Consider the following 57,671-nt stretch of genomic DNA (forward strand, 5'->3'; position numbering starts at 1 on the left):
TCAACAACCGACCAAGAAAATGTCTTGGTTGGAAAACTGCAAACGAGGCTTTTAATGAGCAATTGTTGCACTTAATTTGACAAATCATCATATCAAAAAATCTAAAAGAAACGGATTGAATCCATTCAATATTGTCTAATTCATTATTGTTTAAAAACATATGTAATACCGTTGAAAATAAGTATGCTTGAACCGTATTACTTAAAAAACTCAAAATTAATAAACTATACCCCACTAACTCTATTCTTTTACTATTTCTAAGAGTAAATACATCCCCAACAATCACTGATTTAACAAATTTCCATAGTAAAATAAAAATTGACATAAAAATCAAAGCAAAGATCATCAAGAGTAAAATTAATACGATTGTTTCACTTTTATCATAAACAAAATTATTCATTATATCTTTATTAAAAAAAACAGTTATTCCATTAATTTTAAAAGAAATGTCAATGTTAGAATCTAAAACTAGTTTACTAATCTTCTCACCAGAGACTGTTAAAGCTACAACGAATAAACCAAAAAGTAATAAGATAAATGAAGAAATGATTACTATAGTAGATATTAATAATACATTTAATATTCTCAAACTCATTTTAATATTACGAATTGCTAACGATTGATCCATAACTGCTTCTAACACCCCTTATTATTTGTTCTTTAAATCTTCCCCAATTATTTCACACCCTAGTTTTGAAAGATTATCTTTTAAATAACTTTAACTTCAAACTTTAAGTTTCGGATATAGTATATATTATAAGCTGATTTCAGTGTGATTCCACATAACTATTTAATAGCAGCTTCATGAACTATTTTTTTCAATTCGACTTTTGCTCTAATTAAGGACATACTAACAATTATAGATATTTATCATAAACGAACATTCCAAAAAGTATATAAAATGTTTAGAACTTGATATAGTATGTATTTAGGAAAAAATCAATTTGTTCTGGTGGTGTATATATGAAGAAGTTCATTATGGATTTTTTAATGATTACGATCGGGGCGCTGCTTTTTGCACTGGCTGTAAACTTATTTGTTATACCTAATGATTTAGGTGAAGGTGGCGTAACAGGTTTAACGATTATCTCCTATTATTTATTTGGATGGTCGCCAAGTATTGTGAGCTTTGCGCTAAACGCAGCTTTATTAGTAGTTGGCTATAAATTTTTAAGTAGGCAAACGACTATTTATACGATTATTGCAGTATCCCTTCATTCACTGTTTTTACATTTAACAGAATCGTGGTCGATTTCTTCAAATGAAATTATTGTGAATGCTATTTTTGGCGGGGTGTTTGCTGGAGTTGGTATAGGCCTAATTATAAGAGTTGGTGGAACAACAGCCGGTTCAACAATCTTAGCTAGAATGACGAACAAATATTTAGGCTGGAGTATTAGTTACGGTTTATTGTTTTTTGATTTAATAGTTGCTTTTTCATCTTACTTTATTATCGGAGCAGAAGCATTAATGCTTACTGTCATTATGCTTTATGTCGGAACAAAGGTGATGGAGTTTGTTATTGAAGGTGTAAACCCGAAAAAGGCCGTTACTATTATTTCGAAAAAGCCAGAAGAGATTGCAAGTCATGTGAATGGTTTTATGAATCGAGGCGTGACGGTCCTATCAGGCCATGGCTATTATACGAAGGAGCAAAAAGAAATTCTGTATATTGTCATTAGTAAACAGGAAGTTGTAAAACTAAAGAAAATCGTCAAAGACATAGACGCGGATGCCTTTATTGCTATTCATGATGTACGAGATGTTTTTGGACATGGATTTATTGAATTATCTAAGGCTTAGTGAGGCTCATCTAAACTGAAAAAACACCTTTTGTTGAAAATGGGGATTATCCCTTTAAAAATCAACATAGAGGTGTTTTTTCTATTGAACATACTTTAGCCCATCATAACGTAGGGTTGATTTCCGTTCCGGCTGGGCGCTTCCCTGGGAGCATCCGATGAGCCAAGGAAATTTCAATAATCCTATCTAAAAGTTTTGTATAAGTAATTCCTGCCGAGGATGCACTTTTTGGGAGTAGGCTGTTTTTTGTCATCCCAGGCAATGTGTTAACCTCCATGACATATGGGATTCCATCCTTGATCATCATATCGATTCTGGCATAAACACTACATTTTAATGCGCTATAGCAGGCTTTTGCGGCTTCAGCAACACGTTCATGTATGGCAGGCGGAAGTTCTACTACCTCCTCTATCGTAGCGGCATCCTCATATTTCGCTTTATAGTCAAAGAACTGCGCTGTATGGCGAATTGAAATAACCGGTAATAGCTCCCCGTCCAAAATGGAGCATGTTATCTCTTCACCCTTTATATATTTTTCAATAATGATTTCTGCATCCCATTTGAATACTTCCGCAACTGCTGTTAGTAAGGCATCCTTATCGTGTACTATTTTTACCCCTACACTGGAACCACCCGAATTAGGTTTTACTACTAACGGATACCCCATTTTGTCTAATTCATCGAACTGAAGCTCATTGATATTCGAAAGATGAAGCCAATCCGGTGTTTCAATGCCCTCATAACGTAGAATTTTTTTCGAAATATTTTTATCCATACAAATACTGCTTGAAAGTATACCACTACCTGTATATGGAACGCCCATAGTTTCTAGTACACCTTGAATCGTGCCATCCTCTCCAAACTTGCCATGTAGTGCTAATAAAGCAATATCGATATTTCTCACCTTTTCAATAAGCTCTGCCTTGTCATTTACTTTAATAGCTACCGCTTCGTATTTACTCTTATCTAAATGAGTGATCATTTCTTCCCCTGTCATAATAGAGACTTGCTTTTCTGAGGAAACGCCCCCCATAATAACGCCAACTTTCATATGTTCAACTCCCCATTTCATTTTTCAAAGTATCACCAATAATCTTAATACCACGGACAATATCCTCTTCTTTGAGCCGAGAAAATCCTAATCGAAAGGTGTTACTACCTTCGTCATTGCTGTAAAAAACGTCACCAGGATAAAAGACGACTCCTTTTTGATAGCACTTTTCCAATAGTGTACGAGCACTCATTCCTTTTTCTAGCTCAATAAAGAGATGAAGTCCACCATCTCCTGTCATTCTTTTAAAAGGAATGTATTGATAGCAGGCTTGACGTGCTAGCTCATATTTTTTCTTATATACGAACTTGGCCTTTTTTAAATATTTTTCAAAATAACCATCCTGTAAATATTGATAAAGTACTGCCTGATCTAATGTCGATGTATGAATTGTACGGGCTCTTTTCATACTTTCCAAACAGTGGATGAGTTCCTTATCTGCTAATATCCACCCAACACGTAATCCCGGAAAAAGAATTTTGGAAAAGCTACTAATATAGATAACATTGTTACCCGCTCCAATAAAGGTCATTAACGGTGCTAAATGTGAGCCTGAATAACGTAATTCCTCATTAAAGCCATCCTCCACAATCGGAATTTGATATTGTGAAAAAAGCCTAATAATTTCAGCTCTTTTTTCAGAGGATGTAACAATACCTGTCGGATTATGATAGGACGGGATTAAGTAGGCAAAATCAAATTCCTTTTCCGATAAGCTTTTCTCAACTTGTTCAATATCGATACCGTCATCCTTCATGTCGATTCCGTGGATATCAAATCCATGTAAGCGAAAAAGCTTCAATGCCGCATGATGAGTTGGATTTTCGCAAATGACACGCCCAGATTTTTTTGCTAAGGAAGATAATAAAATATCCAATCCCTCGGTAAAGCCATTCGTAATCAAAATATCCTTGTTGGAGATATCTACACCTTTCACTTCCATATAGTGAAGAAGGTACTCGATTAAAGGTTTATAACCCTTTGCGTATCCGTAATTCAAAACGACATCTCCTTCAAGGGACATCCGGGTCAGAAAGGCTCTTTTAAAATTTTCAACATCAAAAAGCTTTTCTTCGGGGGCAACACTATTGAAGGAAATCATCCCTTTTTCCCAGTGAATATCTTGCTTCCTTAAATCTAATTCATCAGCCAACAAGGTAACGTTATTCAGCCTCTCCTTCCAATTAAATTCGACAGTGGAAGCTTTCAACGTTTCGACTTTCCCTACAAAATTCCCTTTTCCTTTCTCTGCATAGATCATGCCCTCTTGCTCTAAATCTGCATATGCATTCAGTACCGTATTTCTACTGATCGATAATAATTTACTAAGTTCACGGGTAGATGGAAGCTTCTGATGCTCCAGCAAGTGTCCCTTCATAATCATTTCTTTTAAATAATCTTTTAATTGAATATAAACCGGACGATTACCTATAAGCTTAAAATCATTAAACACTTCCTTGACCCCCTTGCTTTATTTTTGCATAACTGTATCCGTCTCAAAAGGTCCACAGTATAGGGATTTTCCCTTCCTTGTGGTATGGTTTTCTAGCTCGAAAAAATGCAATCCTTCAAAATGAAGAATTGCACCTATAATAGGCTAATTATAATTGAGGATTAAAACTTCTTCATCTGAGATGGCAGAACCACCATATGCACCATGTTCCTCAAATGAGCATAAAGCGAAGTAACCATTAGGCTTTAATAATTTGTGAATCAATTCAATATACGTCACACGACGATGAGGGGCTATGTGGTAAAAACAGCCTGAATCATAAATAAAATCAAAGCTCTCTTCTTGTAGATTCAGTTCAAAAATATTAGCACAAATGAAATCTACATTTACGTTTGCTTCATCAACCCTTTTTTGTGCCCATTGTAATGCATGATCCGATATATCAACACCAACAACTGAACAGCCTTGCTTTGCTAAGTAAATGGCATTTCATCCTGCGCCACAACCTAACTCTAAAACTCTATTTGGCCAAATCCCTTTTCAAAATTGCTTACTAGATTTTTATCAGGTTTATTAACAAAAAAAGGTACCTTTTTAAATGTTTGATCATACAATCCATCCCAAAAATTTTGCGGTTCACGTAATAAATTATCTAATACAACTAGCAATTGTTCATTTGATTTGATTAGCATTTTACGCCTCCATTTTGCATCTGTCCAAAAACTAAATATTCTATCTCTTCATTATATGGGATACCCCTCCAAGAATGTTATCAATCTTTCTTCCGAATATAGATAACATCTCTCCTTCTATTAGTTTTGACACTTCCTAATGTTCATTGAAATACAAAATGTTACACTGAAATGGCTAGTATATCTCGTGCTGCTTATTGTAAATGGCTACACTGTACGTCAACAACAAAAAAAGAACATTCCCAAAAAAGGACTAAACGGCTTAAGCCCATTGGAATACAGCGCTCAAACCGCTTAAAATGTTTTTATTATTTCCACTGTCCGCTTGTAAGGGAGCAGTTCATATTTGGTTACAGAATATTATAGGAAAGAGTATCACCGTAAAGGTTTTTGAACACTCGTTGTACGTCTAATGGTTATAGTAAAAGGAAGGAGTTATCTAATGAACTTAAATCTCAAAGCATTGTTTTCTACTTACCGTCATTATCGAACAAAGCCAACTGAGTTAATGTATGACTTTTATTATTTCTACCATCAACAAGCAAATGAATGGTTTTCTGTTTCAAAGCAAGAGGTTTCACAGCGTGACTACCACTGGCTCACTGTTTTTTATACTGAGATTACTTCTACAATATCTCAACCATCAGAAATTTGGTATGAATTTTTATATTTGAACGGTGACATACCATCTAAGCTATCATATAGCAAAGCCCGCGTTATTCAGCTAATCTTTTTAAATGATAATCCTCCTGCTGAAGAATTAAAAGAAGCTGTTTTGAATTTTTTCCAGCAAGATACGGTAGTACTTCAGGTTGCCACAAATTGCTTTCTATTAATTGAGGCTATGGATAGTTCGATTAATAAAAAGGAAGATTTCATTGCACTTATTCGCACAATTGAAACAGATTTTTTCGTTCAAATTCATTTGTATCAAGGCGAAGCTTATGAAATAAATAAGCAATTCCCAAGTAAGTTCCAACGGGAAGCTCAATGGTTCGAGGAATGCTTACATTATAAAAATGCTGAACAGTTTTATTCATTTGAAACGATATTCCCTATTTTATTAACGCAACAAATGCCTGCTTCCATATTGAAATTTATAGAAGAACAAATTTTAATACCTTTGCAGTCTGATAGGGAGTTGCTTGATACAGTCAAGACATTTTACGAATGTGGTTTAAATATTTCTTTGACATCAAAGAAACTACATATTCATCGTAATACGCTTAATTACCGTTTAGCAAAATTTCAAGAAACAACAAATATTTCTACAAAAAATCTAGACGGCGCTATACTCGTCTATATTGCTAGCTTTCTTCGATCAAAATTACAAAATGCACAAAAATAATAACTGAAAATTATGCATTTTAAACATTTAGTTTTCCCCCGCACTTTTTATACACTTAAAAAAACGAACAAAGGGGCTTACAAACATGGAAAAAATCATACTTAAAAATATTATTAAAACATATGATGGCGGTGTAACAGCTGTATCTGACTTTAATTTAGCGATTCAAGATCGGGAGTTTATTGCACTTGTTGGGCCTTCCGGTTGTGGGAAATCGACAACATTACGAATGATTGCCGGCTTAGAGGAAATTTCGTCTGGTGATTTTTTAATAGATGGCAAGAAAATGAACAATGTACCTTCTAAGGATCGAGATATTGCGATGGTTTTCCAAAACTATGCACTATATCCACATATGACAGTATATGATAATATGGCATTTGGCTTAAAGCTTCGCAAGTTTTCTAAGCAGGAAATAAAAGAGCGTGTCCACAATGCAGCTGCAATTCTCGATTTAGAAAAGTATTTAGATCGCAAGCCGAAAGCTCTATCAGGTGGGCAGAGGCAACGTGTAGCACTTGGTCGAGCAATCGTCCGCGATGCAAATATTTTCTTAATGGACGAGCCTCTGTCCAATTTAGATGCAAAGCTTCGCGTACAAATGCGCGCTGAAATTACAAAGCTTCACCAACGATTAAAAACGACTACTATTTATGTAACACACGATCAGACAGAAGCGATGACAATGGCAACTCGTCTCGTTGTAATGAAGGATGGTATAGTTCAACAAATCGGGACACCTGAAGAAGTATATGGAACACCAGAGAACAAATTTGTTGGCGGCTTTATCGGCTCACCATCAATGAACTTCTTTAAAGGAATATTCCAAGGAAATGGGATTCAGATTGATGATATTACGCTAACTATTCCAACAGAAAAAAGTAAATTATTAAAAGAACGAGGTTATTTACAAAAAGAGCTGTTTCTTGGCATCCGACCAGAGCATATTTATGAAAAATCTTCTGTAATTCCCGAACCGTTCTTTACAGCAGTTGAGGCGAATATTGAAGTATCAGAATTAACAGGTGCTGAGCTGATGTTACATACGCAATTAAATGGTCAGCCTTATATCGCGCGAGTGAATTCCGATACAAAAATTACACAAGGTCAGGTCGCAAATCTACTATTTGACATGTCACGTGTTCATTTTTTTGACTTAGAAACAGAGAAACGCATTCGTTAAGGTTAAAGTTTAAAAATCCGCTTCCCTTCCTGCGGAAATTTTACCTTCGTATCCTTTAAAATTATTAATAGAAAAAGGCAGCAAACAAACGCTCATTTGTTTACTGCCTTTTGTTATTTTATCGCTGCTCCGTAAAGACCCGCTTCACCTTTATGAATGCTGCTTTCAATGATTTGTTCTTTCCCTGCAAAAGGTGTCCCTACAAAACGCTGCTGAATCGCTTCTTTAATATAGTCAATGATTTTAAGATGATGATTAAAAAAGCCTCCCCCTAAAACGATACAATGTGGATCAAGCAGTAAAATCATTTGCTGCAACTGTTTCTCTACGGATTGGACTAATGGCTCCAAAATCTTATCGACGATAGAATTCCCATTGTAATAAAGTTCCATAATATCCTTCAATAATATCTCAGAATCACCGAGTAGCTCTCTTCCTAATTTTTCGATGGCTGGCCCAGCTACACTTTCTTCTAATGTAGTTCCGTCATTATCGACAATACTATAGCCAATTTCACCAGCTAATCCGGTTCCCCTTAAAAATTCACCATTGACAACCGTACAGCAAGAAATACCGGTACTTAATGTAACATATACCATTGTTTCTTTGGAGAACTCTCTAGCTCGATATTCTCCCCATGTTGCTATATACACATCGTTGTCCATTTTAATATGAGCATATGGGAACACTTCAGTTAAACGCGCACAAATCGGAAAGTTCCCCCAAGGTATATTATTTTGATAAACCGCGATACCTTTTTCAATATCAACGATACCAGGCACACCAATACATACCTTTGAAATTTCATTAAAGGTAACTTCCTTTTCTGCACATAGCTGTGCAAAGCTATCAAGCAGACAAGCAAATAATGCTTCTCGATTTGTTTTATCACTAGCCACTTCTTTTGTGCTCAACAATTGCTGATTTATATCGAATAAAGCCGCTGCTAATTTTGTTCCACCTACGTCTGCTACTAAAATGTAACTCATCTTTTCACCACCGATTTCCTTATCCTGAATTAACTACCAGTAGTGCCCTATTGATTCGGGACAACAGGACGTTAATTACACAGTAACTTTTACCTCTTTATTATTAAATGGAGGATGAAGAAGTCCTCACTGAGTGAAGTGTTCCATTTTTATTTAAAGGCTTACGACTTGCGTTAAATTACGCGGTTTATCTGGGTCATAGCCTTTGAATATTGCACGTTGATACGCTAACAATTGGAAATACGGAACTACTTCAACAAGGCGATTCAAGTCATCTATTTCTTCTGAAAGTCTAATGATTAAATCTGCTTCCAAGTCTGCTGAAGCTATACCAATTACACCAACAAAACCACCAAGTTTTTGAATATCCTTTATTAACGCCTGATCAAAGTCCTTCGTTTCGTTTTGTGTAAATAAAATAACGACAGTCTTTTTATCTACAATAGAAATTGGACCGTGGCGGAATTCTAAATTCGAATAGCTTTCACATTCTGTTTGTGTCATTTCCTTTAGCTTTAATGTTGCTTCTTTAGCTAATCCGTTATAAGCACCTGACCCTAAAAAGATAAAGCGCTTTTTCGTTAAATCCTCTGTCACCTGCTTTAACTGCTCCCCATTGCCTAATGCTGTTGTAACAAGTGCAGGGATTTTTTCTAATTGGTTCATCAATTCAACACGTTGACTAATCTTTGCCGCGTATAGTTGAAGCGCATATAACATATTAGAAAATGATTGCGTCATTACAACACTTTTTTCTGAAATATCGTTTAAGGCAATCACTTCATCTGCTACTTCAGCCATTGGTGTATCACCATTACACGTAACTGCCATTGTACGTATATTCTCTGCTCCGTTCAAATGCTCTAATGCCATAATAATTTCAGAAGTTGTTCCTGAGCGTGAAATACCGATAATATTATACTTTTTATTTGATAGAATATGGGTATCCGTGTGTAAAAATAACTCAGATGCTGGGACTGCTACTGCTACTTCTCCTGTAGCCGATTGGTAATAACGTGCAGCTGCAATTGCTAAATAAAATGATGTCCCACATCCTGTGAAAAGAACTATGTCTACAGCATCTTCATTGAATGTAAGCGACTGAACAAACTCTTTTGTTTTAACTAATTGTTGAGCTTGTTTCATAATTTCATTATATGTGTGCATCAGTAAAACCCCTATCTCTCTTTAATTTTAGTTATTTGTAGCTCTTTTATAAGGCTTTCAACAGTCTCCTTTTGTACCCTTCCAATTTCTTTTTCGCCCGCATTTGCCGAGCCACATGCAACAGCCCATTTATATGCCTCTATATAGTCAGCACCTAGTGAAAGTTTATAAACAAGTCCTCCTAAAAAGGCATCACCGCTACCAACTGTATTTACAACATTAATCCTCGGTGCATTTATTTGGTATACCCCTGAAGGATTTACGAATAAAGCACCTTTCTCGCCCGATGAAAAACAAACATGCTCAATCCCTAATTCTTGTAGTTTTTTACCAGCTTGAATTAAGTCATTCTGTGCAACTACTTGCTTTCCTATCAATTGGACAACTTCATCCTCATTAGGTTTAATGACAAAGGGTATTGCCTCTACACCTTGCATCAAGGCTTCTCCGCTCGTATCGAGAGCAACCCGAACACCTTTTTGTTTTAATAATCGAATAATCATTGCATAAGCAGCTATCGGTACACCCTTAGGTAGACTTCCTGAGAGCACGAAATATTCAGAACTCTCCGCTTGGGTTTCAATCCAATTCAGCATTTCTTGCCATTCATGCTGATGAATCGTTGGCCCGTCTTCTAAAAGCTCGGTCATTTCCTTCGTTTGCTTATTTGAAACGGTTAGACAAATTCGACTTTCGCCCTCTATTTGAATAAACCCTGTTTGCATTTTCTCTTCCTTTAAAAGTGCCTTTATTTTTTCCCCATTTAGTCCACCAACGAAACCACCAATGAACACTTCACCACCCAGCGTTTGAATGACGCGTGCAACATTAATGCCTTTTCCTCCACCTTGCTGCAACTTCTGCAATACACGATTTGTCTCACCAAGCATTAAAGAATTCATTTCATATACTTGATCAATGGCAGCATTTAAAGTTATCGTCGTAATCATTTTTGTAGCATCACAATCTTTTGCTCTACTAACTCAATTAGTGCCTCTCGTGCAGGAAGAAAATACTTTCTTGGATCATTTTCAGTCGGATTTTCTATAAAGAAGGCTCTTAATTGCTCGGCAAATAAATCTTTTAGCTCTGTTGAAAAATTCACTTTTGCAATACCGCAATTTAAAGATTTACGTACGCTTTCTTCTGGTACACCTGATGCACCATGCATTACTAACGGCACATTTGTAGCACGATGAATTTCCTGCAGTAGTTCGAATTGTAGCTGTGGTTCTTGCTTATACTTACCGTGTGCTGTGCCAAAAGCTGGCGCGAACGATTGGATACCTGTTTCATTCACAAAGCGTTCAGCTAGTTTAGGATCAGTGAAAAAGGCATTTTTCTCGTCAACCGTTACATCATCTTCTACACCACCAATTGTTCCAAGCTCTGCTTCGACAGGCACATGAATCGCACTTGCAGCATCTACAACTTTTTTCACAAGATTAATATTTTCCTCAAAAGGTAATGTAGAACCATCAATCATCACCGACGTATAGCCTGCTCGTAAACATTCCATTACAACTTTATATGACTCACCGTGATCCAAATGTAGGGCTACTGGTACTTTTGCTTGTTCAGCAGCTGTTTTAACAAGCGCAATCATATAATGCATTTCTACATATTTATAAGTGCTTGAAGTCGTTTGTAAAATAACAGGTGCACCAACTTTCTCTGCCCCTGCAATAACCGCTTTAATAATTTCCAAATTATGCGCCCCGAAAGCACCAATTGCATAATTATTTCTATAAGCGTCTTCTAACATTTCTTTCGTCGTCACTAATGGCATAATCGAGTTCCTCCCTCAATGGGTTGTTGGTATAATTTATAGTATAAAAATTCAGATAATTGATGTGACATTGTTAAAAAACAATTATGAACTCACCGACAAAACAAATGGGTTGATTTCCGTTCTGACTGAGCACTTTCCAAGGGCGTCCAATTAGCCTTTTAAGCCAAAAGGATGTTGGTCACGAAGGCGTTATCACAGGACACGAATACTTTTAGCCTTCGTTCCTCTATAAGTTTGTTACAGGATCATCTCTGTGATTGCCAAGGGGTCGCTCAGTCTTGCACTCAAATCAAACACTACACTTAGCATGTATCTTCTAGCATGATACTTCATTTATTAAACGATAAACGGAACTCTTCACGTTTGTGTAAAAGCGTAATACTTACGTAGCATCCAAGACAAATGTTTTTTCTGTGCGAAAGCGAAGTGTCAGAAGTAACGTAAGCGGAGAAAGAGCTCGACCCTCAGCGAGTAGTCAGAGAAACAGAAATCACCCACATTTAAAATGCCAGCATTCACAAAGATTACCTTGGCCATTTTGTTCTTTAACACTATGAAACTCATAGAGAGTAACTATGAGTTTAGTTTAGTTCTGTATAAAACCTGCAGCGATCACCTCTTACTATTGAAATGCAAAATTCGACTGGCTTTCCTGAAGTATCAAATGCAGTACGTTCTAGTAATAAAGCGGGTTTTCCTGCCTCCGTTTTCAACAAATGCGCCTCATCTCTACTAATGAGAACAGGTTCGAAAGCTTCTTTTGCCCTCACAACGATAATGTCAAAACGTTGCGCTAATAGGCTATACAAGGAGGAAGAACTAACCTCATGCAATATTTCACTATCCTTGATGATACTTTTAGGTAAAAATGATGATTCTAAAACAATTGGTTCATTATCTGCAAAACGTAAGCGCTTCATTTCAATGACTTGTTCATCTTCTCCTAATTCAAGACTGTGTCTTACCTTTGTTGAAGGGAATACTTCCTGAATTTCAAGCACTTCATCTCTTGGATTTAGACCTTTTTCTTGAAGCACACGACTAAAACTATAAAAACCACCAAGCGATTGTTCAAACCTTGGCTTCGCAACAAAAGTGCCTTTCCCTTGAATACGGTATAGTTTGCCTTCTTGTACTAATTCTTCGATTGCTTTCTTTGCAGTATTTCGACTGACGCGAAACATCTCCATCAATTGATTTTCAGAATCAATTTTATCCTCTGGCTTCCACTCACCCGATTGAATCTTAGCAGATAATCTTTGTTTCAATTGATGATATAGCGGGATTACACTAGCTTGATCTAACGGTTTCATCTTCTACTCATCCTTCTCCTAGGTTTTGTTATCAATATATCATCTAATCAAAAAGATGCCTATCGATATATCAATTCTTTTCAAAGGCAAGATTCCCTAAACAAAAGGTTTTCTCTATTTCTCCCTCAGCATTAAGCCAAACAACATCTGCATCTTTCCCTACAGCGAGAGAGCCTTTACGATTGGAAACTCCTAAATGGATTGCTTGATTTAGAGAAACAAGACGAACTTGTTCGATTAGTGAAAGTGCCAGCCACTCTTCTATGTTTTTTCTTGCTGTATTCATATTCAACACACTTCCTGCTAAGGAGCCTGTTTTACGTTGAATACAGCGATTATCAAACACTTCTACTTCTTCGCTACCTAATGTATAAATACCGTCTGGCATTCCCTTTGCACGCATACCATCAGTAATGACAAGCATGCGATTCAAACCTTTCATTTTACGAATCATCAACAGCAAATCTTTATGAAAATGTATATTATCTGGAATCAGTTCAACATAGACATCATCTTCTAATAGCACTGCCCCCACAACACCTGGATCGCGATGATGAATGCCTCTCATTCCATTAAATAGATGGGTTGCATGTGTAATACCTTCTCTTATGGCACGGATAGTCATATCATAGTTAGCGTCGGAGTGACCAATAGATGCAATCACATCTTTACTTTTCAATGCCCGAAGTAAATCAAAATTCACATCTTCCTCTGGTGCAAATGTGACCAGGCGAATTAATTGATCTGACTTGTCATATAAATCATTAAATTGCCTAGCATTTGGTTTTAAGATTGATTCCTCTGGCTGCGCTCCCTTTTTTGAGCGATTGATAAATGGACCTTCTAGGTGAATTCCTAACATTTCAGCTACCGCAGTAGGCTGTTCTTTGTTATAAAACGCAAGTGCTTCGATAGCAGCTTCAATTTCTGACATAGGGCTTGTCGTCGTTGTTGCTAAAAAGGCTGTTACACCTTCGCTTGCTAAATATTTTGCGATTATTGCATAATTAGCAGAGGCGCCATCCATAAAGTCATGCCCTAGAGCACCATGTACATGTATATCAATCATCCCGGGGATAATATAGCCTTGTTGCTGACAATTAATAATATTGTCAGCCGATATCAATGGGGGGCAATTATTCATTTGATCAATTACTGTAATTTTCCCGTCTACCATTTGTAAAAAACCATTCGCTAAAATGCCATCTTCCATCACAATATTGGCATGAATGATCCATGTCTTGTTCATGAAGTCACCCCTTCATTGGGATAATGTTCTGCTTTTATTTGTGCTTCAGCTTCCGTTTTCTTTGTGAAAATATGCGATGACATCCAAGATAAAAATAAAGCTGTTAAACTAACGCCGAAAAACGGCAATAATCCTGGAATCCAACTAAAAATGCGATACAATACGGCAATCCCTACAATAGAGCCAATCATTTGAAGTGGATATGCTACGCTAAATAATATCGAAACAGCAAAGTAACGGATGGGGGGTAGCTCATAATGAGCGTAAATTTGAAAAATATTCAATACCATAATGCAAAATAGAATACTAATCGTCACAAATAAGGTAAGCAATAGTAAACCTGTCATCCCATGAAACGATGAAATTATTTGGAAATTAATTGTTAAAAAGTAGCCGATACCTAAAATGATAATGCCTATTTTATTTGATGAAATAAACTCTATTTTATATGTCTTCCAATATGTTTTGATAAGTAGTTTTAAATCGTCCTCCCCTTGCAACCTTTTACGTAATGTTGTAAACATCGCAACAGTTGCGGGAGTAATTCCGAATAAAACAAGTCCAAGTAAGGTTAAGCCAATCCACATTAACTGTAACACTGCTAACAATGTTATTAACTCAACTGTCCAGTATAATTTCCCTTTCCATCCTTCAAATTTCATTTACTTTGCCTCCCTACAATAGAAATCCATGCACGGCTAAATTCGCCGCGCATGTCTCATTCTTCTCCCGCATTAACTGGCAGTAAGGCATCCGCATCAAAAGAATGAGTAATCCAAAACGGATAAATTGAAGCTCAACTGCCAGTAAATGTCCAATTAGTTCGAGACAATAGGTTGTTGGTCACACAAGCGTTTTCATAGGAAGTGAGTGTTTTAGCTTGTGTTCTTTTATCATTCAATGGGGTGACACCGACTGTATGAAGTTACACTTTATTATTTTGTTCGGTCATATGCTGCTTGAGCTACTTCCATATATTTCTCTAAGCCCATCTTCTCAATTGTTTTCTTATAGTCATCCCATTTGTCGAAGCTTGTCTTACCTGTAATAAAGCTTGCTGTCATCTCATCCACATATGTTTGAATGTCTGTTAAAATAGCTGACACTTGATCATTTTCCTCTAATGTGAAGTTCAAACCTGGAATAATGTCTTCATCTTTCAATGCATATGGCATTACTTGCTTAGCATTGTTAATTGAATTTTCTTTAGCTTCTGCCCCTTGGAAATATTTTTGTGTAACGATTCCAGGGTAGTAACCACCAGGCCATGTTAGGTAGTCACTTATTGCTTGATCTAAGTTCTTACCATTAGGGTTGTTGGTAATGTTATCTACATACTTTACATTACCCGCCGCATCTTCCTCGTATGTTACACCCTTAAAGCCCATGAAGAACATTTTTGTTCCCTCATCACCATATAAATGGTCAATCCACCGTACCATCGCTTCAGGGTTTTTCGCTTTATCTGTTAAAACAAACATTCCTAAATTACCAAGACCGTTAGACATCGCTGTATATTGACGATCTCCATTAGGGCCTTCTAATACATGCGCACCTACATAACCATCTAATTTGAACAATTCTTTCGGATCTACTTCACTTAGCATACCGAAAGTCCCTTTACCTGCTTCTGCCGCGAATTTTTGAGGCTCTGTTGTGAATACATCTTTATTGATTAAATCCTCGCTATATAATTTGTTTAAAAATTCAATCAATTGTTTGTATTCGTCTGTCGTTGGAACGAAGCGGAAATCTTCAGTTCCCTCTTTAAAGTCTAAGTTCGGGTTCATCGTTCCTTGTTTGTTCAAGCCAAATGAACCTCTTAAATAATCAATAATTTGCTTAATTCCATAGCCAGTTCCCCAGCCTTGCTCGTCCTGCTGACCGTTACCGTTCGGGTCGTTTTCTTTAAATGCTTTAAGTACTTTATATAAGTCTTCTGTCGATTCAGGTGATTTTAAGCCTAGTTTATCTAGCCATTGCTGATTGATCCATGGTGCTCCTACACGAAGCGATTCAAACTTTGGATCATAGATTGTAGGGAAACCATAAATATTTCCATCTGCCATCGTAATACCTTGCTTTACAGTCGGGTATTCTTCTAAAAGCTTTTTGAAATTCGGTGCATATTTATCAATATAATCATTTAATGGTATGAATACGCCTTGCTGACCATACTTGATTAAATCAGTTCTTGAGAATGCCGATGCAAAGAAAATTTCAGGATAGTTCCCTGCTGCTAAAAGTAAGTTCTTTTTATCTGCTAATACTTCTGTTTGAACTGTTGTCCAATTAATATGGATGTTAGACATTTTTTCGTATTCTTCCCATAGCATTAAGCTACTCCAATCTTGTGAAGCAAAAAACTTAGCTGCAAATCCATCTACTTCAATTTTTTCTTTAACAATGGGCATCCCCGTAGCATTCACATTGTCGGCGTTGCCGCTTGTATCTGCTTTATTTTCTTTATTATCTGAACAAGCTCCTAAAATACTAGCTGCTAACATCATAGTTGCTATCAAACCATATACACGTTTCTTTTTCATCGCCATTTACATCGCTCCTATTCTTTAACCTTTTAACGAACCAATCATGACACCTTTTACAAAATATCTTTGTAAGAACGGATAAAGCATTAGCATTGGTAGGTTGGCAACGATTAAAACAGCATATTTCAACCCTTCAACGCTAAGTTTTTGAGCTAGAAAGCTTTCTGAAGTTGCTTGAATCATATCATCGGCTTGTCCTTGAATTAAAATTTGTCTAAGTATAAGTTGGAGTGGAAACTTGCTTTGGTCCTGCAAATAAATTAAAGCTTGAAAATACGAATTCCAATGTCCTACTGCATAAAATAAAACCATTACAGCCATAACAGGGAATGATAGCGGCAGTACAATACTCCATAAAATTCGAATGTTTCCTGCTCCATCAATCATTGCGGATTCCTCTAATTCATGAGGAATCGATTGGAAGAATGTCCGCATAATAATAATGTTCCATACAGCAACAGCATTCGGAATAATCATGACCCAAAATGTATTAATCATGCCTAAGTCACGGATTAATAAGTATGTTGGTATTAACCCTCCGCTGAAAAACATCGTGAATACCATAAATGCCATAATGAAACCTTTACCTTTCAAATCTCTACGTGAAAGAGGGTAGGCTGCACAAATTGTCATCACAATATTCAATACTGTTCCGAAAAATGTGTACTTCAATGTATTGATAAATCCATTAACAATATCTGGATTTTGAAATACCTTTTTGTATGCTTCGACAGTAAATTCCCTCGGCCATAACCACATATCACCTGAGATAACATACTGCGGATTACTTAATGAAGCACTTAATACAAAAAGCAATGGGTAAAGAACGATAATCGCAACAATTGCTAAGAAAATATAATTAAAGATTGTAAACGCTCGATCGCCTTTCGATTCTTTCAATTTCACCACTCCCTTACCATAGGCTTGTATCACTTACTTTTTTCGCTATTCGGTTTACCATAATGAGAAGGATAAAGTTAATGATAGAGTTGAATAAACCTACAGCCGCTGAAAAGCTATACTGTGCTTCTAAAATCCCGCTTCGATATACAAAGGTTGAAATGACGTCCGAAGTCACCATATTTAGATCATTTTGCAATAAAAATACTTTCTCAAACCCAATTGCCATAACTGATCCTACGTTCAAGATAAATAAGATAACGATTGTTGGCATAATCGCTGGGATGTTAATATGAATAATTCTCTGGAATTTTGATGCCCCATCCATCATTGCTGCTTCGTGCTGCGCTGGATCAACCGCCGATAAAGCTGCAATATATATAATGGAACTCCATCCCATTGTTTGCCATACGTCTGATAGTACATAGATTGACTTAAACCATGCTGGCTCCGAAATAAAATCAATCGGCGTACCACCAAACAACGTGATAACTTGGTTAATCATCCCGTCTGACTTTAAGAAAAGTAACAACATACCGACTACAACTACTGTTGATAGAAAATGTGGTGCATAAACAATTGTCTGTATAAACTTTTTAAAACGAAGACTTTTCACTTCATTTAACAGTAATGCAATAATAATCGGTACAGGGAAAGATACTAGTAGCGTAAATACACCAATACCTACTGTATTTTTAATTAATCTCCAAAAATAATAACTATCAAAGAAGCGTTCAAAATGCTTAAAACCTACCCATGGGCTACCAGTAATCCCCTTTGTAGCAATAAAGTCTTTAAAGGCAATTTGCAAACCGTATAATGGATAGTAATGGAAAATCAAAAAGTAAAGGATGACAGGGGCTAGTAATAAATAAAGCTCCCAATTTTTTCTGATAGACTTCTTCCACTCTATCCAGTGATTCTTCTTTACTTTTGATTGCTTTTTGAACAAACGCTTTGTTTTAGATGGCTTTTCTTCAACAGTTGTTTCATCCAAAAGCGTCATACATACACCCCCTATTTATCAATGCTGTAGAATAGTAGATTCCTGTGAAATTTCAACAACCCTTCCCCCATTACGGAGTGATTCCGTTGCTGCACAGCCAACTGCTACGCTCATACGACCAGCAAATGGGGTTGTTAAAGGCTCTTTATTGTAAAGTATTAGCTCTACGAAATCTTGCGCAATTTTAGGATCTGCTCCCCCATGGCTTCCTTCCTCGGGTTTCATTTCATAAACAACATCACTAAGCTCTTCCCAGGAATTAGATTTACGCGTTTTCAAATAAATTTTATTGTTCACATCATCATTTTCGATGCGCCCTTTCGTACCGATAAATGTATAATTTCGTGAATAATCTGGGGTGAAGTGACATTGTAAATAGGAAGCTTTTATGCCACCCTCTAATTCCATAATGAGCATGTTATTATCCTCTACATCAATTTCTTCACGGAACGCACATTCCGTGAATGTATGTGGGACATATTCTGGACATGTTTTTTTCTGGTCACATGTCGGACATGTTAACGTATTTGGTTTATCTCCACCGTAATAATCTAAGCTACCAAATGCAGATACTTTCGTCGCATGTTTTCCAGAAATCCAATGAATCACATCTAAATCATGCGAGCCTTTTTGCAGTAGCAGGGATGTTGTATTTTTGGAGTTACCGTGCCAATCATGATAATAGAAATAACCACCAAAGCCAACAAAGTGGCGGACCCATATGGCTTTTAATTCTCCAATAGCACCTGAATCGATTAAGCCTTTCATCGTTTGATACATACCCATATATCGCATATTAAAACCGACCATTAGATGCTTCCCTGATTTTTTCCATGTATCTAAAATTCGATCACAGCCCTCCACTGTAATCGCTAAAGGTTTTTCAGCATATACGTGCTTTCCTGCTTCTAAACAAGTAATAATATGCTCTTCATGTAAATAATCCGGTGATAAAACTGCAATAGCATCAATATCGTCTCTTGTTAGTAATTCCTTATAATCCTTCGTTAAAAATAAAGGTGTTTCAAATTTTTCTTGAAATTTATCTAAACGTTCTTGAGAAATATCAGCTAAAGCAACAATTTCTGATTCTCCATCAGGCTTATGCCAGTATTGAGCTAAACCTCCCCTTAATCCAGCTCCAATTACTCCAATGCGTACTTTCTTCATTGATTTTCCCCCTCTAAAAATCCTGCATTCAATTGTATTACGTAAACGTTTACATTTGATACTGATTTTAAAATTCATCCACAACAACACAACTACATGTCAACACGTTGTAGGTACAAGTTAGATTGAAATAGTATAGTGAATATTCCAAAAATTACGCTGAAATAAATATATAATTCTAACCATAAATATGTCAATACCCCAAATTTAATCATATTATATAATTTTTTTGCTATTAATCTCTTCGGGAAAAGTTGACTCATCTGACAATACAGAAGATTCAATATATCTCTAAAAGCTCAACCCTCTCAGTAAAAAAGATATAATTTCCTTGCAATAAACCAAAATTTCCAACTTATAATGGTAATCTTTAGATTATAAATAGAACAACAGGAATATTACCCCATTTATTATATATTACATTATATTTATGGATATTTTCTCTAAATCAATTACACTAAACATAAGATAAAGTGAACTTTAATCGGAGGGGGATTTTCTTCATCCTCCACCGATTATTAGTCTTTATCAATCAGGCTTTTACGGGCAGTTAATCTTTTATATACCTTCTTTCTTTCGCTAAATTTTGAAGGGGGGCTTGTACCTTTCGCTTTCGGTACAGATAAATTACTGCCCGTTCATGCGGGATCAACAGAAAGGAGTTGCAACATGGAAGAAATCTTAACGATTACGAATTTGACGAAGAGTTATGGTAGTAAGGAAATATTAAAAGGAATTGACTTGCACGTCTCAAGAGGAGAAATAATTGGTTATATCGGCCCGAACGGCGCAGGTAAAAGTACCACTGTCAAAATCATTTTAGGGATCGAAGGCGATTATAGTGGAGAAATTAAGCTTTTCGGAGAGAATATTGGAATAGACAGCATTGAATATAGACGGAGAATTGGCTATGTACCAGAAATAGCAGATGTTTATGATAATTTAACTGGTTATGAGTATTTAACCTTCATCGGCCAGCTTTATGGCCTTGAGTTAGAGATTGCTGCGGATAAATCAAAATCCTTAATGGAATTGTTTGGTGTTGGAGAAGCGTATCATGCAAGAATATCTTCTTATTCAAAAGGGATGCGGCAAAAGCTATTAATTATCGCTAGCCTTATACATAATCCCGATTTGTTATTTTTAGATGAACCGATCAATGGATTAGATGCTAATAGTGTGATGATCTTTAAAGAGATTTTGATTCAACTGGCTGCCCAAGGAAAAACAATATTCTATTCCTCTCATATTATGGATGTTGTCGAAAAAATCAGTAGTCGCATCATCCTGCTGAATGATGGGAAAATTGCTGCCGATGGGACATTTGCCCAACTACAGGCAGACAATACCGAAGGGACTCTGGAAAGGATTTTCAACCAATTGACTGGCTTCCATGATCATCAGGAAATTGGTGAGAAATTCGTTTCTATTGTACAAGAGGTATGATCATGAAAGATTTCAAAACGCTTCAACTACTTGATAAGATTCAATTTGTTTTTGTGAAAATGGGCATCGATTACGAGATCATGAGAAAGATCCTCCATATTAAACTAACAATGGATGAGCGTAAAGTACCGACAATATTTAACCAAGCATCAAATAAAAACAAGAAAGAGCAAAAATATGGCTACATCAAATCTTTATGGATTTATGTTTTAATGGGACTTATGTTAGTTCCTTTTATGGGATTTGGTCAAAACTATCTTTTCCAGATGAGTATTGCTTATGCAATGATTATTTTTATCATCATGACAACATTGATTTCTGATTTTTCTTCGGTACTTTTGGATGTACGGGACAGAAGTATCCTATCGACTAAGCCTATCTCTGCTAAAACGATCAATGCGGCGAAATTTATGCATATTTTCATCTACTTAACGTATTTAACTATTGCATTTACCGTCATCCCCCTTATGGTGGGTCTATATAACCAAGGATTTATATTCTTTATTTTAACTGTGCTCTTACTAGTTTTAATTAATATTTTTATAGTTGTTTTAACCGCTATTTTATATATTACTATTTTAAGATTCTTTGATGGAGAAAAGCTGAAAGATATCATCAATTATGTACAAATCGGCTTATCATTAATGTTGATGATTGGCTATCAAGTTCTTATTAGGTCCTTTGAATTCGTTAATTTTGATATGGTGGTAGTGTTTCATTGGTGGAGTATTTTTCTAATTCCTATGTGGTTTTCTGCTCCTTATGAACTACTGCTAAACGGTGACACCTCTTTATTTACAGTGGTATTCAGTATATTTGCTGTCGTCATGCCAATCATCTCGATATGGCTTTATCTAAAGCTGATTCCAACCTTTGAACGTAATCTGCAAAAACTGTTAAACACAAGCAAGTCGAAAAAAGAGAAGAACAATCGACTTAAAACGCTTTTGTTAACAATCATTTGTAGAACTAATGAAGAAAGAGCTTTCTACCGTTTCGCCTCTCTTATGATGAAACAGGAGCGAGAGTTTAAACTGAAAGTATATCCATCTTTAGGATTTTCTTTTGTCATTCCATTTATTTTTATGTTTACTTTTTCAAGGTCCGAAGCTGTTGACTACTCCGTTAGCATGGGCTATTTAAATATTTATTTCAGCATGCTAATTATTCCGTCAGCTGTGCTTATGCTTGGACATTCAGGAAAATATAAAGCGGCTTGGATCTATAAAGTCTTTCCAATCAAAGATTATACAAACTTGAAAAAAGGTAGCTTAAAAGCATTTTTGATTAAGTTGTATATTCCATTGTATATTTTTCTAAGCATCATTTTCTGCTTCATTTTTGGTACGAGAATTATCCCAGACTTGCTGATTGTTTTAGTAACAAGCTGCATGTACACCGTCATTTGTTACATCGGCATGGGAAGCAAGATTCCTTTCACAAAGCCCTATAATGAAGTTGGCGATGCCCAGAGCTGGAAAACTCTTATATTGCTTATCCCATTAGGTGCTCTAGCGGGACTGCATTACTTCCTTACTTCTCATACTACTTATGGGGCAATCATTTACTTAATCGTGCTTGTCATCACGAATTTCGTTCTATGGAAGCTTGCTTTTAAGCGTACGAAAACGGCTTGAGCCTAAGCTCAAGCCGTTTTATTATTATCCGTGACATCCGCCGGAGGCTTTAGGCCAACACGAAGTTGGTCACTCAGTCGTTGCCACAGGACGTGGCGTTTTTAGACTGAGTTCCTCTATTTCAGCCGATGTTTAGACACCCGCTGAAAAAGTAACTTAAACCAGCATTCATCTCACCACCTATAGAGGTGGGAGACTTCTGTAGCTGACGCTTTGCTTTCGCTACAAAAGAGATCTGCTGAAAGAAGTTAAAAGGCTTTTCTCTCATATATACGAATAGATAGTAGCCACGAACCAATATATAATATAACGATTGTAAGGATAGCTACGAAATACATTTGTGTTTCTTGTAAAGCCAAGAATCTCTGCGTTAATTCTCCTAATTTACTATTGAAATTAGGAATAAAAAATTTAATTGTTAACATATAGATACCAAATAAAGCACCTGAAGCAATCAATAAATATTGCGTTTTAAATTTATAGGAAAATGGAAACATGAATGACATAGCGATCATAACAAGACCAATAATAAGCAGCATTTCTTTCCATATAAACAATGCCTCTTTTCCATTTAAGAAGAAATCGCCAATATAAATGATGAATATAAATATTGTTGTAAATATCAATGAACCTATATATTTTGAAGTGACAATTTCCTTTCTCGTATATGGTAGAGAATTGAGCAGAATATTAGCGTTGTCTTTTTCATCGTAAGCGAAAGCATTTAGTATAAATATTACACTATAAAGAAATCCCAAAAATATTAGGGAGGATATACCTGCCAATAAGTAGATTATTATAGTAGCAATGTAAAATAAATTTACTTTCTTTTGTATTAAAACATCCTTAAGTATAAGGTTAATCATATAATTACCATCCTTTTTTCGTATCATACATACTATCTTTGAGCGTAGGCTTTTTCACAATAACCGTATCTCCAAATATATTCGCCACACGAATTTAGCTGCTGTCTCCTTCACTCATCCTCCGAATACAATAATGTGAGCATTTCTTTGAGCTCTGCTAAGCCAATGTTCATTTCTTTAGCATTTTGAATGGCAATCAACAGGTTTTCTTCGATTACCTTTATTTTTCTTTCTCTCATCATTTCCTTATTTTGTTCGGAGATAAACGAACCTTTGCCAACAATAGAATAAATAAATCCGTTTTTCTCTAGCTCTTCATAAGCGCGTTTTGTTGTAATAACGCTAATTTCTAAATCCTTTGCAAGCTGGCGCATAGATGGCAATGACTGACCTTCTTGTAATTCACCTGATAAAATTAGTTTTTTAATTTGAATATAAATTTGCTCATAAATCGGCTCTTTTGAGCTGTTTGAAATAATAATTTGCATGCAAATACCTCTTCTTTATTTTTATGTGATCAGCACAGATGACGTTGGTTATTCCGTTAGCATGAGCCATTTTTTCTTTAACACGCTAATTATTCGTCAGTTGTACTTATGATTGGACATTCCGGGGAAATAAAAGCAATTTAGATTTATAATGTCTTTCCACATAAAGATTACATTGTCTATTGTTTAGTGTATAATTTTCTTCCTTACGAAAATTATCTCAGGTTTATTGAATATGTTGACATTTGTTATATCGGCATCGGAAGCCAAGGTCGGCGATACTCAGATTTTATTATATGGGACCTTGTGTTTAAGCGTACTTAAACAGCTTGAGCCAACATCAACGGGCTCAAGCTGTTTTATTTCAAAAAGCCTTTCTCGTATATATACGAATAGATAGTAGCCACGATCCAACATATAAAATAATGATTGTAAGGATAGCTACGAAATACATTTGAGTTTCTTGTAAAGTCAGGAACTTTTGTATCGGTTCTCTTAATGTATCATTAAGACTAGGGAATAAATATTTAATGGTTACCATATATATACCAAATAAAGTACCTGAAGCAATCATTAAAGATTGTGTTTTAAATTTATAACAGATTGGAAGTATGAATGACATAGCGACCATAACAAGACCGATAATTATCAATATATCTTTCCATAAAAACAATGTCTCTTTTCCATTTAAGAAGAAATTACCTAAATAAGTAATGATTATAATTAGTGATGTATATATCAATGAACCTATATATCTCGAACTAACAATTTCCTTTCTCGTATATGGAAGTGAATTAAGTAAAATATTAGCGTTATCTTTTTCATCGTAAGAAAAAGACATGGTAATAAACACCAAACTATATAAGAATCCTATACGCACTAGGGACACATCTATTAATAAATAAAGAATAATAGTAGCAATGTAAAATAAAATCATTTTCTTTTGTATTAAAATATCCTTAAGTATTAGATTAACCATCCCATTACCACCCTTTTTTCGTATAGTACATAATATCTTCAAGCGTTGGTTTTTCCACAATAACAGAATCCCCAAATATGTTCTCCACACGATTTTTATCCGCTGTTAATGCCTCAAAGCCTGTGTTCATTTTTCGGATTGCGACAAACTCTCGTTCCGTTTCCTGATCCAATAAATTCAATGCCCCTTTGACAATGGCATATTCCTCTTCAATCTTATAAAATTCCTTCGTGAATATATGTTCACCATTATGAACAAAGGTAATATAATCCGCAATTCGGTCTAAATCTGTTGTTATATGTGTCGAGAAGAAAATTGTTTTATCTTCATCTTGCATTAATTCATGTAGAATATTTAGTAGCTCTCTACGAAATATCGGATCGAGCCCCGCAGTTGGCTCATCCATAATAATTAATTCTGCATGGTGAGCTAGCGCTATGGCTAATGAAGCTTTCATCTTCATTCCCTTTGAAAAGGTCTTCATATTTTTGTTCAATGGTAGTTCAAAATGATCAACATAACGTTGAAAGGCGTCATCATCCCAGTTTTTATAGGCTGGTTTAATAATCCTTTTCATATCCTTTAACGTTACATATTCATAAAAGACATTTTCATCATAGACAAACCCAATACGTTCCTTTATTTCTTTTTCATGCTTCTTATAATCCATCCCAAACACTGAAACAGTACCACTATCCTGCTGTAGCAAGTTCATAATCAATTTGATTGTTGTAGATTTCCCTGCACCATTTCCCCCGATAAATCCGGTTACGAAGCCCTTTTTTACGTTAATAGAGAAATCCTTTATCTGAAATCCCTTAAAAGATTTATGAACATGCTGTAATTCAATGACATTTTCCATCTTTCACCCTCCGTATGCAATAATGTAAGTATTTCCTTGAGCTCTTTAAGGCAAATACTCCTTTTTGAAATATTGTATATATACTTTATATACAATATATACACAACAGACATATTTTGCAAGTAATAAATTATTATTGAAAACAAAAAACGAAAACATGAGATTGTTAAATCACAATCTCATGTTCTCTGTTTTTAATTATTTAGTTGATAATACTGCCAATTATGACCCTAATTAGCTTTAGCTAACTATTTAATTGGAGCATTATTAATTGTTGATAATACTTCATTCACCTCGAAGATTTTCCCACGAATATCGGTAATACCGAAACTTGTTAATCGTTCTGTATGCATAGTTAAATATTTCTCAGCATCTGTTTTGGTTTCAAATAAATATATGCCACCAGCTTCTTTAGTCGCAGCATTCTCAGTCCAAATTTTCCAAATCATACCCGACTCTTCGTTAATACTTTGCGCTAAATCAACGAATGCCTCAGACATTTCTTCACCGAATGGCCCGTTCATTGGAAAATCAACTTGTAATAAATATTTCATGATTAAAACTTCCTTTTTTCTATAACATTAGTAATTTTTATGGTTCATCACCATAACGTGTGGTTACTTTCCGTTTTGGTGATGAGCCTAACGATTTAAACTCTCTATATATTTTTCTGATTCGTCCGCTATTCGCTTAAATTCAATATCATGTATATAGTGTGAGCAATCTAATGTTATTAATGTTGTGCCGTCTTTATGGCTACTGATGAACTCCTTTTGAAATTCATTCCACGCATCCTCATTCCAACCTGTCCCTTGACCGTTTGAAGTGAACAAAAGCATTGGAACATTTGGGATTCCAGCCGCTCCTACCTTTTCAGCATTTGCCTTAATATACTTAACTTCATTCACCATATTTTTAGTTGCTGTTCTACGATAAAAAATCCTTTATACAATTCCTTTTCCTCATCTATCAAAGTCCCATATTTTATGGCATCACTTTCAGAAAGACACGGAATCCATCTAGTAAAACCAATATTTGCAGCAAAGGCACTTAAATGAACTAGAGGCATATTTATAGCATAATCTTTATATGCAGCAGGAACAGCCATATCCAATCCTATAATTGCCTTCACTTCATTCGGGTAGACTTGAGCCCAATACAATGCTTCAATACCAGACATAGAATGAGGGGCTAAAATATATGGTCCTTCAACACCTGATTTTAATAGAGCTTCTTTTGTTTCTTGTAAAATAGTATCAATATCACGGTCAGAATCTGAAATGTCACTAAATCCATAGCCTGCCTTTTCAACGACAATGATTCTATATTTATCACTTAACAATGAATATAATGATTTAAAATCTAAAACAGGCGAGCTTGTGCCTCCTCCAGACATAAATACAAGCGTCTCTTTCCCATTTCCTTCTATGTACACATGCATTTGATGACCATTCACTTCTACCATTTTCCCTGTTGGCGTAAATAATTTATCTTCCTTTGATAATTTTATTTGATGAATAATATAACTTGTCGTAATGATCAACAAAAGTATCGCTGCAATAATTGAAAAAAGTATCATGATTCGTTTAAACACTGTTTTTCAACCACCCCTCTTAGGATTTTTACTATCCATCAAGACTAACAGAAGACGCCTTGGCTTTTAGAGTTCCAAAAGGTAATCAATAAACTGCAACTTTTGCCCATTCATTTTGAACGCATTTTCATCTATATACACTTGTTTAAAGCCATTCTTTTCAAGAATCCTTTGAGAAGCAATATTATTTGTTGTTGTTTTTGCTTTAATCTTTTTTACACTGATTTCTGTTTCCAATAGTAGTTTTAAGGCTCTAGCTCCTATTCCTTTGCCTCCATATTCTTGACCCACTCTATAACCAACTTCTGCAATTTCATTCGTTATATCTATATCTACTAAATTAATTCTTCCAATAATACTGCCTGAGTTATCTCTTATTAAGTAGAATTTTGATTTATTTTCTTGTTGTTCTACTAAAAGCTCTCCATGTCTTATTTTGAACGTTTCAAAATTATAATAATCTTCTCCACGACTAGGTACCATTTGTTCAAAGAATTGTCTATTGTTCTTTTCGAACTGATACAATTCTTCTGCGTCACGTTCTTGTAAGCTATTAATTGATATTTCCAAGCTAACTCATCCCCTCGTTCTGAAAAATATGTAATGTAATCCATATTTTTTAAAAAACAAACTCTTTACGATATCATACCGAAGAGTTTGTTTTTAATCCATTGGAATCCTGAAATGAAGAAATATATACACATTCCTTTCTGGCGCATAACATATATGTATAACGTCTCGAATAATTCGCAGTTCATGCATTGTCGTCACATCCAGTGGTACAGTACGCTGATCCTGCTTCATAAAGCGATAGCAGTTATTTAAAAGAATTCGACAAATCCATGTATTAAATTATTTCGCTTCTTTTAGAGAATCTATTTTTTCAAACGCTGTCAGAATCGTATCTTGTAGAAGGTCTGCAATATCCTCATCTTTCAAACCAAGTCGTTTGGCTGTCCGATAAAGTGTCATTTCGTATTGACGGATTAATTGTATAAACGCTTCTCCATCGCCCTTCTTTGCTTTTTTTACAAGAAACTCGGATTGCATGTCATCACCTCTTTTTTCTCTTACTTACCGTTAGAGCATTTTGATTGATAGTTAGTTGCATTGATTTTTATTTTATTACACTAAAAAAGCACCGACGAAATAAAAGTCGATTGCAACCTACTAATAATTTAAAACAATTAACCTGTTTACTCTCCCGAAATAGGTATTTACGATCTTTTTAAAGTTTTATAAAATTATCGAAAAATTAAAGGACTTTTATACCTCGTTTCGTCACAAACTAAGCAACAAGTCTCTCTATCTATTATTGACATTCCTGCTTCATTCCATAATACTATACTTAAAATTTGAGTTTTTGTAGGCATAAAGTTCCAACAAAACTCAGAGGAGGAAACTATTTGAAAAACAAAAGTATTAAGCGACGATTATTGTTTTTTACATTAAGTTTGCTGTTATTGTCATCTGTCATTAATTCCGTTTTAGGTGTATGGATTGTTGGCAAAAATAGTAAAGAAGTTTTAATTGAAAAAGCCAATGAACAGGTCTATGAAATTGCTAAGCAAGCTGAAACTATATTAAATTCCGAGAATGATCCCATCTCATCTTTACAAGATTTTGTGGAGTCAAAAGCACAACAAGAGAATGTGACTTATGCCATTGTCATAGATACCAATGTAGAAGCAGTTGCGCATAGTGATAAAGGGAAATTAGGAAAAACATATGAGGATGCATACACAATCGATGGGGCTAAGCACGGAAAAAAACAATTTACGAGATGGTATGCTGAAGTTCAAGGTATTTGGACATATGACATCATGGAACCTATTTATAAAGATGGCAAGCTTTATGGAGTAATTGATATTGGGGTGCCTGAAAGCGGTATTCAATCTATTACAAACTCTGTACTAGGTTATCAGATCATTACAGGCATAGTGAGTTTTATCATTATAGGTGCTTTAATGTGGTGGATTATTGGTCGCATTGTTACTGCCATTAAGAATCTTGAAAATATCATTCATCAAACTACTAGCTTAGACTTTACCGAAAATCAAGAATTAGAGAAGCTATTACATCATCAAGATGAAATTGGTCTTATGGCAAAAGGCATCTCTGGCATGCAATCGGCATTAAAGAATGTTACCGTCAATATACATAAAACTAGCTCCGAGCTATCAGATTCCTCAAAGATTCTTATTCAAATAGCCGAAGATACGGTACGTACTACTGATGAAATTAGCTCAGCCATTAATGAAATAGCAAAAGCTACAGAAGAGCAGGCTCATGATACAGAAAAAAGTGCTGAACAATTAAATCAACTATCTGAAAATATTGATCGTGTTATTGAGCATACAGAGAAGATCGCTTCCATGACAGAAGATATTGATCATTTAAGTAATCAAGGTGTAGAAACTGTCAACCAGCTCTCTATTTGGTCAGAGAAGAATCGCGAATCTTCACAACAGGTAAGTAACATCGTTCAAGAAGTAGATAAAACTTCATCTGATATATCAAGTATCGTTAATACAATCACAGATATCGCAACTCAAACTAATTTATTAGCTCTAAACGCTTCCATTGAATCAGCTCGCGTCGGTGAAGCCGGTAAAGGTTTCGCGGTTGTCGCTGATGAAATTCGAAAATTATCGGAACAGACATCCATTGCCACTGAAGATATTAAAAATAAAATCTCAGCAATTCAGGATATTTCTAAAAGTGCTGTGCAGGAAATTAGTATGAGCCTTAGCATTGTCGAACAAAATGCAAAAGCTACAAAGGATACTAGTGAGATCTTTAATACAATAAAGACAGCTCTAGATCAAACGAGTGAAGTGGCACATGAGGTGACACATTTATCTCATGAGATGGATGAACGCAAGGAGCAAATCATTAGTGCAGTTCAAAACATATCTGCTTCTGCCGTAGAAACTTCTGCAGGAACAGAGCAAGTTTCGGCTTCTGCACATGAACAGCTTAAAGGAATCGAGACTGTCTCTGAAAAAGCTAAAGACCTAAATGCTATTGCTGATGCTTTAAGAGACGAAATGGAGAAATTCACTATTTAATGTAAAAAAGCTGATTCGATTAGAATCAGCTTTTTTAGCATAGCTCTATATCAATTTACTTTCTTTCAGTAAATCATAGATGATCGTGTCTTTCGTTTTATGAATACCAAATTTACCTATTTGTTTTAAGATAAATGGAGCATCTACATCTGTTAATTTTTTACCATCAAGTAAACGGGCAGTTGAAGATAATAAAGTACGGATGTCAAAAGTAGATGCAAATACTTCTGGAACGCCTCGATCAATATCTAATAATTGATAAACTGCTTCCATCGCCGTTCTTACTGAATATTCAGTTGTGAATACAGTGTCCCTTTCTGTTTCACTAAAGTTCCCAATGAAGGCTAAGTTAGCAGATCCATTAGGGACAACTAAAGGGCGATCTCCCATTGCTCTAGGCATGAAGTAAGATGTTATATAAGGCATGTAACATGGAATTGTATTACAAGAATTTTGTGCTATATCCGGTATTTCGTCTGCAGGTACACCCATATGGTATAACCACTCTTGTGCGATCTCAATTCCAGAACATTCCGTGATACTCTTTTTAATAAAATCACCTGGTTTATTAGAGAGTAAACCATAAATCCAAACTACTAATTGGTCTTTTGGTTGATTTTTAAAATGCGGTTGTCGATTCAACGTATAGCTTAGCATCCAATTAGAATCTGTAGCAGTTACAATACCACCAGTAACTACCTTGCCAGCATATGGATCTCTTTTACTGATTTTTTCAATATACTGAGCAACTCGATCATCCAGTGTAGTAAGTGTTGCTGAAACAAACCAACTTTCTTCTGGAAGATTATCGCAGAATTTTTCTGGTTTACCAAACTCAGAATCTTGGGAAGCGATGTTTTTCCAAAGTGACCAGCTTCCGCCTAAATCAGTGCTTACAGGGGCTGGCGTATTATTGTCACCATAAGTTGTACTCTCAGTGATACTACCATTTGTAACAAATACTAATTCATTTTCTGTTAGCTCAATATTCTTTTTCACACCATTTTGTTTTAACACTAAAGTATGAGCTACTTTTTTATCGCCAACTTTATCAACTAAAACATTTTCTACAACCGTATTAAATTGGAAATCAACATTATGGCTTTCTAAATATTTAATCATAGGAAGTACTAAAGATTCGTACTGGTTATACTTTGTAAATTTTAATGCAGATAAATCAGGTAGTCCCCCAACATGATGAATGAAACGCATAATATAACGACGCATTTCCATTGCTGAATGCCATTTTTCAAAAGCAAACATCGTAGACCAGTATAGCCAGAAGTTCGATTCAAAGAACTCTTCAGAGAAAACATCTGTGATTTTTACATCATCTAATTTCTCTTCAGGAGTAAAGAATAATTTAATCATTTCTTCAGATGCTTTATCAGATAATGTAAACTTCCCATCGTCCTCAAGTCTTTGACCTCTATTATCCATCAATCTACATTTTGAATAGTTAGGATCCTCTTTATTTAACCAATAAAATTCATCTAAAACAGAAGCGTTTTCTATTTCTAAAGATGGGATTGAACGGAATAAATCCCATAGGCATTCAAAATGATCTTCCATTTCCCGGCCACCACGAATAATAAAACCTCTAGTCGGATTTAGAATACCATCAAGGCTACCTCCTGAAATATCTAGTTCTTCGAGAATATGAATATTTTCACCTTTCATTTGACCATCACGAATTAAAAAACATGCGGCTGAAAGTGAAGCTAGCCCCGAGCCAGCAAGATATGCCGATTTCTCATCAACACCCACTGGTTTTTTAGGACGTGCGAAAGCCTCATAATTACCATTACTGTAATACATAATACCGCCTCCATAAACTATTATTGTGATATAGCATACCATTATTTTGCACGGTAATGGTAAAATGAGAGAAAAATTAACAAATAATTCAATTTTGAAGTTAAACTCTAAATATACTATACCCTATTATTTGACATAACAATTCATTGCATTTTTATAAATTATTCATCAATATCTTTACATTAAAGGGATTATGCAATACCTAAAAATTAAATTGCCCTTGTAGCGAATAACCTTTAAAGTACTTGGATTATTGTACGTTTTCCTTCTCTAAGATTAGCCACAAAGCTGTCAAAGTATACAACCATTTGAGGGTAGGCTTGCATAATTATTATATCAAGAAAATAAAATGGATGATTAACAGTCACATTTTATAAACACATTTTTTGTTTTTATTTTGGTAGCCTTTATTCAAATTTATTATTATATAAATAATTTAACTATCTATCCCCCCCTCTTGAGATCCGCTTAATGTAAGTCTTATAAGCAAATTCAACTATGTAAAAATGAACAATATTAATATATTTATAAAAATAATGTTTGACAATCTTTTAGGATGCTATGTAGAATAGGACAAGTGATTATGAGAATCATTATCAATTAAGGTAACACCTTTATTTTTTTATTTGTAATTGAGAATGAATCTCATTTCATCGAATATATGTTGTTAGTTAGGATGATAATGGATGGAAGCAAGCGCGAGGAGCATAGAACAGCAAGAAACGAATATGAAAAAGATTAAGAGCAGACCGCTTATTGCTTCTATTATTTTAATAGCAGGTACAATTTTATTAGCTTTAAGTATGGGCATGTCTATTTCATTTGGGGCGGCAGATATTAGCTTAAAAACTGTCTGGCAAGCTGTTTTTCAATTCGATGATTCACTTACACATCATAATGTCATTTGGGAGCTTCGTATTCCAAGAGCACTTGGAGGAGTAGTCGCTGGTGCATTTCTAGCGGTATCCGGAGCAATTATGCAAGGTATGACACGAAACCCTCTTGCCTCACCTTCTTTAATGGGTATTACAGATGGTGCGGTATTTGGAATTGCAATTACGTATGCATTTTTCCCTAATTCCCCATACATAATGTTTGTTCTTGCCTCATTCATTGGTGCCGCATTTGGTGCAAGTATTGTATATGGTGTGGGTGCATCCTCACCAGGAGGGCTCACACCTGTGAAGTTAGCGTTAGCTGGTGCAGCGATCAGTGCACTGCTTGGGGCTATATCTTCTAGTATTGCACTTTATTTCAATCTTGCCCAAGAGGTGAGCATGTGGAATGCAGGAGGCGTTTCAGGTGTGAAATGGGTAAGTATTGATATGTTGCTACCGATAGGACTTGTTTGTCTTGTTATAGCAATTATAATGTCGAGATACATTACCATCTTAAGTTTCGGCGAAGAAATTGCGATTGGACTTGGACAAAATACAACCTTAATTAAATTTATTGGAACTGTACTTGTGCTTGTTTTAACGGGGTCAGCCGTATCTATGGCAGGTTCTGTCGGATTCGTTGGACTTATTATCCCACATATGACGCGTTTTCTCGTCGGGTCCGATTATAGATGGGTCATTCCATGTTCAGCAGTATTAGGTGGTTTGTTAATAGAATGTGCAGATATGTTATCTCGTGTTATCAATCCTCCATTTGAAACGCCAATTGGTGCAATTACAGCTTTAATAGGTGTTCCATTCTTCCTTTACTTAGCTCGTAATGAAGGGAGAGGGAAAATATGAGGCAAAGTATCTTAACAAAAAAGAAGATTTCAGTTTTAGCCATTTTACCTTGCCTAATTGTGTCGGTATTCTTAATTAGCTTAAATACAGGAACGTTTAAAATACCACCAATAGATGTATTGAAATCGTTAATTGGGTTAGGGGCCGAAGATCAATCTGTCATTTTATTCGAGTTTCGTATGCCTCGAATGGTTATCGCGATTTTAGTTGGCTCAGCGCTAGCGGTATCAGGGGCTATCATGCAAGGCTTATCTAGAAATCCACTTGCTGACCCTGGAATTATTGGTATAAATGCTGGTGCTGGATTAACAGTTGTTGTTTTCGTCTATTTTTTCTTCGGAAAAGTTGGGACCGGTACGCTAATATCAGTATTCATTCTTCCGTTATTTGCGTTAGTTGGTGCTTTATTAGCAGCGGTTATTATTTATACATTAGCTTGGAAGAACGGTGTTTCATCCACTCGTTTAATTCTTGTCGGTATTGCAGTTGCAGCAGGATTTAGTGCTGTTAGTTTAATCTTCTCAATGAAAATGACTTCAAATGATTTTCGTTTTGCAACTATTTGGTTAGCAGGGAGTTTATGGGGAACCGATTGGAAGTTTGTATTAAGTGTACTACCTTGGATGCTCATATTTCTACCCATTGCATTTTGCAAGGCACATTTATTGAATGTAATGAATTTAGGAGATGTAGCAGCTGTAGGCCTTGGTGTAAATGTAGAGAGGGAAAGACGTAAATTATTATTTATCGCCGTTTGTTTGGCTGGTGCGTCGGTAGCTGTTGCTGGTGGCATTGGATTTATCGGATTAATGGCACCCCACCTGGCAAGACGTCTTGTTGGAGGAAAACATCAAATTATGTTACCTACAGCAGCGTTAATTGGCACTTTTTTATTACTATTTGCAGATTTAATTTCAAGAAGTGTACTAACAACTTCAGAAATACCAGTAGGTCTTGTTATTTCTATTATTGGTGCACCCTATTTCATTTATTTACTTATGAGGACAAAATAAAAGGAGTCTTTTTTGATGGTAACTTTAGCAGTTGATTCGGTATCCGTTGGCTATAATGAAGGATTAATAATAGACGGATTATCAGTGGAGATTCCCGAAGGAAAGATAACAACGATTATTGGACCAAATGGATGTGGGAAATCTACATTGTTAAAAACAGCTTCTCGTATTTTAAAGGCAAAACAAGGGGCCGTTTATCTTGATGGGAAGGCAATTGAAAAACAGACCACAAAAGAAATTGCAAAGAAAATGGCGATTTTACCCCAGACTGCAGAAGTTCCGATGGGTCTTACTGTGTTTGAACTTGTTTCATATGGCCGCTTTCCACACCAAAATGGATTTGGGACACTGAAAGAAGAAGATTATCGCTACATCCATTGGGCACTTGAGGTGACAGGGATGACGGAGTTTGCAAACCGTTCAGCAGAAGCTTTATCAGGTGGCCAACGTCAACGAGTATGGATTGCAATGGCACTTGCTCAAGGGACGGACCTACTTGTATTAGATGAGCCGACAACTTACTTAGATATGGCTCACCAACTAGAAATTTTAAAGCTATTGAAAAAATTAAATCAAGAAGAAGGCCGTACAGTCGTTATGGTCATTCATGATTTAAATCATGCTTCTCGTTTTTCTGATCATATGATTGCTTTAAAGGCTGGTAAACTGATTCATCAAGGAACTCCAGATGAAGTAATGACAAGTGAGACACTTCGGAGTGTATTTGAAATTGAAGCACTAATCGTTTCATGCCCTGTAAACAGTAAGCCGATTTGTTTAACTTACGATTTAACAATGATTAATAATCTAAAAGCATAAAGGAAGGAGCATTCTAATGGGCGTTGAGCTTCTCATTATAGCCTGAGAAGTTGAACACCCATTAGAATGAAATGGGTCGTATACAATTTATCCAGGAGGAAATAAAATATGAAAAAATTTAAACTAACATTACTAGCAATGGTATTAGTTATTACATCTATACTATTTGCAGCTTGTTCTTCTGATAAAAAGGAAGAAGAAAAAACAGACGCTAAAACAGAAGAGCGTACAGTAGAGCATGCTAAGGGGGAAATTAAAATCCCTGCTAATCCAAAGAAAATTGCTGACCTTAGTGGTTCAACAGAAGAATTATTAATCTTTGGAATGAAACCAATCATTACTGCAAATACATCTCAAGAAGAAATTGATCCACATATTGCAGATCAATTAAAAGGTGTAAAACCAGTCGGCTCTGCTTGGGGTGACAAAATTAACATCGAAGCAGTGGCTGCTGCAAAACCAGATTTAATTCTTATAAATGATCGTCAAGAAAAAATCTATGATCAACTATCTAAAATTGCACCGACTGTTATGTTAAAAACTCCATTAGATCAATGGCGTCCAAAGTTTGAGGAATTAGGTAAAATCTTCGATAAAGAAAAAGAAACAGAAGAATGGTTCAAACAGTATGACGAAAAGGCTAGCAAGTTACACGATAAAATCGTTGCTAAAACTGGTGATGCGAAGTTCATGAAAATGGCTGCATATCCAAATGCATTCCGTATATATGGTGACTATGGTTACGGTAGCGTACTCTTTAAAGATTTAAAATTACCAGCAGTTCCAGGTACGCCAATGGATGAACCATTAGTACAAGTACAAAAAGAAGCTTTAATTGACTATAATCCAGATTACCTATTCGTATTTACAACTGGTGATGGTTCTCAGCGCTTAAAAGAATTCCAAGAAGAAACAATTTGGAAAAACATGAATGCTGTTAAGAACAACCACGTATTTATTATTAAAAATGATGCGGTCAATAAAGGCTACTTCCCACTTGGTAAAGAAATGATTTTAGATGAAATTGCTGAATTTGTTTTAGGGAAATAATAAAAGTGAGAAGAGGCTGGGACATAACTAATTAGCTCTTCGCGAAAGCCGAATTACTTTCAAATAAAATAAGCACTATATTTAGAAAACCCGAACAATTGCAAAACACCGTATGAGTATTTTGCAAATTTGTTCGGGTTTTACTTTAGCTAAAATACTTTTGTCCCAGCCTCTTTTTTTAAAACTTGCTTAAGGATCATGATATAGTTGTTTAGTTATCGATTGGCGAATAAATCTACTTAGTTCCCTTATTTTATAAATCGTATAGATCGTTTCTCCCCAATTTGTAAAATCTCATCATTCATTAATATGATGTCAGTGTCTTCCTCTGTAAGTTTTTCCCCATTTAAAGAAACACCATTTTGTTTAAGTAATCTCATAAATTCACTCTTGCTTTTTATATAACCCTGAGCAATTAATGGTGGAATAATATCTAGTACAGATTCTTTTCCTATTTCAATTAACATGGTGGGGATGTTTTCAGGCAATACCTCTCCTTCATAAATGATCTTACCTACCCCCTTTTGAATCATCTCTAATTGTTCATCCAGTTTTAAAAACATACAATACAACTCCTTTAATATTGAATTAATATTGCAAGTTCTATAAGAGTAAAAATCAATTTCGCCTTGGCGTAATTGTAGCTGTCGCTTCGCTTTCGCTACAGATAAATTGCCACAGGACGTGACGTTCTTAAACTGGGTTCCTCTATAAAAGGAATCACATCACGTTCATCTTACCACCCGCTTCTGCTGAATGAAGATAAAAAAAACGCCCTTTAGGAATAAACCTAAAGGACGTGTTATGAACGTGTTACCACCTTAATTTAAGAGCTACTCACATAACTCTTCTCAATAGGTACGGCTAAATGCGATACCTTTGCATTGATTACGGATGCAAACCCGTCGTAGCCTACTAAAGTTCGGTACGCAGCTCCAAGATGAATTCATTTTAACTTTCCTTGCGCCTCTCATCAACCGGCTACTTTCTGTAAGTTCCATTAAAACTACTAGTTCTCTTCAACACTTTTACTCTTATACTCCAAATTGTTAACAACAATTTTTCGTCATGCAAATCTTGATAATTATTATAGCGCTTTTATTTGAATTGTCAATAAATTAAAAAGATGAATTAATTTATTTAATTTAATTTTTTGAAAGCTAATAATTCAACATGACTAATAAATTTACAGATACAATACCATCTGTTTTTGTAGGCAAGCACTTTTTATCATTAGAAAGATGGAGATAAGTTAGTTCCTCTTCCTAAGTCACCAATTTTACACTTCTCCTTTTTTACGTGCTGCCATTTCATCTTTCATTTCCTCTTTTAATCCTTCAATTGATTGTTGGCGTCGCTTATTTTTTTCTTTAATCATTTGACTTTGCATAGGGTCTGCAAATTCCAAACTAATTTCCGCTTCATGCAGTTTTTCTTCAGTGTTCTTAACGATATCACGAATTCGTTCAACGTTATTAGATCTATCATCGGGTTTCGAGTGTCTTGAATTAGCCATGGTAACCTCCTAAAAATTTGACATAAAATTAGTTTGGATTTTTTTTATATTTATATGTGCACTAATTTTTACTAAGAAAAGCTTGTTTGCCACCCGAAGAGACTCTTGACTCAACCAGCCGCTGAAGCGAATTCCTAAACATCATGAAACATATACTTCTTATCTAAAAAGCCTTTAAGGAAATGTATCCCTTAACTCAAATAACTAAATTAAGGTACATTCCTCCAAGTGTGTAGTTAGTAGCTGTTGTTGCTGTTGCAATCACATCTACAGCGTATTCAACAGTAAATACATTGTTATCTGTTACCACAACTGGTGTTGCTCCAAATACTAATGAATCTGTAGCAGTTTCAGGTGTAGCTTCGAACTTCTACAAGTTTGAGGATTTGAAATAAAGTACAAATACAATTAAAAATCTCGTATGAACCACATTTTTAACCGAAAAACAGTATGACTTTTATATAAACAATGCCTACTTATTTGGACCTATTTATTTATCACTTCGACAAATTAAGACAAAAAATTGTAATTCAGTTTGATATATTATTCTAGAAATCTATTATTCGAATGGAGAATGGTACATGGAAACACAAGCCTACAAATATCCTAGACAAAAGATTAATGGGATTTGGCTAATAATTGCTGGCATAGCAATGTTCTTACTGTTAATAAAATATAACGGCTATCCGAATGTTTGGCCTTTTGCCATCGTTTATGTGCTAGGTATGATTTGGCAATTAAGCCCTAAAACCCGGGAGAAATTAGCAGTCGGTCCTGGAACACCGGAACAAAAAAAGTGGTCTAATTTTTCAATTATGTTATTGGCTATTTTAGTTTTTGTCATTCTTCAATTTTTCGTAGATGATTATAGAACTTGCTGGCTATTAATTATTTTAACAGTCGGCGTTCACTTCTTAACTTTCATTCCAGTACATGGGAAATTAATGCTTTTTCTATCAATCACTTTAATAATCAATGCATTCATAGGATTAATCATTGCTAACGTAAATCTAGACGTCTTTTTGGTAATAGATGGCCTAATAAAGATTTTATTTGGTAGCATTTTTATTAAGCTAAGTCCTATTAATTTTTAATGGATTCTGCTCTGCAGTGATCCTCATTTTTTGTCTAGGTATGACCTTTTCATAAGTGAATTTGTTAGAACCGAACCCGTATAAATATATACGATGAGATACATAAAAATTCAAAAATTTAGTTGACTCTATTTTTAATGTGTGATAAAAATGATATTATCAATTCGGAAAATTAATATTTGGGCAATGATAGGATTAAGTAGTGAAAATCTCCCTATATCAGAGAGCTGGTGGTTGGTGCGAATCAGTATATAGATTATCATGAATTTCGACCTGGAGCATCTTTCATAAATCACACGTTGTGAGGAAGTGGAAGACGGTAGTGAATACCGTTATCAAATAAAGTGGTGAAGAATTTTTTCACAACTAGGGTGGTACCGCGATATATATCGTCCCTACGTACTTACGTAGGGACGTTTTTTATTTAGGTCTTATTCTTGTTGTATTTTCATAACTAGGGTGGTACCGCGATATTTTATCGTCCCTACGTATTTGCGTAGGGACGTTTTTTATTTAGGGTCTTACTCTTGTTGTATTTTCATAACTAGGGTGGTACCGCGATATTTTATCGTCCCTACGTATTTGCGTAGGGACGTTTTTTATTTAGGTCTTACTCTTGTTGTATCTTCATAACTAGGGTGGTACCGCGATATTCTATCGTCCCTACGTATTTTGTAGGGGCGTTTTTTTTGAGAGGAAGTGGTTGTATGAGAAAGGAGTCACGATAGAACAATATTATAAAGGACCGAATTGTCATAAACAAAGAAATAGAAAAAGAGAGGAGATAAAGAGATGAATTCACAGCAATGGACATCGAAATTAGGTTTCATTTTAGCTGCAGCAGGCTCAGCGATAGGTCTTGGTGCGATTTGGAAGTTCCCGTATATAGCCGGTATTGGAGGCGGCGGTGCGTTCTTCCTTATTTTCATCGGTTTTACATTATTAATTGGTTTACCGTTATTATTAGCAGAATTTGTAGTTGGAAGAAGTACACAAAAAGAGGCTGTTGAAGCATATAGAACAATTGCTCCTAAAACGCTATGGCCGTGGGTTGGTAAATTAGGGATTGTCACATGTTTCATATTGCTTTCATTCTACAGTGTTGTAGGAGGATGGATTTTATTATATTTATGGAATGCCATTACAGGTAGACTATGGGAAGGAAATGGTTCGTACGAAGCCACTTTTGGTGACATCATTTCCAATCCATTTTTAGCGGTTGGATCACAACTATTATTTATTCTTATGACTATTTTTATCGTAAGTAAAGGTGTACAAAACGGTGTTGAAAAAGTAAATAAGTATTTCATGCCAGCACTATTTGTTTTATTCTTTGTATTAATTATTCGTGCTCTTACATTAGATGGTGCAGGAGAAGGGGTTCGCTTCTTCTTACAGCCTGATTTCTCAAATGTTACATCTGAAATTATTTTATATGCCATGGGGCAATCGTTCTTCTCATTATCTGTCGGTGTAGGCGTAATGGTTACGTATAGCTCATATTTACCGAAAGAAGAAAGTTTACCACGTTCCGCATTTTCTATCGTCGGTTTAACGCTTGTGATTACATTACTTGCAGGGCTTGCTATTTTCCCGGTAGTATTCGCATTTGGAATGGAACCATCTCAAGGACCAGGTCTATTATTTATTGTCTTGCCAGCAATTTTCAGTAAAATGGCATTTGGGAAAGTATTCTTCATTATTTTCTTGTTACTATTTTTCTTTGCAACGATAACATCAGCCATTTCGATGTTGGAAATTAGCGTGGCTTCTTTAACGACAAAAGGTAAAGGGAAACGCGAAAAAATGGCATTGATGGTCGGTTTACTAATCTTTGTTGTAGGGATTCCATCGGCGCTTTCATTTGGCGTATTAAGCGATGTGAAATTGTTTGGAAAAACAATCTTTGATTTTGCAGACTATACAGTAAGTAATGTTCTTATGCCGCTCGGTGTATTATTAGTAGCGATCTTCGTACCGTTTAAAATGAAGAAAGATGTATTAATGAGAGAACTGGGTGTAAGTAAAAATAAAGGCTATAAATTATTTGTATTATGGTTATTCTTACTTCGCTATATAGCACCGATTGCAATTATTATCGTATTTTTAAATGTAATTGGCGTGATTTAAAATACAATATGCCCTAGAACCATAGGAATTAAGATGTTAACCTTTTTATAGACAAAAAACCAAAACTAAAAAGAGCATACTAAATATGCGTTTATTTATCTATTGCCTTGGGGCTTGTACTTTGTTTATTGGCTATATACCCGACCCCAATGACTGTACAAGTACTTATCAGCAGGTTTACAATGAGTAAAATTTTTATTAGATTTTGTTAGGACTATTCCATTTTTATCCTTCCATCTATAAATGTTAATAAGCCTATTATGAATTTTGTTCCTCTACTTTCCCTTAAAATTTCAACCCTACATTGCGGCACTGAAAATTGTTAAGATAAACGAAGGCTTCCTCAATCTCATTGAGGAAGCCTTCGTTTTTTCATGTATATTATAGTTGTAATTCAAATACGTCTAAATAGGATTCTTCTTTTGTTTGTTGATAGGTTTCTAGTAAGAAATTCATTTCTCCTAAAGCATGATTTAAGGAAGTATGTGTCTTCTTTGTCTGCTGAGGAGAATAATAATCGGTCACAAGGTAACCACCTTTTGGAACTTCGATTTTGTTTCCGTTTTCCGCCTGATCGACTAAAAAATCTGCATAGGTGATGGTCGAGTTTTTGAATTCTTTGATGTCAAGGATGTCCCCTGCCTTTTTTAGGAATAACGCGATTTTTTCGTTATGTCTAGTATCAATATAGGGAGCTTTGATTCCGTAATCTTTTTTCAACCACGTACTCGTATACTCCGTTTCCCATAACCCTTTTTTATCTCCTTGAAAAATAAATAAGTTCGCAACAGAATTTAATAGCAAATCGTAGAAGTATCGCTCCTGCGTAGTTTCATAGTGATCTAATGCTTTTTTATCTTGGACCCTCACTAGGTTTCGCCCATATCCTACCTAGTTCGGTAATGCTAGAGAAACCCTCTCTCTAGGTTCAATTTCTTTATTTTCACCTTCACCTGCTCTGTTTAATGAACATGAAGTCAAGATTATAAACGCTAACAAGGAGCATAAAATTCTGTCCCAGATTTTTCTATTAAGCAAATTTGCCCTTCCCATGTAACTATTCTTTTATATAAAAAGTTTCAAAATTATAGCAGTGTTAAATGAGAAAAACAATGTATGAACTTTTTCTAAAAGGAAAAAAGGTATCATTGACAAGGCATCCTTTTGTATTATTCATACACATCTAATTAACATATTTTAAGAAATTAGCTAAAGAGCCAAACCCATGTAAACAAAGGGGTTGGCTCTTTTCCATTTTTACTCGTTATGCATGATTTTATTCATCGTTGATTTATCGGTGTTCATTAGTTTGTGTGGATGGCTTTAATAAGAACCAAACAATTACTAAAGTTACTAGTGCTAATATAAATGTACCCATATAAATGAAATGTACACTTGAAGCTAATGCTTCTTGTGATTCGGTTACTACGTTTGCTGTAGTTCCTCCATGTCCACTAGAAGATACAAGATCAAGGTTTTTAATGCCTTGTGCATGAATCATCGTGTTGAAAATCGCCCCGAAAACTGCAGCACCTAATGTTTGACTAAACGTATTGGTAAATGTGTTTAAGCCAATTGCTGTCCCACGCATATGCGATGGAACAGCTGCTTGAATTGTTACCATGTAAATAGGTACAATAAGCCCCATTCCTAAGCCGAATAATCCAACTGCAACATAAATAAGGAATGCTGGCGAATCTGCTGACAATGTAAATAGTGAAAAGGCAGCAATTGAAATAATGCTAGCTCCAAGTAGAATGATTTGTTTCGTTTTTAAGTTATCAACTAATTTACCAGAAAAAACAGTGCCAAATGTCCACATAACAGGAAGTGGCATTAAAATGAGTCCGGCGTCTGTCGCATTTTTCCCTAATACACCTTGGCTCCAAATTGGAAGATACATGGTAACACTAATAAGCATTGCACCAGAAATAAGAGTTAGTATGTTTATAGTAGATAATGTACGGTTAAAGAAAAGTGCTAGTGGAATTAATGGTTCCGGAGATTTTTTCTCAATAAATAAGAAAATAATGAATGAAACAGCTGCAAAGATTAAGAGGCCAATAATTGTAATGTCCCCCCAGTTTTGCTTACTGCTACCTGTTAATAACGCGTATAGTAGAGCGATTGCACTTAATGAGAATACCGTTGCACCAAGATAGTCAATATGGTGCTTAGCAGGCTTAATAGATTCTTTATAATAAATGACAATCATTAAGCAAGCGATAATCCCAAATGGAACGTTTAAGAAGAAGATGTAGCGCCAAGAAAGAGAATCAACTAAAAATCCGCCAACTAATGGTCCGATAACACCAGAGACGCCCCAAACAGCACTAATCCAGCCCTGTGCTTTTGCACGGTCTTTCACTTCGCTATATAAGTCACCAATGATTGTCATTGTTATTGGCATAATAGCGCCAGCTCCTAGACCTTGAAGCGCTCGAAAGGCGATGAGCTGTTCCATTGATGCAACGACACCGCAAAGTGCAGAGCCGACTAAGAATATTGTAGCTCCGATAAGTAAAACTTTTTTACGACCGAATAAATCAGCCAGTTTCCCGTATATTGGAGTCGAAACAGCTGTGGCAAGCATATAAATGGCATATACCCAGCTAACAAGTTCGACGCCCGACAAATCACTCGTTATACGGGGGATTGCTGTACTAATAATTGTTCCTTCTACAGCAGAAAGAAATGTCATTAACATTAATGATAAAATAACTTTTTTTCTCATATTTTCCCCTTTACTTCTATCCAGTTAAAAATATTCAATATATAACTAAATATTTTTATTAACTATTAACTAACAAATCTAGTTTACCTGAGGGTAGTTTGACCATGCATTGTTAGAATTTAAATGTTTAAGCAGCTCAACAACCATGTTTAAACCACCAATCCACATGTAGTCTTGGTCATTATTTGCTTGAACAAGTGCATTTTCAAAAGCTCTACCCGTTATAGAGCCACCATCAGGATTTTCAAACCATCTTATTCGAGCCCGTTAAGTACCATCCAACCTGCACCTATCCCAGTACCACGACCTTCTTTAATCCACTTTTCGACTTCCAATGCCCTTGCTCTCTTAGACAAAAAACGCCCCTTAGATAACTATAATCTAAAGGGGAAAAACGGTACATCTTTTTTGTAAACAGAATGGCTTTATTTCAAAGCTACAGAAGTATAGAGTGACAATAAAGTTACTTAATTTTGTAACCTCAAATACAATACAAATAACCCGTCCTGATTTTTAGGACGGGATTAAAATAAAGTTATTTAATTCTAAGTGTTGTTTTACAATAGAGCTCTTAGTGAAATAGATCAACATTTAAGAATGTTGATCTATTTCACTTCCTGCCTTTTTCAAAGCTCTTTGAAGTTGATAAATTTTCATCATACTAATTAATCCAACTAATAGGGCTCCCAAAAGGACTGACCCAATAATGACGAGGATCAATGGCCACTCAGCTTTTCCAAATACATAATTAACCGTTACCATGTCAACATTGATAACTGAAAAAACCGCAATAATTAAGACCACAATTAGTGCTAATATTAAGTTCCATTGCCTTTTCATAAGCCACCTCATTAATTGTTATTTAACTATTCTACATTCACTATTATAGAATCAGGATTAGCTTAGGACAATCACTATTTCGCGGCAAGGATATATCCTTTTTTAAACAACTCTATTATTTTTTAATCGACTTTATTGTTTTTTAAATATCTTTATTACCATGAAACAAGATGTTGATTTGGAATAAAGATTGATCAAAAAAGTGTCTGTAGGGAATTAATTAAACCTTCTGTTGATGTTTTAATGGAAAAAAGTGTGGATTAGGATCTTTTAGACGGATATGAAGCCACTATTCATGATTTTTATAAAGTACAACGAATTGATAAAATCCATGCAAGGGAACACGGTCACTATAAACCTCTAGACATTCGTCTATCACTTAATCATGATTTAAACATTAAACAAGGCCATGATATAGGTCGTGAGATAAAAAATGAAATATTAAATAAATTCCCAGGTGTAGGGGAATTCCTTATTCAGTAAATCCTTACTATATAGAACCTAATCAAAAGTAACTTACAAAAAAACCTCTCTTTCCTTGAACTGCCCCCCTATTGTTTAGACACTATCTAACAATAGGAAGTGCAGTTTTTCTATGGTTAAATATACTGCCGAATATAAATTATAAGCTGTTGAGCGTTACTTAAGTAGCGATTGGAGAGTAGTTGTATAGGTGGCGATTTGCGGAACAATCCAAAATCGTTCCATGCAAACCATGCAAAGATCTCAAATATGGGTCTTAGTCTAAGCTTCTTCATTAATTAAACATATCCTTTACTATACCCTAAGAAGGGAGGTAAAAAGGGTTAAATCCAATGCATTTTAATGTAGTACATCAAATGTTTCCCGCTTTTCCTAGATACAAAGGAATAGGAGGATCCCGTGACGGGTCACGCCGTTCTAGGAATCTTTTTTTAAATTTTTGGTTTTTACGAGAAAAGTGGATAGGCTACATTAATTTAAACAATTCTGATAGATGTTATGTAATGCACAACGATAACAATTCATCCAGAAGAATATACATAAATGAAGAGATCAGACGGAACCCATCCCCAGCTGACCTTTCACTTTTCTTTCAACCTTGGACTTCGATAGGAATAATACAGAAAAAGTTAACTAGTAAGAACTAGTTAACTTTATATACAGTCGCACTCAATAGTCCATTGAATAACATTTAGTGACATACTCTTCAGATAGCGAAAAATCGACTGAAGTTTTTAAAAAAATAAGTCATTCCAAAAGGAGTTACTGCTCGTGCGTCGTTGGTTTCGCGAAGTTCGACGTACTCTGCTCGTGCGTCGCTGTTTTCGTGAAGTTCGACGTACCCTGCTCGTGCGTCGCTGTTTTCGTGAAGTTCGACGTACTCTGCTCGTGCGTCGCTGTTTTCGTGAAGTTCGACGTACCCTGCTCGTGCGTCGCTGTTTTCGTGAAGTTCGACGTACCCTGCTCGTGCGTCGCTGTTTTCGTGAAGTTCGACGTACCCTACTCGTGCGTCGCTGTTTTCGTGAAGTTCGACGTACCCTACTCGTGCGTCGCTGTTTTCGCGAAGTTCGACGTCTCCCGCTCGTGCATCGTTCGTTACTAATAGGATCCTGGTGCATGAAGTGACCTAACCCTGAGTTGTTAGCAATTTCTACTGCATTCTGTATAAGTGACATATTCAAACCTCCTTTCATCTTTATAAGAGAAAGAAGGTAGATTCCTTTTTCAAAAAGAATCAAACCCATGCCTCTGCACATTTCTTTCCCTAATCGTAATATATGAGGTTGCACTAAAGATGTTAGAGTCAATCGCATAGTTTTCGAAAGGAGAATATAAACTCTATATCTTTTTGTGGAATCTTACATTTTGTTTTATACGAATAATTTAAAAATGAAAGGAAAGAATTCGCATGTTTAACGGCATAATAATACCTGAATATCATCTTTTTATTCATCCTTTAGATTTAAGTGAACTTCGGAAAGATATATGGTGTGACGATCCTATCTCTGCCAAGCTAACGATTAACAAAAGAAAGTATGATATTGATATCGCCTATCGTGGCTCCCATATCCGGGATTTTCGAAAGAAGTCGTATCACATTTCGTTTAATAAGCCAAGTACGTATAGAAATACCAAAGAAATTCATATCAACGCAGAATATAAAGATCCTTCTCTATTAAGAAATAAACTATCGCTCGATTTTTTCAATGAAATAGGGTGCTTATCGCCAAAGTCCCAATTTGTAAATATGAATTTGAATGGGAAAAATGAGGGGCTTTATTTGGAATTAGAATCAGTGGATGAGTATTTCCTTAAGAATCGACAACTACCGAAAGGACCAATATTCTATGCGGTTGATGGCGATGCTAACTTTTCGTTGATGAGTGATCTTGATAAAGAAGTAAAGAAATCACTTAAGGCTGGCTATGAACTAAAATATGGGACAGAACAAGATGAATTTTATTTACAAAAAATGATTATTGAAATTAATACCATTCCAAAGGCTGAATTTGAAAATGAAATTGTGAAATACCTCAATGTTAATCAGTATCTTAGCTGGTTGGCTGGCGCTGTTTTCACCCAAAATTTTGATGGTTTTGTTCATAATTACGCATTATACCAAAATAGCGAAACTAGGCAATTCGAAGTCATCCCGTGGGATTACGATGCAACATGGGGAAGGGATGTAAACGGGAAAGTGATGGAGGAAGACTATTTACGAATCGAAGGATTTAATACGCTTACCGCAAGAATTCTCGACGTAAAAACATTTCGACGTCAATACAAAAACTTGCTAAAAGTTATTTTAAACAACCAATTTAATGTAGACTATTTGAAACCAAAAATACAAGGTATGCATAATTTAATAAGACCTTATATTCAAAAAGATCCTTATAAAAAAGACGATATCCATTTATTTGATAAGGAACCCGAGTATATATTGGATTATATTGAAGCACGGGAGAAATATATAAGAGGGAAATTAAATTCATTAGATTAAGTTGTTGCATCATCTTACAAAACCTTCTTTCCATCTAGTAAGGGGGTTATTGTCGCTTGAATTAGCACCCAAATATCTGTACTGTAAATATAGTAAAATCGTTTAGTTATAGTTCATCAGCTTAGCGAGTTACACAGAGATTATCCCGTGTAATAGTGAAGTCATGTTAGCTTCACGGGGAGATGCTTTTATTAAACGATGTCCAATTTACACACAAATTCGAAATTACAAATAAATTGTGACTGTGCATACTTTGTGTCCTTGTACATCAATTTACAATAGTGTCCTTAGGTCTCTTGTTAAAAAAATATGAAATTCACACAAAAGTGTCTAGAAATTCTTATCCATGCACCCCTGAAGTATAATTAAATTCTTAAAAAGGTAAATTATACAGAAATTTCACTTGTAAATTGCAATATTGAAAAAGAGGTTTACTTACTGTTGAATAACAGTTAATAAACCTCTTTTGATTTTTACAAATTTACATCACGACTAAGTTGTATGCGTCACGATTGAGTTGTGTACAGACAAAAGTGTTGCTTTGAAATAAGGTTTGATCATAAAAATCCCACAAACCAGCATTTTACAATAAATAAAAAGAAACCATTTTGAAAAAAGATTGATCAAAATGGATTCTTTCCTTGTGAAGTATTGTTCAATTTTTATAAAAATGTTCGATTTTTTTCTGTTGATCTTCAACAAACATGCGCTCTTCAATAGAATAAAAGACTAGATTCTATAGAGATGCTTATTAAGATAAGGTACTAACCTTTTTAAAGTTAGTACCTTATCCTTTTCTATCCCTACAAGAGCTTTTAAGTTTTTCGACATTTCCGCAATAGCGCTATGTTCGGGCAAAAACCTAAAGCGCAAGCTGTATCAATACTCCCAGTATAGATATTTCACTACAATTAACAATGTGATGTTAACGGGAACATAAAGTTACCCTTCAGCAACGACTCTTTCGTTAAGACGAATAAAGCATCATCATCATTTGGCATAATGGTTGCTGTCATGCCCTCTATTGAAAAACCAGGCGTGAAATTAAATATCACTTTTTTCGTTGTTTCATTCACAATGCTTGCTAATACAGCTTCAACATCTGGTTCATTTAACGAAATGATATCGAATATATGCAGAGTATCTTCTTCTTCCTCCATTAGCACAATCGTTTCTAAATCTTCCACATAGAAAATGGCTTCATAAAATACTAATGTGAAATAAAACATTAATAAACTTTCATTATTCTCAACATCTAAAATCATTGAGTTTACATGGCGATTTTCCGCAAACTTTTCAATTAATGTAAGATCATTTTCAATAGTAAGCTGTTTTACTTTCGCATCTATACTCCTTTGAATTGAACTTTTTGCTAGGTCTAAGCTAAATTCGCTTTCATGAAGACGTGTAAAGCCAAACTTCGGGTAAAAATCCAATACTGTATCATTCGCAAAAAGATACATGAAATCATAAGTATTTTCGTATTCTTTCATAATATGCTGCATTAATTGCTTAGCTAAACCTTTATTGCGATAATTTTCATCAGTCATTACTGTACCAATCTGAATTCCTTTATACATTTTACCATCAATAATTATTGACATTTTATTAACTGAAGCATTTGAGATAACCTTACCTTCATCAACAAATGAATACGGTATATATTTGTCATTCCAATACCCTCTGTTGTACCAGCCTCGAAAATCTAATTCAAATGTTTTCATTGTTAAGGCATTAAAACTCTCCTTCAAACTTTCATTATTTCGATAATCACTTACTAATTCATATTTTTCCATCTAAATTCCCTCCAATTTTTGTTTCATGAATTTTTTTATTAGTATCAATACTCCACCGGTCTGGCTAAAAAATAACAAAGAGGTAAAGTTTTACAACTTTTTTATAAACGTCGCGACTTTATTTTAAAGATCGCATCTTTTTTATAAACATCGTGACTTTATTTCAAAGTCACACTTTGCGCCCAGGTATCTATATCACGTCAAACCAGCCTAAGTAAAGGCCGCCCTTTGAGAAAAAAAGGGCTAAATTTTTTAAAATTTTTCAATTGAAATATCTGAATTAATTGTTATTGCTACTTGAATTCCCGTAGCCTCTGAAAGAACAATTTCTGTTGGTGCAGGTTGAGCAGCATCACCGGCTGCATACACATTTTTTTCTGATGTTCTTCCGAAATGATCAACAACGATTAGCTCCTGTTCATCTAAATCACAAGAAAATCCTTTACCAATGGTATTAGTTGAATAAGTGGATGGGGTAATAAAGCCTGCTTCCCGCTCAATTTCTAACCCATTTTGAAAGACGACACTACTCAATATCCCATTATGTCCTTTCATTTCTTTAATCTTATCGGTAATCACATTTATCCCTTTATTTTCTAGTTCTCTCTTTTCATTTTCCTTTATTTCATGACCGTTTGTTGCCACGATTAAATCATTTGATACGTTAAAAATTATTTTAGCAGTACGTGCAACATCACCTGTTTCATTTATATAAATCAATTTTTTACCCTTTAATTCCCAACCATATCCATATGAAGAAGTAAAAATACTTTTATTATAATATTGCTTAATATTTGGGATATCTGTCTGTATTTTAGTGCCATCTGTCAAAAGAATTTTCTCAGCAAGAAAGTTCTCACCATCTTCTGTATAAATTTTAAAAAGCTTATTGTCTGATTGTTTAATAGCCCTAACCCTTTGACTGACGATGGAATGAATAGTTGGATATTGATTTAATTTTTCTTTTGCTGCTTGCATGAATTCAATAGCTGCGTTTCCATTTCTTGAAATACTTTCTTGAAGTTCAAATGCAAGGTGGTCATTATTTGTATCAAACAATGCTACTAATCGATTCGCTCTACCTAACAATAATGCTGCATTTAATCCTGCCGGTCCTCCACCGATAATTGCACATTCAAAGATTTCCATATTTTTCCCTCCTGTTTTTTGACGAATCAAACTCCAATAATTTGCTTTAGGTTTTCAAATGGAACATACCCAACAATTGGTTCATGTAATTTATTATGAATAATCAAACGAGAATGAGGGATCCCAAGTACCTGATATTCCGCTGCAAGTTCTGGACTATTGTCAACGTTCACCCTTAAAATTTTCACCGTATCACTGCATTCTTCATTAAGTTGATTTAGAACCATTCCGAACATTTTACAAGGGCTACACCACTCAGCCCAAAAATTTATTAACACAATCTTTTCAGTCTTTAAGTGTTCTCCTAATTCTTGCTTTGTTGTTACATGAGCAATTGACATAATTTTTTTCCTCCTTCGTGGAAATAAAAATTTTGAAAGTATAATCTAGAACTTCTATCCCCCTTTCAACAAACATTAGAGACCTTCAATATCTGCAATTGAGCTAAAATTTTTTAAGTTGTACTATCGAAGACAACTGCCATCGCGGCTTTGTATCCTTCAGCAGCAGCAACTATTAATGAAGACTGACCTAATTTAGCTGTCTCTCCTGCTGCATAAACATTTTCCTGTGACGTTCTCCCTGTTTCATCCACAATAATGCTACCATTTTCATTTAATTGACAACCTAGCTGCTCTGCAAATTGATTCGGACGCACAAAGTTAGGTACTATAAAACCGCCAACTCTTTCTATTTCAAGCCCAGAACTAAACACTATTTTGTTTAAATAACCATCCTCACCATGAAGATTTTGAATAGGCTCAGTAATGACAGTTATATCTTTTCTTTGTAGTTCATTCAATGTCGGAGCGGAAAGCTCATGACCATTTGTGGCAATCATCAAATCCTTTGACCAGTTATAAATAAGCTTTCCTTTAAAAAGGGTATGTTCTTCATTTTCAGAAATAATAATTAGAGGTTGATCTCTTAATTCCCACCCATCACAAGTTGGGCAGCTGAATAAACTTTTACCATAATATTTCCGAATATCCGTAATTGATGGAAATTCCTCTTGAACACCTGTTGCCAATATTATTCTCTCAGCAACATACTCAACTTCTTCTAACGTCTCAAGTTTAAACAAACCATTTGGTTGTTTCGTAATATTCTTAACCGTGTTTTGATAATAGTGAACTGACGGGTATTTTTTCACATCATTTAAAGCTACTTCTTTAAAATCAGCTGGTTTAATTCCATCACGCGTAAGAAATCCATGTGATTCCTGCGTCACACGATTCCGATTTGTTCCATTATCAAATAATGCGACTTTTTTACGAGATCTTCCTAAAATCAAACCTGCATTTAGACCAGCCCCACCTCCACCTATAATTGCACAATCAAATAATTCCATAATGTAACTCTCCTCCATGAATTGTTTAGAATACATGTTGTTTCGTTAAAATGTCCATTTCTAAAAATTACAACATGCCTTCTTGCTTAAATTGAAGTTTAAAACAGAATGATTCTAAGCTATAATCAATTGAAAGTTTATAGAAGTATGAAAACCAAGAAGATCTCAGTTCAAGGTAAAATCGTTAAGTTTCAATCACAGACTTAAAGGACTTTTATTATCCCTGATTATCCAAAAAATAATGGTGGACTAAATCCACTATTATTTTTTCACAATATCCGATATTTTTCTGTTTCTTAACTCATTCTCCAGCTTTTTTTCTGCAGATAACATTACTTCTTTTATTACACACTTTGGATCGTTATATAAACAACAATCAAACAAAGACGATTTACCTTCAATTGCATGTATAATATCTAAAAATGAAATATCTTCCCAATCCTGACTAAGCGTATATCCACCATTGGCGCCCGATACAGAATTGATCATTCCCTCTTTTACTAACTTAGTTAGGATTTTAGACAAATACGTAGGAGATACATTTTGCATCTCAGCTAATTGTTGGACACCCACTGGCTTATTTGGTGCTTCCTTTGCAAGAAAAAGCATTGTGTGTAGTGCATAATTTGTAGCTTTTGAATATTTCATAATATTTATTCACTCCAATAAAAGACTTTACATGTCCATAATAGCGCAGTATTTAAGCTATTTCAATATTTTTGTCTTCATGTTGGAAAAAGATTTAAAGTACCATGTAAGCCGTAGCTATATCTAAAAGTGCCATCCCAGTATAAGCGGGCTGGACTTTATTTTCCGATGTACCAAGGGCAGCTTCCCATTGAATCATTGAATTTGATTGGTTCGGGAGGAATCTCTTCCACGGCAGAAGATGTGGTGCGATTCTCACAATTATTTATGGGACAGGGAGAAGGGATCCTCTCTGATAAGGCAGTCAAGGCGATGGGGCAAGAGGAATATAAAAAAGGAATGTAGGCCGGAGGATGAAGATAACATTATCAACTATGGTCTTGGCTGGGATAGTGTGAAACTATATCCATTCAGTGAATATGGGATAAATTCTCGAATATCAACAACAGAATCCGAATATTCAATTAAATAAAAGTAATTTCGTTCTAAATCTGATAGAAATTCATGCTGTCTATTTGTTTTAATACCTTTTAAACGTGTAGACCAACCTCTCGAAGACACATCTTGAATGTTTAACCATGGTTTATAATCCACACCGACTCCAGAGCCACGACCTTAATTAATTCACTTTTCGACTTTAGATGTTCTAGTTCGTTTTGACATAAAAACACCCCTTTAGATTAAAATTATCCAAAGGGGTAAAACGGTGCAACTTTTTTACAAACGGTATAACTTTATTTTAAACGGTACATCTTTTTTATAAACGGTACGACTTTATTTCAAATCAACAAAAAGATGTTGGTTTGGAATAAAGTTTGATTAAAAATTTCTCTAAACTTTTGATTTCACTGCATACGAAGAGCCGTGGTTTTGAATAAAGATTGATTAAAACGATGGTTTTCTTCTACTTGTAGGGACTACTTTTTATAAAAAAGTTTGATCAAAATTAAATATAAATGTTGATATAACGGTATTTTATTGATTTTGATAGGCTTAAAACGATTAAACTTTCTTCAAAATGGTGCGACTTTTTCAAAACAGTTCAACTTTGTTTTAAACCGACATAAAGAGCTGCTATCAAAATAGCTCCAACAAGCAGGAAATTCAAAAATACCTCTCGAGAGTTCGAGGGGTGTTTTTGAATGGTTTTAATACTGAAGTCTTTCTGATCAATTGTTAATGCTTTATTTTTTTACCTCATTTATTATTTCTTTAGCCTATTTTTATTTTTTTGATAACACCATGGAAAAAAAATCGTGAGCATATATATTTACATATCGTAATATCGTGATATGATGATGTGTATAAAAATGATAGTGAGGTGAAGTCGTGACGAAAATTCAATTTGATCAGGTTGATTTATTTAAAGCATTATCTAATGAAGCGAGACTGAAGATATTATACTGGTTAAAAGATCCTACAAAGCATTTTGATACAAAGCGACAAGCGATAGAGGAAATGGATGAAGTAGGGGTCTGTGTAAGCCTGATTAGAGATAAGCTTGAGATGAATCAGTCTACTACATCTCAATATTTATCAACTTTACAGCATGCAGGTTTGGTCGAAGCAAGACGCATCGGAAAGTGGACATACTATAAACGCAATGAGCAACTGATACATGAGTTAGCAAACTTTATAGAAACGAAGCTATAGGATTTAGAAAAAATATCAAAATTTGAAAAGAGGTAATAAAAATGAAAATTGAAATATGGTCAGATTATGCATGTCCCTTCTGTTATATTGGAGAAGCAAGATTGGAAAAAGCAATGAATGAGCTAGGAATTAAAGATCAAGTAAATATTGAAATGAGAAGTTTCGAATTAGATCCTAACGCTAGTTACGAAGTCATATCCAATACAGAAGATCGTTTCGCAAAAAAATATGGTCTATCTAATAGTATGGCGGCAGAAAGAATTAGACAAATAGAGCAGTATGGTAAAAACGAAGGTATTGATTTCAAATATTATACTACACGATATACAAACACAATGGATGCTCATCGCTTAACACATTATGCAGCAAAACAGGGAAACAAAACGATTGCAAAAGATTTATTCAAAGCCTATTTCACTGATAATTTAGAGTTGAGCGATAAAAATGTACTAAAAGAAATTGCTGTAAAAAATGGACTAGATGAAAATGAAGTAGAAAAAGTTTTGAATTCCAATGAATTTGAAAGTGATGTACGTAAAGATGAAAAGCAGGCACATTTAATGGGAGTCCGAGGTGTACCTTACTTCTTGATTAATGGAGAAATCACTTTGAGTGGTGCTCAGAATGTCGAAACATTTAAAATGGCTTTAAAAGAAGCAATGCAGGATGATAGTCAGAATAATGATTTATCAGGAATGAGCTGTGGTATTGATGGATGTAATTAATAATCGAAGCGTTGTACATCAATTAACAGTAAAAGATGTATTTTATGCAAATGCATTTTTATATATTGATCAGGATACGAAACATGGGTTTTTATTTGATCCCGGTGCAGAAGCAGAAAAAATATTACATGTGATAGAATCCAACGGTTATCATATCGAAAAAATATTATTAACACATGGACATTTTGATCACATAGGTGCAGTCGATAAAATTAGAAATGAATTAAATATCCCTGTTTACATGCACGAACTCGGACGGGAATATATGCAAAATGCGAGAATGAACTTGTCAGCTTTATGCAATAGACATATCATAGTTGATGATGTGCACTATGTACAATCAGGTGAAACGTTTGAACTGTCTGCTAATTCAGATTTTAAAGTGACGATGACACATACACCAGGTCATGCAATGGATCAAGTTATGTATTATAATGCACAGGATAAAGTAGCATTTGTTGGTGATACAATCTTTAAAGGTAGTATTGGAACCACTCAGTATGAAGGTGGAAATGAACAGGACTTGATACAAAGTTTAAATTTGATTCTATCATTGCCAGATGACGTTGTTTTATATAATGGTCATAGTGGTAAAACAACTGTAGGTGATGAGAAGAGAAGACTCGGCATATAAAGGGTAAGTGACATATTTTCTGTTGAGTACAGGAAATATGTCATTTTATTTATTCTTTATTGTAAAAAAGTGGGAGCAGAATATAATGTCCATGCTTTAGAGGTCAATTGCTGTTGTTTAGATATTTTTGCACCAAAACCTTTAAAAGTGACTCATGCTATAAATTATAAGCAAAATTAATGAAGAGAATAGAGATGAAATAAGATGATAAATAACTTAGGGCGTATTAATGAATTAGCGAAAAAACAGCGTGAAGAAGGTTTGACAAGTGCTGAACGGATTGAGCAACAAGTATTACGCAAAGACTACTTACGCGAAATTCGCGGACAAGTTCGCGAAACTTTTTCAAAAATGACTGTACTCGATCCACTAGGAAATGATGTAACACCGGATAAATTGCGTAGAGAAAAGGAAATGGATTCACGGAAGTAAAAGCTTAGAAGAAGCACTTACATTCCATGTTAATGGTGATACGCAAATGTGTTGCCGCATGCATTCAACGTAAGCTTTGCTGGGATGTGTTGAATCGTTTTTAGTAAATCTTAATATGGCGGGTAATTGTGCATCAAGTGGATCGTCGTGCACGGAAGCTTCGATTGGCCCGTTACTTGTCTTGGTGGCAATGTGTGGACAAGGTGCTGAAAAATTACGTATTTGAATTCGTTTTAGCTTCGGTTAAGGCTTGACAGAAGAAGATATAAAACAGGCAGTGGAAAAAAAAACAGCTATTGAAAAAAGATTGGTGAATTAAGAAAAGAAAAGGTGACCTTAATGAAAGAAACAAAAGACCCCTCGCAAATACGTGTCGTTGTTGGCATGTCAGGTGGGGTGGATTCTTCGGTTGCTGCGTACCTGTTAAAACAACAAGGCTATGAAGTAATCGGGATTTTTATGAAAAACTGGGATGATACAGACGAAAATGGTGTTTGTACAGCTACAGAAGACTATGATGATGTTATTAAAGTGTGTAACCAAATTGGTATTCCATATTATGCAGTTAATTTTGAAAAGCAATACTGGGATAAAGTTTTCACATACTTTTTAGAAGAATATAAAGCAGGACGCACACCAAATCCAGACGTTATGTGCAATAAGGAAATTAAGTTTAAAGCTTTCCTCGAACATGCGATGAGTCTTGGTGCGGATTATCTGGCAACGGGCCACTATGCACGTATTGATCGGAGTGGTGATGGCGAAGTATTAATGCTTCGTGGTGTCGATGAAAATAAAGACCAAACGTATTTCCTAAATCAATTAACACAGGAGCAGCTTAAACATGTTATGTTCCCAATTGGTGATATTGAGAAAAAAGAAGTGCGTGAAATTGCTGAAGAAGCAGGTCTTGCAACAGCGAAAAAGAAAGATTCA

General features: G+C 35.1%; 55 protein-coding genes, 3 pseudogenes and 2 other annotated features (1 of these 60 running past the window's edge). Of the genes and pseudogenes, 20 read left to right on the forward strand and 38 right to left on the reverse strand.

From position 1 onward, the window contains the following. A partial coding sequence (locus ACQKOF_RS18800; protein WP_427560270.1) for a hypothetical protein occupies window positions 1-628 on the reverse strand: 628 nt, incomplete at its 3' end. Between the two features lie 335 nt (window positions 629-963). Here ACQKOF_RS18800 and ACQKOF_RS18805 point away from each other — a divergent pair. Further along, window positions 964-1,803: a YitT family protein gene (locus ACQKOF_RS18805; protein ID WP_427560273.1), complete on the forward strand. Its 840-nt coding sequence runs from the start codon at window positions 964-966 to the stop codon at window positions 1,801-1,803. Window positions 1,804-1,906: 103 nt separating this feature from the next. Here ACQKOF_RS18805 and ACQKOF_RS18810 read toward each other — a convergent pair whose 3' ends face one another. The 4 genes from ACQKOF_RS18810 to ACQKOF_RS18825 form a co-directional block, all read right to left on the reverse strand. Then, window positions 1,907-2,854 (reverse strand): D-alanine--D-alanine ligase, encoded by a 948-nt coding sequence (locus tag ACQKOF_RS18810; RefSeq protein WP_427560275.1) that lies wholly within the window; start codon window positions 2,852-2,854, stop codon window positions 1,907-1,909. A gap of 4 nt (window positions 2,855-2,858) precedes the next feature. After that, a complete protein-coding gene (locus ACQKOF_RS18815; protein ID WP_427560278.1) occupies window positions 2,859-4,307 on the reverse strand; it encodes a PLP-dependent aminotransferase family protein in 1,449 nt (482 codons plus the stop codon). A gap of 144 nt (window positions 4,308-4,451) precedes the next feature. Then, on the reverse strand, window positions 4,452-4,790 hold the full coding sequence (locus ACQKOF_RS18820; protein ID WP_427560428.1) for a class I SAM-dependent methyltransferase: 339 nt from the start codon (window positions 4,788-4,790) through the stop codon (window positions 4,452-4,454). A 29-nt stretch (window positions 4,791-4,819) separates the two neighbouring features. Next, complete coding sequence (locus ACQKOF_RS18825; protein ID WP_427560281.1) at window positions 4,820-4,999, reverse strand: hypothetical protein; 180 nt, start codon at window positions 4,997-4,999, stop codon at window positions 4,820-4,822. A gap of 442 nt (window positions 5,000-5,441) precedes the next feature. On the opposite strand from ACQKOF_RS18825, the gene ACQKOF_RS18830 reads away from it, so the two are divergent. Beyond that, entirely contained in the window at window positions 5,442-6,347 is a 906-nt protein-coding gene (locus ACQKOF_RS18830; protein WP_427560284.1) for a PucR family transcriptional regulator, read from the forward strand. An 85-nt stretch (window positions 6,348-6,432) separates the two neighbouring features. Next, window positions 6,433-7,530, forward strand: a complete 1,098-nt coding sequence (locus ACQKOF_RS18835; protein ID WP_427560287.1) for an ABC transporter ATP-binding protein — start codon at window positions 6,433-6,435, stop codon at window positions 7,528-7,530. Window positions 7,531-7,643: 113 nt separating this feature from the next. Here ACQKOF_RS18835 and ACQKOF_RS18840 read toward each other — a convergent pair whose 3' ends face one another. From ACQKOF_RS18840 to ACQKOF_RS18890, 11 genes are all read right to left on the reverse strand, one after another. Then, a complete protein-coding gene (locus ACQKOF_RS18840; protein WP_427560290.1) occupies window positions 7,644-8,519 on the reverse strand; it encodes an ROK family protein in 876 nt (291 codons plus the stop codon). 153 nt (window positions 8,520-8,672) lie between these two features. Then, window positions 8,673-9,686 carry an SIS domain-containing protein gene (locus ACQKOF_RS18845; RefSeq protein WP_427560293.1) on the reverse strand — a complete coding sequence of 338 codons (1,014 nt, stop codon included), beginning with the start codon at window positions 9,684-9,686 and terminating at the stop codon, window positions 8,673-8,675. 11 nt (window positions 9,687-9,697) lie between these two features. Beyond that, the gene (pfkB, locus tag ACQKOF_RS18850) at window positions 9,698-10,636 is read right to left on the reverse strand and encodes a 1-phosphofructokinase (RefSeq protein ID WP_427560296.1); all 939 of its coding nucleotides are present in this window, start codon (window positions 10,634-10,636) and stop codon (window positions 9,698-9,700) included. Further along, window positions 10,633-11,475, reverse strand: a complete 843-nt coding sequence (locus ACQKOF_RS18855) for a class II fructose-bisphosphate aldolase (RefSeq protein ID WP_427560299.1) — start codon at window positions 11,473-11,475, stop codon at window positions 10,633-10,635. The genes pfkB and ACQKOF_RS18855 overlap by 4 nt, the downstream gene beginning before the upstream one ends. A 584-nt stretch (window positions 11,476-12,059) precedes the next feature. After that, window positions 12,060-12,791 carry a GntR family transcriptional regulator gene (locus tag ACQKOF_RS18860; protein ID WP_370077300.1) on the reverse strand — a complete coding sequence of 244 codons (732 nt, stop codon included), beginning with the start codon at window positions 12,789-12,791 and terminating at the stop codon, window positions 12,060-12,062. Between the two features lie 70 nt (window positions 12,792-12,861). Beyond that, on the reverse strand, window positions 12,862-14,040 hold the full coding sequence (gene nagA, locus ACQKOF_RS18865; RefSeq protein WP_427560302.1) for an N-acetylglucosamine-6-phosphate deacetylase: 1,179 nt from the start codon (window positions 14,038-14,040) through the stop codon (window positions 12,862-12,864). Further along, the gene (locus ACQKOF_RS18870) at window positions 14,037-14,702 is read right to left on the reverse strand and encodes a YesL family protein (RefSeq protein ID WP_427560305.1); all 666 of its coding nucleotides are present in this window, start codon (window positions 14,700-14,702) and stop codon (window positions 14,037-14,039) included. Before ACQKOF_RS18870 ends, nagA begins: the two co-directional genes overlap by 4 nt. Window positions 14,703-14,975: 273 nt before the next feature. Further along, the gene (locus ACQKOF_RS18875) at window positions 14,976-16,586 is read right to left on the reverse strand and encodes an extracellular solute-binding protein (RefSeq protein ID WP_427560431.1); all 1,611 of its coding nucleotides are present in this window, start codon (window positions 16,584-16,586) and stop codon (window positions 14,976-14,978) included. A gap of 24 nt (window positions 16,587-16,610) precedes the next feature. After that, window positions 16,611-17,489 carry a carbohydrate ABC transporter permease gene (locus ACQKOF_RS18880; RefSeq protein ID WP_427560308.1) on the reverse strand — a complete coding sequence of 293 codons (879 nt, stop codon included), beginning with the start codon at window positions 17,487-17,489 and terminating at the stop codon, window positions 16,611-16,613. 13 nt (window positions 17,490-17,502) lie between these two features. Then, the gene (locus ACQKOF_RS18885; RefSeq protein WP_427560312.1) at window positions 17,503-18,495 is read right to left on the reverse strand and encodes an ABC transporter permease; all 993 of its coding nucleotides are present in this window, start codon (window positions 18,493-18,495) and stop codon (window positions 17,503-17,505) included. 18 nt (window positions 18,496-18,513) lie between these two features. Next, on the reverse strand, window positions 18,514-19,665 hold the full coding sequence (locus ACQKOF_RS18890; RefSeq protein WP_427560316.1) for a Gfo/Idh/MocA family protein: 1,152 nt from the start codon (window positions 19,663-19,665) through the stop codon (window positions 18,514-18,516). A 669-nt stretch (window positions 19,666-20,334) separates the two neighbouring features. Here ACQKOF_RS18890 and ACQKOF_RS18895 point away from each other — a divergent pair. Together ACQKOF_RS18895 and ACQKOF_RS18900 are read left to right on the forward strand one after the other, a co-directional pair. Next, window positions 20,335-21,111, forward strand: a complete 777-nt coding sequence (locus tag ACQKOF_RS18895) for an ABC transporter ATP-binding protein (protein WP_427560319.1) — start codon at window positions 20,335-20,337, stop codon at window positions 21,109-21,111. A gap of 2 nt (window positions 21,112-21,113) precedes the next feature. Beyond that, on the forward strand, window positions 21,114-22,748 hold the full coding sequence (locus ACQKOF_RS18900) for a hypothetical protein (protein WP_427560322.1): 1,635 nt from the start codon (window positions 21,114-21,116) through the stop codon (window positions 22,746-22,748). A 248-nt stretch (window positions 22,749-22,996) separates the two neighbouring features. Here the strand turns inward: ACQKOF_RS18900 and ACQKOF_RS18905 are convergent, their stop codons facing one another. The 9 genes from ACQKOF_RS18905 to ACQKOF_RS18945 all read right to left on the reverse strand — a co-directional run bounded on the left by ACQKOF_RS18905 (window position 22,997) and on the right by ACQKOF_RS18945 (window position 28,587). Further along, window positions 22,997-23,614: an ABC-2 transporter permease gene (locus ACQKOF_RS18905; RefSeq protein WP_427560325.1), complete on the reverse strand. Its 618-nt coding sequence runs from the start codon at window positions 23,612-23,614 to the stop codon at window positions 22,997-22,999. Window positions 23,615-23,724: 110 nt separating this feature from the next. Continuing rightward, entirely contained in the window at window positions 23,725-24,102 is a 378-nt protein-coding gene (locus ACQKOF_RS18910; RefSeq protein WP_427560328.1) for a GntR family transcriptional regulator, read from the reverse strand. A gap of 364 nt (window positions 24,103-24,466) precedes the next feature. Beyond that, a complete protein-coding gene (locus tag ACQKOF_RS18915) occupies window positions 24,467-25,081 on the reverse strand; it encodes an ABC-2 transporter permease (RefSeq protein WP_427560331.1) in 615 nt (204 codons plus the stop codon). A gap of 4 nt (window positions 25,082-25,085) precedes the next feature. Further along, window positions 25,086-25,943 carry an ABC transporter ATP-binding protein gene (locus tag ACQKOF_RS18920; RefSeq protein WP_427560334.1) on the reverse strand — a complete coding sequence of 286 codons (858 nt, stop codon included), beginning with the start codon at window positions 25,941-25,943 and terminating at the stop codon, window positions 25,086-25,088. A 248-nt stretch (window positions 25,944-26,191) separates the two neighbouring features. Next, window positions 26,192-26,497 carry a monooxygenase gene (locus ACQKOF_RS18925; RefSeq protein WP_427560337.1) on the reverse strand — a complete coding sequence of 102 codons (306 nt, stop codon included), beginning with the start codon at window positions 26,495-26,497 and terminating at the stop codon, window positions 26,192-26,194. A gap of 87 nt (window positions 26,498-26,584) precedes the next feature. After that, a complete protein-coding gene (locus tag ACQKOF_RS18930; protein WP_427560340.1) occupies window positions 26,585-26,854 on the reverse strand; it encodes a hypothetical protein in 270 nt (89 codons plus the stop codon). Then, window positions 26,848-27,537 (reverse strand): alpha/beta fold hydrolase, encoded by a 690-nt coding sequence (locus ACQKOF_RS18935; protein ID WP_427560343.1) that lies wholly within the window; start codon window positions 27,535-27,537, stop codon window positions 26,848-26,850. The genes ACQKOF_RS18930 and ACQKOF_RS18935 overlap by 7 nt, the downstream gene beginning before the upstream one ends. Window positions 27,538-27,603: 66 nt before the next feature. Then, complete coding sequence (locus ACQKOF_RS18940; protein WP_427560346.1) at window positions 27,604-28,107, reverse strand: GNAT family N-acetyltransferase; 504 nt, start codon at window positions 28,105-28,107, stop codon at window positions 27,604-27,606. Window positions 28,108-28,389: 282 nt separating this feature from the next. Beyond that, window positions 28,390-28,587, reverse strand: coding sequence for an RNA polymerase sigma factor (locus ACQKOF_RS18945; protein WP_427560349.1), 198 nt, complete (start codon window positions 28,585-28,587; stop codon window positions 28,390-28,392). A gap of 356 nt (window positions 28,588-28,943) precedes the next feature. Here ACQKOF_RS18945 and ACQKOF_RS18950 point away from each other — a divergent pair, with 356 nt between their 5' ends. Next, window positions 28,944-30,608, forward strand: a complete 1,665-nt coding sequence (locus tag ACQKOF_RS18950; RefSeq protein WP_427560352.1) for a methyl-accepting chemotaxis protein — start codon at window positions 28,944-28,946, stop codon at window positions 30,606-30,608. A gap of 45 nt (window positions 30,609-30,653) precedes the next feature. On the opposite strand, the gene ACQKOF_RS18955 is transcribed toward ACQKOF_RS18950, so the two are convergent. Continuing rightward, window positions 30,654-32,426, reverse strand: a complete 1,773-nt coding sequence (locus ACQKOF_RS18955) for an oleate hydratase (protein WP_427560354.1) — start codon at window positions 32,424-32,426, stop codon at window positions 30,654-30,656. Window positions 32,427-33,112: 686 nt separating this feature from the next. On the opposite strand from ACQKOF_RS18955, the gene ACQKOF_RS18960 reads away from it, so the two are divergent. From ACQKOF_RS18960 to ACQKOF_RS18975, 4 genes are all read left to right on the forward strand, one after another. Beyond that, on the forward strand, window positions 33,113-34,168 hold the full coding sequence (locus ACQKOF_RS18960; RefSeq protein WP_427560357.1) for a FecCD family ABC transporter permease: 1,056 nt from the start codon (window positions 33,113-33,115) through the stop codon (window positions 34,166-34,168). Next, window positions 34,165-35,181 carry a FecCD family ABC transporter permease gene (locus ACQKOF_RS18965; RefSeq protein WP_427560361.1) on the forward strand — a complete coding sequence of 339 codons (1,017 nt, stop codon included), beginning with the start codon at window positions 34,165-34,167 and terminating at the stop codon, window positions 35,179-35,181. The genes ACQKOF_RS18960 and ACQKOF_RS18965 overlap by 4 nt, the downstream gene beginning before the upstream one ends. 15 nt (window positions 35,182-35,196) lie before the next feature. Next, on the forward strand, window positions 35,197-36,000 hold the full coding sequence (locus ACQKOF_RS18970; protein WP_427560364.1) for an ABC transporter ATP-binding protein: 804 nt from the start codon (window positions 35,197-35,199) through the stop codon (window positions 35,998-36,000). A gap of 108 nt (window positions 36,001-36,108) precedes the next feature. Further along, complete coding sequence (locus tag ACQKOF_RS18975) at window positions 36,109-37,050, forward strand: ABC transporter substrate-binding protein (RefSeq protein WP_427560367.1); 942 nt, start codon at window positions 36,109-36,111, stop codon at window positions 37,048-37,050. A gap of 248 nt (window positions 37,051-37,298) precedes the next feature. Here the strand turns inward: ACQKOF_RS18975 and ACQKOF_RS18980 are convergent, their stop codons facing one another. Further along, the gene (locus tag ACQKOF_RS18980) at window positions 37,299-37,613 is read right to left on the reverse strand and encodes a hypothetical protein (protein ID WP_427560370.1); all 315 of its coding nucleotides are present in this window, start codon (window positions 37,611-37,613) and stop codon (window positions 37,299-37,301) included. Between the two features lie 227 nt (window positions 37,614-37,840). Continuing rightward, window positions 37,841-38,082: a binding site (T-box leader), on the reverse strand. Between the two features lie 247 nt (window positions 38,083-38,329). Then, window positions 38,330-38,566: a small acid-soluble spore protein Tlp gene (tlp, locus tag ACQKOF_RS18985; RefSeq protein WP_427560373.1), complete on the reverse strand. Its 237-nt coding sequence runs from the start codon at window positions 38,564-38,566 to the stop codon at window positions 38,330-38,332. A 581-nt stretch (window positions 38,567-39,147) separates the two neighbouring features. On the opposite strand from tlp, the gene ACQKOF_RS18990 reads away from it, so the two are divergent. Together ACQKOF_RS18990 and ACQKOF_RS18995 are read left to right on the forward strand one after the other, a co-directional pair. Beyond that, entirely contained in the window at window positions 39,148-39,660 is a 513-nt protein-coding gene (locus ACQKOF_RS18990; protein ID WP_427560376.1) for a DUF6609 family protein, read from the forward strand. Window positions 39,661-39,837: 177 nt separating this feature from the next. Continuing rightward, window positions 39,838-40,060, forward strand: a binding site (T-box leader). Between the two features lie 392 nt (window positions 40,061-40,452). Then, on the forward strand, window positions 40,453-41,790 hold the full coding sequence (locus tag ACQKOF_RS18995; protein ID WP_427560379.1) for a sodium-dependent transporter: 1,338 nt from the start codon (window positions 40,453-40,455) through the stop codon (window positions 41,788-41,790). A gap of 381 nt (window positions 41,791-42,171) precedes the next feature. Here the strand turns inward: ACQKOF_RS18995 and ACQKOF_RS19000 are convergent, their stop codons facing one another. The 3 genes from ACQKOF_RS19000 to ACQKOF_RS19010 form a co-directional block, all read right to left on the reverse strand. Then, complete coding sequence (locus ACQKOF_RS19000; RefSeq protein WP_427560381.1) at window positions 42,172-42,660, reverse strand: hypothetical protein; 489 nt, start codon at window positions 42,658-42,660, stop codon at window positions 42,172-42,174. A 421-nt stretch (window positions 42,661-43,081) separates the two neighbouring features. Next, window positions 43,082-44,524, reverse strand: coding sequence for an MDR family MFS transporter (locus ACQKOF_RS19005; protein ID WP_427560383.1), 1,443 nt, complete (start codon window positions 44,522-44,524; stop codon window positions 43,082-43,084). A 591-nt stretch (window positions 44,525-45,115) separates the two neighbouring features. Next, entirely contained in the window at window positions 45,116-45,364 is a 249-nt protein-coding gene (locus ACQKOF_RS19010) for a LapA family protein (protein ID WP_400725246.1), read from the reverse strand. 327 nt (window positions 45,365-45,691) lie between these two features. Between ACQKOF_RS19010 and ACQKOF_RS19015 the strand changes: the two genes are divergently transcribed. Beyond that, the gene (locus ACQKOF_RS19015) at window positions 45,692-45,847 is read left to right on the forward strand and encodes a cation transporter dimerization domain-containing protein (protein WP_427560434.1); all 156 of its coding nucleotides are present in this window, start codon (window positions 45,692-45,694) and stop codon (window positions 45,845-45,847) included. Between the two features lie 734 nt (window positions 45,848-46,581). Here the strand turns inward: ACQKOF_RS19015 and ACQKOF_RS19020 are convergent. Further along, window positions 46,582-47,160, reverse strand: a complete 579-nt coding sequence (locus ACQKOF_RS19020; RefSeq protein WP_427560387.1) for a CotG/ExsB N-terminal domain-containing protein — start codon at window positions 47,158-47,160, stop codon at window positions 46,582-46,584. 95 nt (window positions 47,161-47,255) lie between these two features. Here ACQKOF_RS19020 and ACQKOF_RS19025 point away from each other — a divergent pair, with 95 nt between their 5' ends. After that, complete coding sequence (locus ACQKOF_RS19025; RefSeq protein WP_427560390.1) at window positions 47,256-48,347, forward strand: CotH kinase family protein; 1,092 nt, start codon at window positions 47,256-47,258, stop codon at window positions 48,345-48,347. A gap of 911 nt (window positions 48,348-49,258) precedes the next feature. Here the strand turns inward: ACQKOF_RS19025 and ACQKOF_RS19030 are convergent. The 5 genes from ACQKOF_RS19030 to ACQKOF_RS19050 form a co-directional block, all read right to left on the reverse strand. After that, window positions 49,259-50,143 carry a GNAT family N-acetyltransferase gene (locus tag ACQKOF_RS19030; RefSeq protein ID WP_427560393.1) on the reverse strand — a complete coding sequence of 295 codons (885 nt, stop codon included), beginning with the start codon at window positions 50,141-50,143 and terminating at the stop codon, window positions 49,259-49,261. A 252-nt stretch (window positions 50,144-50,395) separates the two neighbouring features. Next, a complete protein-coding gene (locus ACQKOF_RS19035) occupies window positions 50,396-51,292 on the reverse strand; it encodes an NAD(P)/FAD-dependent oxidoreductase (protein WP_427560396.1) in 897 nt (298 codons plus the stop codon). A 26-nt stretch (window positions 51,293-51,318) separates the two neighbouring features. Then, on the reverse strand, window positions 51,319-51,633 hold the full coding sequence (locus tag ACQKOF_RS19040) for a thioredoxin family protein (RefSeq protein ID WP_427413049.1): 315 nt from the start codon (window positions 51,631-51,633) through the stop codon (window positions 51,319-51,321). 113 nt (window positions 51,634-51,746) lie between these two features. Beyond that, window positions 51,747-52,643, reverse strand: coding sequence for an NAD(P)/FAD-dependent oxidoreductase (locus ACQKOF_RS19045; protein ID WP_427560399.1), 897 nt, complete (start codon window positions 52,641-52,643; stop codon window positions 51,747-51,749). 261 nt (window positions 52,644-52,904) lie between these two features. Next, entirely contained in the window at window positions 52,905-53,291 is a 387-nt protein-coding gene (locus tag ACQKOF_RS19050) for an Rrf2 family transcriptional regulator (protein WP_427413047.1), read from the reverse strand. A 144-nt stretch (window positions 53,292-53,435) separates the two neighbouring features. Between ACQKOF_RS19050 and ACQKOF_RS19055 the strand changes: the two are divergent. Continuing rightward, window positions 53,436-53,724 (forward strand): annotated as a pseudogene (locus tag ACQKOF_RS19055) (serine hydrolase); the annotation flags it as partial. Here the strand turns inward: ACQKOF_RS19055 and ACQKOF_RS19060 are convergent. After that, window positions 53,712-53,915 (reverse strand): annotated as a pseudogene (locus ACQKOF_RS19060) (hypothetical protein); the annotation flags it as partial. The pseudogenes ACQKOF_RS19055 and ACQKOF_RS19060 overlap by 13 nt on opposite strands. A gap of 714 nt (window positions 53,916-54,629) precedes the next feature. On the opposite strand from ACQKOF_RS19060, the gene ACQKOF_RS19065 reads away from it, so the two are divergent. From ACQKOF_RS19065 to mnmA, 5 genes and pseudogenes are all read left to right on the forward strand, one after another. Next, complete coding sequence (locus tag ACQKOF_RS19065) at window positions 54,630-54,944, forward strand: ArsR/SmtB family transcription factor (protein WP_427560437.1); 315 nt, start codon at window positions 54,630-54,632, stop codon at window positions 54,942-54,944. A gap of 41 nt (window positions 54,945-54,985) precedes the next feature. Beyond that, entirely contained in the window at window positions 54,986-55,669 is a 684-nt protein-coding gene (locus ACQKOF_RS19070; RefSeq protein WP_427560401.1) for a DsbA family oxidoreductase, read from the forward strand. Then, entirely contained in the window at window positions 55,656-56,303 is a 648-nt protein-coding gene (locus ACQKOF_RS19075; protein WP_370077360.1) for an MBL fold metallo-hydrolase, read from the forward strand. Before ACQKOF_RS19070 ends, ACQKOF_RS19075 begins: the two co-directional genes overlap by 14 nt. A gap of 204 nt (window positions 56,304-56,507) precedes the next feature. Continuing rightward, a complete protein-coding gene (locus tag ACQKOF_RS19080) occupies window positions 56,508-56,735 on the forward strand; it encodes a DUF896 domain-containing protein (RefSeq protein WP_427560404.1) in 228 nt (75 codons plus the stop codon). A gap of 339 nt (window positions 56,736-57,074) precedes the next feature. Continuing rightward, a pseudogene (gene mnmA, locus ACQKOF_RS19085) lies at window positions 57,075-57,671 on the forward strand (tRNA 2-thiouridine(34) synthase MnmA); it runs 529 nt beyond the window's last position.

Source organism: Lysinibacillus sp. NPDC093190 (genome assembly GCF_050280425.1).
Taxonomy (GTDB): Bacteria; Bacillota; Bacilli; order Bacillales_A; family Planococcaceae; genus Lysinibacillus.

What these genes read in the sequence shown, in the direction of transcription:
- ACQKOF_RS18945 (WP_427560349.1), bottom strand. Translation starts at nt 28,587, where the DNA reads ATGCAATCCGAGTTTCTTGTAAAAAAAGCAAAGAAGGGCGATGGAGAA.
- ACQKOF_RS19080 (WP_427560404.1), top strand. Translation starts at nt 56,508, where the DNA reads ATGATAAATAACTTAGGGCGTATTAATGAATTAGCGAAAAAACAGCGT.
- ACQKOF_RS18975 (WP_427560367.1), top strand. Translation starts at nt 36,109, where the DNA reads ATGAAAAAATTTAAACTAACATTACTAGCAATGGTATTAGTTATTACA.
- ACQKOF_RS18955 (WP_427560354.1), bottom strand. Translation starts at nt 32,426, where the DNA reads ATGTATTACAGTAATGGTAATTATGAGGCTTTCGCACGTCCTAAAAAA.
- ACQKOF_RS19010 (WP_400725246.1), bottom strand. Translation starts at nt 45,364, where the DNA reads ATGAAAAGGCAATGGAACTTAATATTAGCACTAATTGTGGTCTTAATT.
- ACQKOF_RS19075 (WP_370077360.1), top strand. Translation starts at nt 55,656, where the DNA reads ATGGATGTAATTAATAATCGAAGCGTTGTACATCAATTAACAGTAAAA.
- pfkB (WP_427560296.1), bottom strand. Translation starts at nt 10,636, where the DNA reads ATGATTACGACGATAACTTTAAATGCTGCCATTGATCAAGTATATGAA.
- ACQKOF_RS19025 (WP_427560390.1), top strand. Translation starts at nt 47,256, where the DNA reads ATGTTTAACGGCATAATAATACCTGAATATCATCTTTTTATTCATCCT.
- ACQKOF_RS18910 (WP_427560328.1), bottom strand. Translation starts at nt 24,102, where the DNA reads ATGCAAATTATTATTTCAAACAGCTCAAAAGAGCCGATTTATGAGCAA.
- ACQKOF_RS18995 (WP_427560379.1), top strand. Translation starts at nt 40,453, where the DNA reads ATGAATTCACAGCAATGGACATCGAAATTAGGTTTCATTTTAGCTGCA.
- ACQKOF_RS18980 (WP_427560370.1), bottom strand. Translation starts at nt 37,613, where the DNA reads ATGTTTTTAAAACTGGATGAACAATTAGAGATGATTCAAAAGGGGGTA.
- ACQKOF_RS19045 (WP_427560399.1), bottom strand. Translation starts at nt 52,643, where the DNA reads ATGGAATTATTTGATTGTGCAATTATAGGTGGAGGTGGGGCTGGTCTA.
- ACQKOF_RS19050 (WP_427413047.1), bottom strand. Translation starts at nt 53,291, where the DNA reads ATGAAATATTCAAAAGCTACAAATTATGCACTACACACAATGCTTTTT.
- ACQKOF_RS18835 (WP_427560287.1), top strand. Translation starts at nt 6,433, where the DNA reads ATGGAAAAAATCATACTTAAAAATATTATTAAAACATATGATGGCGGT.
- ACQKOF_RS18845 (WP_427560293.1), bottom strand. Translation starts at nt 9,686, where the DNA reads ATGCACACATATAATGAAATTATGAAACAAGCTCAACAATTAGTTAAA.
- ACQKOF_RS18915 (WP_427560331.1), bottom strand. Translation starts at nt 25,081, where the DNA reads ATGGTTAATCTAATACTTAAGGATATTTTAATACAAAAGAAAATGATT.
- ACQKOF_RS18920 (WP_427560334.1), bottom strand. Translation starts at nt 25,943, where the DNA reads ATGGAAAATGTCATTGAATTACAGCATGTTCATAAATCTTTTAAGGGA.
- ACQKOF_RS18925 (WP_427560337.1), bottom strand. Translation starts at nt 26,497, where the DNA reads ATGAAATATTTATTACAAGTTGATTTTCCAATGAACGGGCCATTCGGT.
- ACQKOF_RS18805 (WP_427560273.1), top strand. Translation starts at nt 964, where the DNA reads ATGAAGAAGTTCATTATGGATTTTTTAATGATTACGATCGGGGCGCTG.
- ACQKOF_RS19070 (WP_427560401.1), top strand. Translation starts at nt 54,986, where the DNA reads ATGAAAATTGAAATATGGTCAGATTATGCATGTCCCTTCTGTTATATT.
- ACQKOF_RS19020 (WP_427560387.1), bottom strand. Translation starts at nt 47,160, where the DNA reads ATGCGATTGACTCTAACATCTTTAGTGCAACCTCATATATTACGATTA.
- ACQKOF_RS18830 (WP_427560284.1), top strand. Translation starts at nt 5,442, where the DNA reads ATGAACTTAAATCTCAAAGCATTGTTTTCTACTTACCGTCATTATCGA.
- ACQKOF_RS18960 (WP_427560357.1), top strand. Translation starts at nt 33,113, where the DNA reads ATGGAAGCAAGCGCGAGGAGCATAGAACAGCAAGAAACGAATATGAAA.
- ACQKOF_RS18885 (WP_427560312.1), bottom strand. Translation starts at nt 18,495, where the DNA reads ATGACGCTTTTGGATGAAACAACTGTTGAAGAAAAGCCATCTAAAACA.
- ACQKOF_RS18895 (WP_427560319.1), top strand. Translation starts at nt 20,335, where the DNA reads ATGGAAGAAATCTTAACGATTACGAATTTGACGAAGAGTTATGGTAGT.
- ACQKOF_RS18840 (WP_427560290.1), bottom strand. Translation starts at nt 8,519, where the DNA reads ATGAGTTACATTTTAGTAGCAGACGTAGGTGGAACAAAATTAGCAGCG.
- nagA (WP_427560302.1), bottom strand. Translation starts at nt 14,040, where the DNA reads ATGAACAAGACATGGATCATTCATGCCAATATTGTGATGGAAGATGGC.
- ACQKOF_RS18870 (WP_427560305.1), bottom strand. Translation starts at nt 14,702, where the DNA reads ATGAAATTTGAAGGATGGAAAGGGAAATTATACTGGACAGTTGAGTTA.
- ACQKOF_RS18860 (WP_370077300.1), bottom strand. Translation starts at nt 12,791, where the DNA reads ATGAAACCGTTAGATCAAGCTAGTGTAATCCCGCTATATCATCAATTG.
- ACQKOF_RS18970 (WP_427560364.1), top strand. Translation starts at nt 35,197, where the DNA reads ATGGTAACTTTAGCAGTTGATTCGGTATCCGTTGGCTATAATGAAGGA.
- ACQKOF_RS19030 (WP_427560393.1), bottom strand. Translation starts at nt 50,143, where the DNA reads ATGGAAAAATATGAATTAGTAAGTGATTATCGAAATAATGAAAGTTTG.
- ACQKOF_RS19005 (WP_427560383.1), bottom strand. Translation starts at nt 44,524, where the DNA reads ATGAGAAAAAAAGTTATTTTATCATTAATGTTAATGACATTTCTTTCT.
- ACQKOF_RS18905 (WP_427560325.1), bottom strand. Translation starts at nt 23,614, where the DNA reads ATGATTAACCTTATACTTAAGGATGTTTTAATACAAAAGAAAGTAAAT.
- ACQKOF_RS18875 (WP_427560431.1), bottom strand. Translation starts at nt 16,586, where the DNA reads ATGAAAAAGAAACGTGTATATGGTTTGATAGCAACTATGATGTTAGCA.
- ACQKOF_RS18825 (WP_427560281.1), bottom strand. Translation starts at nt 4,999, where the DNA reads ATGCTAATCAAATCAAATGAACAATTGCTAGTTGTATTAGATAATTTA.
- ACQKOF_RS19035 (WP_427560396.1), bottom strand. Translation starts at nt 51,292, where the DNA reads ATGGAAATCTTTGAATGTGCAATTATCGGTGGAGGACCGGCAGGATTA.
- ACQKOF_RS19040 (WP_427413049.1), bottom strand. Translation starts at nt 51,633, where the DNA reads ATGTCAATTGCTCATGTAACAACAAAGCAAGAATTAGGAGAACACTTA.
- ACQKOF_RS18965 (WP_427560361.1), top strand. Translation starts at nt 34,165, where the DNA reads ATGAGGCAAAGTATCTTAACAAAAAAGAAGATTTCAGTTTTAGCCATT.
- ACQKOF_RS18990 (WP_427560376.1), top strand. Translation starts at nt 39,148, where the DNA reads ATGGAAACACAAGCCTACAAATATCCTAGACAAAAGATTAATGGGATT.
- ACQKOF_RS18890 (WP_427560316.1), bottom strand. Translation starts at nt 19,665, where the DNA reads ATGAAGAAAGTACGCATTGGAGTAATTGGAGCTGGATTAAGGGGAGGT.
- ACQKOF_RS18810 (WP_427560275.1), bottom strand. Translation starts at nt 2,854, where the DNA reads ATGAAAGTTGGCGTTATTATGGGGGGCGTTTCCTCAGAAAAGCAAGTC.
- ACQKOF_RS18900 (WP_427560322.1), top strand. Translation starts at nt 21,114, where the DNA reads ATGAAAGATTTCAAAACGCTTCAACTACTTGATAAGATTCAATTTGTT.
- tlp (WP_427560373.1), bottom strand. Translation starts at nt 38,566, where the DNA reads ATGGCTAATTCAAGACACTCGAAACCCGATGATAGATCTAATAACGTT.
- ACQKOF_RS18930 (WP_427560340.1), bottom strand. Translation starts at nt 26,854, where the DNA reads ATGGTGAATGAAGTTAAGTATATTAAGGCAAATGCTGAAAAGGTAGGA.
- ACQKOF_RS18855 (WP_427560299.1), bottom strand. Translation starts at nt 11,475, where the DNA reads ATGCCATTAGTGACGACGAAAGAAATGTTAGAAGACGCTTATAGAAAT.